Raw genomic sequence first — 57045 nt, 5'->3', positions numbered from 1 at the left:
GCTCCGTGGTGCTCATGCCATCGAGTATCCACCTGCCCGCCGGGGGTCGCTCGTGCGCCCCTTCACAAGGTTCGGCAGGCCCTCTGCTACACTTCGCCGCCCACGTGACGGAGGTCATGGCGTCACAGGGGAACCACCGCGCCACGCGAGTCGTTGTCCACCCCTTGTGAGCTGCCCCTCTGGGCTCCCGCACGGAGTGGACCACCGGACCGCTTCACACGCGCGACACATGCGCGAAGCGCCCTCGTCACGCGCCGGAGCACCCCGAGAGGGCCCTTTCGGCCGCCGGACACCCACGAACCTCGCCCATCAGGGCCGAATTCCTTGTGAAGAACTTCACGAAGTTTTCCGACGGCGTGTCGCCAGGGGGCCTTTCGACCCCCCTCGCGACCGCTCAGACGCTACAGGACGCGCTCAGGCGATGGGGCGATGCGAACGCGACTCCTGCGCCTGGCAGCGTGTACACACAAACGCGTACACTGATTCCATGACCGAGAACACCGCGACCGTCAGAGACGCACGCGCACACCTCGCGGAGCACATCAACCAGGCCGAGCAAGGCACTCCGACCGTCATCACACGCAACGGTGTCCCGGTTGCCGCGGTCGTGCCGATCGCCGACTTCGAAGCACTGGAAGACGCGGCCGACGTGCTGCTGGCCCGCGAGGCGGAAGCGGTTCTCGCCGACGGCGAGCCCACCGTCTCGATGGCCGAGCTGCTGGCGGACCTGTTCAGCGAGCGCGGTGAAGGCACCGCGTGAAGTACGCGTTCCGGTTCACCACGGCAGCACAGCGGCAGATCCGGGCCATCGACCGACTCGAAGCCATGCGCATCCTGACCGCACTGACCGCCCTCGGCGACGATCCGTACCGCGATGACGCCGACATCAAGAAGCTCACAGGACCCTCGGGCCTCTACCGGCTCCGAGTCGGCAACTACCGGGTCGCCTACCAGATCAACGACGGTGAACTCGTCATCCTCGTCGTCAAGGTGGGCGACCGGCGGGACGTCTACCGCAGTCTGTAGCGCCCTCTCCTCCTACCGTGCGTCGAGTGCCGTGTGGAACGCGATCCCGTCGAGGATGTCGTGTTCCGAGACCACGACCTCCCTCGCGCCGACCCTGTCCATGATCGCGAGCAGCACCAGCGAGCCCGCCGCGATCACGTCGACGCGGCCCTCGTGCATCACGGGGATCGCGGCGCGTTCCGCGTGCGTGGCGTGGGTCAGGCGGTCCACGATCGCGCTGACCTGCTCGTAGGAGATCCGGGCGTGGTGGATCGCCGCGGAGTCGTAGGCCGGCAGGTCCAGCGCGATGCCCGCCACCGTCGTCACCGAACCGGCGAGACCCACCAGCGTGCGGGCCTCCTTGAGCGGCACGGTGCGCTCGGCGAGGTCGAGGGCGTCCTCGATGTCGGCGCGGACCGCGTCCAGCTGCTCGCGCGTCGGCGGGTCCGTGACGACCCCGTCGCGTACGAGATGGCGCTCGGTCATCCGGACACAGCCCACGTCGACCGAGCGGGCCGCCTCGACGTGCTCGGCGCCCACCACGAACTCCGTGGAGCCGCCGCCGATGTCCACGACCAGGTACGGCGTGGCCGGGCCGGCCCGGCCGACCAGCTCCTTGGTCGCGCCGGTGAAGGAGAACTCCGCCTCCTGATCACCGGTGATGACCTCGGGCTCGACGCCGAGGATCTCCACCACGCCGCGCACGAAGTCGTCGCGGTTCTCGGCGTCGCGGGACGCGGAGGTGGCGACGAAGCGCAGGCGCTCGGCGCCGAGTTCCTTGATGACCGCGGCGTACTCGCGGCAGGCGGCGAAGGTGCGCTCCAGCGCCTCTTCGGCGAGGCGGCCCGTCCGGTCCACGCCCTGGCCGAGGCGGACGATCGTCATCCGCCGGTCCAGGTCGACCAGCTCGCCGGTGGCCGGGTCGACGTCCGCCACGAGCAGGCGGATGGAGTTCGTGCCGCAGTCGATGGCGGCGACGCGCGTCACTCGGCGTCCCCGACGGCGCACGGCGTCACGCACGCGCCCTTCGCCCACCACTCGGGCAGCATCGCGATCGCCTCGTCGCCCAGCGGGTTCACGCCGGGGCCCGCGGCCAGCGAGTGGCCGACCAGGACGTGCAGGCACTTCACGCGGTCCGGCATGCCGCCCGCGCTCGGGAAGCCCTCCAGGACCTCGATGGCGTCGCGGCGCGCGATGTAGTCCTCGTGCGCCTTGCGGTAGGCGGCGGCCAGCTCCGGGTCCGTCTTGAGCCGCTCCGACATCTCCTTCATGACGCCGTTGGCTTCCAGCGTGCCGATCGCGGAGGCGGCCCGCGGGCACGTCAGGTAGTACGTCGTGGGGAACGGCGTGCCGTCCGGGAGGCGCGGGGCCGTCTCGACGACGTCGGGCTGTCCGCAGGGGCAGCGGTGCGCGATGGCCCGCAGGCCGCGCGGCGGGCGGCCGAGCTGCTGCTTGAAGGCCTCGACGTCGGCGTCGGTGGGCTCGGTGCGCTCGGTGGTCGGCGGGGGCGTTTCCATGCCTGTCTTTCGTGTCCTTGGGTCAGTCGTCGGGGCGGTCGGCCTTGTCGACGCCGTCCCAGACGTTCGAGTACCAGGGGCGGGTGGCCGCCCGCTGGTCCGCGCGGCGGCTCTGCGCCGCCGCGGGGTCGATCACCGTGAAGCCGGTCTCGCCCGGCATCACGTAGTGCAGCCGGTCCCGGATGCGCTGCTCCGCGTACGCGTCGTCCTGCCAGCGGGCCTTCTCGTCGCGCAGCTTCTCGACGTCCTCCTGGCGCTCGGCCTTCTGCCGGCGCAGGTCGTCGATCTCGGCGCGCTGCGAGACGTACTGCCTTATCGGGTACGCGAGCGCGACGACGAGGGAGCAGAGCACGAGCGCGAGCAGGGCCGCGCGCCCGGTGAGCCGGGAGCGGCGGGCCTGGCGCTTGGTCTGGGAGCGGTAGACCCGCTCGGCGGTCTGCTCGCCGAGCAGCCGCAGGCGGGTCGCGGTGGAGAACCGGTCCTTGGTCCCGGCCTTGGCCATGGTTCCGCCTCCCCAGAGCAGCGCGTAAACGTACGTACGTCCCCGCACACGGTACGGGACCGGGTGCGGGGACGTAGGTAACCCGGCGTTACGACCGGGCCTCGCGCTTGATCAGCCCTTGAAGCGCGGGAAGGCGCTGCGGCCGGCGTAGACGGCCGCGTCGTCGAGGATCTCCTCGATGCGCAGGAGCTGGTTGTACTTGGCGACGCGGTCCGAGCGGGCCGGGGCGCCGGTCTTGATCTGACCGCAGTTCACGGCGACCGCCAGGTCGGCGATGGTGACGTCCTCGGTCTCGCCGGAGCGGTGGGACATCATGCACTTGAAGCCGTTGCGCTGGGCCATCTCTACGGCGTCCAGGGTCTCGGTCAGCGAACCGATCTGGTTGACCTTGACGAGCAGGGCGTTGGCCGAGCCCTCCTCGATGCCGCGGGCCAGGCGCTCCGGGTTGGTGACGAAGAGGTCGTCGCCGACGATCTGGACCTTGTCGCCCAGGCGCTCGGTGATGACGTTCCAGCCGGCCCAGTCGTCCTCGAACAGCGGGTCCTCGATGGAGACCAGCGGGTACGCGGAGACGAGCTCCTCGTAGTACTCGGTCATCTCGGCGGCCGAGCGGGACTTGCCCTCGAACTCGTACTTGCCGTCCTTGTAGAACTCGGACGCGGCGACGTCGAGCGCCAGGCCGATCTGCTCGCCGGGAACGTAACCGGCCTGCTTGATCGCCTCGACGATGAGGTCGAGCGCGGCGCGGTTCGACTCCAGGTTCGGGGCGAAGCCGCCCTCGTCGCCGAGGCCGGTGGACAGACCCTTGGTCTTCAGGACCTTCTTGAGGGTGTGGTAGACCTCGGCGCCCCAGCGCAGGGCCTCGGAGAAGGACTCCGCGCCGATCGGGGCGATCATGAACTCCTGGATGTCCACGTTGGAGTCGGCGTGCGACCCACCGTTCAGGATGTTCATCATCGGGACGGGCAGCAGGTGCGCGTTCGGGCCGCCGAGGTAGCGGAACAGCGGCAGGTCGCTGGCCTCGGAGGCGGCGTGCGCGACGGCGAGCGAGACGCCGAGGATGGCGTTGGCGCCGAGCGAGCCCTTGTTGTCGGTGGCGTCCAGGTCGAACATCGCCTGGTCGATCAGGCGCTGCTCGGTGGCGTCGTAGCCGACGAGCTCCGGGCCGATCTGCTCGATGACGGCGAGGACGGCCTTCTCGACGCCCTTGCCCTGGTAACGGTTGGGGTCACCGTCACGGAGTTCGATGGCCTCGAAAGCACCGGTGGAGGCACCGGACGGAACGGCGGCACGACCCGTGCTGCCGTCGTCGAGGCCGACCTCGACCTCGACCGTGGGGTTGCCTCGGGAGTCCAGGATTTCCCGGGCTACGACGACGTCGATGGACGGCACGAGCATCTCCTTCTGGGATATGACGCATTTACGCGGGGCCGCTTCAGCCCTGCGTCTCACGAGCCTAACGGGCTCCAGGGCTTCGGCCAGCCGACCGCCCGTCCCGTGGGACGGGCCAGGGCCCAAATACCCGGGAAACGGGACGGAAGCCCGTGTTTCTACTGGCCGGTAGCTCGCTAGGGGCGAACACGGAACCGGGCCGGGCCGCGCGGCCGGACCCGGACATGGCCCCGCCCCGGTGCGTACGGGGGATACGCGCACCGGGGCGGGGAGCCCGTGGGGACGGGGGGGTGGCCGTGCGTCCGCCGAGGCACGGCCGGGTGGGGCCGCTACTTCAGGTGGAGCTGCTGGCCCGGGTAGATGAAGTCGGCGTCGTCGATGATGTCGCCGTTGAGCTTGTAGACCTTCTGCCAGCCGCCCTTGACCTTGTGCGACTCGGCGATCTTGGAGAGGGTGTCGCCGGACTCGACCTTGTACTCGCCGTCGCCCTTCTTGACCGTCTTGCCGGTCGGGGTCTCGACGGTCTTCTTCTTGGTCTCGGTCTGCGGCGTGGGCTGCGGCTTCGGCGTGGCCTGCTGCTGCGGGGCGGCCTGCTGCTGCGTCTTCTGCGGCTGCGGCTTGGCCTGCTGCTGCGGGGCCTGCTCCTGCTGGCCGCCGCCACCGTTGTAGGCGGCGCCCGAGAGACCGACGCCACAGCTCGGCCAGGCACCCTTGCCCTGGCCCGCGAGGACCTTCTCGGCGATCTCGATCTGCTGGGCCTTGGAGGCCTTGTCGGCGGTCGGCGCGTACTTGGTACCGCCGTACGCGGCCCAGGTGGACGGCGAGAACTGCACGCCACCCTGGTAGCCGTTGCCGGTGTTGATCGACCAGTTGCCGCCGGACTCGCACTGGGCGACGGCGTCCCACTCGGCGCCGGTGGCGGCAGAGGCGGAGCCCGCGGCCATCAGCGGGGCGGCCACGGCGGCACCGGTGACACCGGCGAGCGTGACGACACGGGTGGCCTTGGACGGACGGCGGTGCTTGCCCTTGCTGGAAAACAGCATGAGTTGATCCCCTCACCGACGCCTGCGAGGTGAGCTGTCGGGTGCGGGCCGATGTGGTTGCCCGGTCGCACTTCTTGAGTGCGACTTAACCCCTAGCCGATTCCGTCCGTCTCCCGGCCTCCCAGCCTCTCGGCTGGTGGCCGCTCAACGGGCGGGCCCGGCACTTACCTTGGGTCCCCCGCTCCTGCCTACGGCGCTCGAAGCGACGACTGTTCCCGTCCGGCCGTTGGCAGGATTCGGCGTACCGACCGGCGGGGCCCACCAGTGGCGAGCGGTGACGACCGTAGACACGCGATCGCCGGAATTTCAAAGACGATCAGGGCTTCTGAGACCCATCTCTCACTCGCGCCAAATCGGACATTCGACGCGAAGGCCCCGCCCGACTCTTCGTCAACTTCCCTTACTTTTCGCCCAAATCGAGGCTCTGACCGGGGAGAATGAGGTCCGGGTCGCCGCCGACGGTCTTCTTGTTCCCGGCGTAGAGCGAGGGCCAGCCGCCGTCGACGCCGAGGTCGTCCGCGATCACCGAGAGGCTGTCGCCGGAGCGGACCGTGTACGTCCCGTCGGCGGTCTTGCCCGAGCGGTCGCCGCCGCGCGAGGCGTGCCGTCCTGTGCGGTCCTCGCCGTCGCCTCCGGAGGGCTGCTCGTCGGCGCGGTCGCCGCGGTGGCGGCCGGGGGCGGAGTCGTCGGAGGGGGCGGTGGAGTCCTCGGATCCGGGCGAAGTGGAGTCCTCGCCTCCGGACTTGCCGGAGTCCTCCGCACCGTCCTTGCCGTCGGCCCCCTTGCCTCTCTCGCCGTCCCCGCCGCTGCCCTTGCCGTCCTTGTCGCTGTTGCCGCCCTTGCCGTCCTTGCCCGACTTGTCGTGATCCTTGTCTCCGGAGGCGTCGTCGGACGCGTCGTCGGAGCCGGACTTACCGTCGGTACCGTCCGCCGGGTCCGCGGAGTCGGAGGGCTTGCCCGAAGGCTTCTCCGAGGGCTTGTCCTTGCCGTCGGACTTGTCCTTGCCTTCGGACTTGTCCTTGCCTTCGGACCCTGCCGGGTCCGAGGGGGGCGTCATCGGGTCACCCGGGTCCACGTCGGCCGCGGCGTCGTCGTCGGTGAGACCCGCGATCGGGGCACAGCTCGGCCAGGCGCCGGGGCCCTTGTCCTCCAGGACCTTCTCGGCGACGGCGATCTGCTGCGACTTGGACGCCTGGTCGGCGCTCGGCGCGTAGTCGAGGCCGCCGTAGCCCTCCCACATGTCCTGGGAGAACTGGATCCCGCCGTAGTACCCGTTGCCCGGGTTGGCGCTCCAGGCGCCGCCGCTCTCGCACTCGGCGAGCTTGTCCCACGTCGCCGTGTCGGCGGCGCTCGCGCTGGTCGCGCCGAGGAGTGGGATGGCGATGGCGGATCCGGTGACTCCTGCCGCGACGATGAGGGCCGGGGCTTGGCGGGGGCGTCGGTGACGACCATTGCCGGAGAGCATGCGGTTGCCTTTCACGGGTGGGGTCTCCCCTGCTCGAGCGGAGCCGAGAGCTTGGGGACTGGTGCGGCGACTGGGGCACCGGGTGCCCGAGTCGACGTGAACGTAGTCGCACTCGAACGCTTGTCACAAGTCGATGCAGCGGAGATCACGTGAAAGTCACAGTCTTGACGGTCCGTCAGTTGCCCGCCGTTTTCTGTGCGGATGTGAACTCCACGGGCAACGTGCGAAGTCCCCGCATGATCAGCCCGCCACGCCACCGCAAATCGGCAGGATCCGCCGCGAGTTGCAGATCGGGAAGTCGCCGCAGGAGTGTCGCGAGGGCGGTCTGGCCCTCCAGACGGGCGAGCGGGGCACCGAGGCAGTAGTGGATTCCGTGCCCGTATCCGAGGTGCTGGTTGTCGCGCCGGGACAGGTCGAGGGTGTCGGGCTCGGCGAACCGCTCGGGGTCGCGGTCGGCGGCGGCGAGCACCACGAGAACGGGGTCGCCCGCGGCGATGTCCTGCCCGCCGACGCTGAGCGCCTCCGTCGCGAACCGCCAGGTGGCGAGCTCGACAGGACCGTCGAAGCGGAGCAATTCCTCCACGCCCGTCTCCAGGAGCGCCGTGTCCCCCTCTTCCAGGGCACGTTGCAGCCGCGCGCGCTGCTCGGGGTGGGTGAGCAGCGCGTACATCCCGTTGCCGATGAGGTTGACGGTCGTCTCGAAGCCGGCGAAGAGCAGGATGAAGGCCATCGCCGCGGCCTCGTTCTCGGTGAGGTGCTCGCCGTGGTCGGAGGCGCGGATCAGGCCGGAGATGAGGTCGTCGCCCGGGTCGAGGCGCTTGCGGTGGATCAGCTCGGCGAGATAGCCGCGCATCTTCTTCACCGACCGGGCGACCCCGCCCCGCGGCCCGCCCCCGTGCCGGATCATCATGCCCGCCCAGTCGCGGAAGTCGTCCTGGTCCTCGCGCGGGACGCCGAGGAGGTCGCAGATGGCGTAGATGGGGAGCGGGAAGGCGAACTCGTGGATGAGGTCGGCGCTCCCCCCTTCCACGAACCGGTCGATGAGCTGGTCCGTCAGCTCCCGCACGCGCGGCTCGAACTCGGCGACGCGGCGCGGCGTGAACGCCTTCGACACGAGGCGCCGAAGCCGGGTGTGGTCCGGCGGGTCGATGTTGAGCAGGTGCGTCATGAGATTGGCACCGCGCTCGCCCGGGATCCCCGTCTTGCTCTTCGCGTGCGCGCCCTCGTCGTGGTGGGCCGGATTCTTGCTGAGCCGCTGGTCGGCGAGGGCCTGCTTGGCGTCCGCGTACCGGGTGACCAGCCAGGCGTCGACGCCGCTGGGCAGCGTGGTCCTGTGCACCGGGGAGTTCTCGCGCAGCCAGGCGTACGCGGGGTAGGGGTCGGTGGCGAACTCCCAGGTGAAGAGTTCTGGCCCCTGGGCCTCGGGCGGGGTCTCCGGGGTGCCCCCGGCGGCGGAGGGGGCGGTCTTTTCGGTCACTCCTTGACGGTAGCCGGACCCATGCCGGGGGCTGACCGCAGGTGAGCGAGGGTGGCGGCGGCCTGCACGTCGCCCTGCTCGGCGGCGCGGGCGAGCCAGTGCGCCGCGCGGTCGACGTACATACGGGCGAGCTGCCCCACCGCGCCGCGGCTGCCGTCGGCGGCGGCCGTCTCCAGATATCCGGCGGCCTCCGTGTGCTCGCCGAGCTCCACGAGGTCGAGGCCGACCAGCAGGGCCCTGTCCGGGTCGTGCTCCACCATCCTGCGGTACCAGGACTTGGCGTCCGCCATGTCCCCCGCCGCACTGGCGAACTCCGCGAGGGCCTGCATCACTCCGACGTCACCCGACTCCCCGCGTCCCGCCAGGGCGGACCTGGCCGCCGCGAGGAGTTCGCCGTGCTTCGCCGGGCTGTGCTCCTGCGCGTTCTGGAGCATGGCCCACCAGACGTATTCGTCGGCCGCCGGGAAGTCCGGTGCGCGCAAGGCGTCCGCGACCAGCGTGCCGCACGCCCGCCACGTCCCCTCCGTCTCGCCCTGCACGAGCAGTCCGGCGACGCCGGCCCGGAGCGCGAGGGCCCATACGAGACCGTCGTCGTACGTCTCCTCGTCCGTCCTCGGCTGCTCTTCGTACTCCTCCGCCACTTTCCTGAGCGCCGCCAGCGGCATCGCCTCGGTGATCCCGTGCCGCGCCAGGTCGATCGCCGCGCGCACCAGGAGGTGCCCGAGCCGCCGTCCTCCCGCCCGCCGGGCCCTGCGCCACTCCTCCCACAGCTCGGGGCCTAGCGCGAGGAACTCCGTGACGCCCAGGGCCCCGCGCCAGCGCACCGCGTCCACGAAGCGCGTGTCGTCCACCGTCGCGAGCCGTGCCAGTTCCGGCTCGCTCCACTCCGTGGGGACCTCGACGGTCTGCGCGACGCTCAGGGCGCGGGCGGCGGGGTGGTGGCCGAAGCGGTGTCGGTCGTACGCCTCGTCGCGCATCGTCGCGAGGACGAGGACGCGGTCATGGGTGAGCCGGGCGAGGACACCGGGGGTGCCGGGCTCCGCGAGGTGGCCGTCGAGGTCGTCCAGCCACACCACGTGGGTGTGTGCGGTGTCACGGTCCCTGAGCTGGTCCGGCAGGCCGCGCAGGTCCGTTCCGCCGTCCGCGACGAAGACCCGGGAGTCCTCCGCCACGCTCGCCCGCAGCACCGACCATGCCGTCGAGGTCTTTCCGGACAGCGGCTCGCCCGTGACGATGACGAGGCCGCCGTAGTGCGCGGCCTGCCGCACGAGGACGGACAGTTCGTCGTCAATGTCCCTGGCGACATAGGGCGGCAGCGCCGTCGTGCCGGCGAACCGGCGGGTGGGGCGCACGCCGAGGCCGAGGCGGCGCAGCTGTCCCGCGCGCGGCCAGTTGTCGGTGCCCGTGGCCCCGCCGCTCGCCGCCTGGCCGTTGACGGTGACCGACCCGATGGACCCCGCCATCACCGCGTTGGCGACCATGCCGCCCGAGATGGCGTTGTGCGCCGGGGCGGGCGCGGCGTCGGCCCGCTCCGGCTTCAACTCGTCCAGCAGCGTGCCGAGTTCACCGGGGAGTTCGGCGAGCTCGGCGAGCCTGACGCGGAGCCGGTGGGCCCAGGCCGCCTCCAGGTCGGTGCCGCTCAGCTCCCCGGTGGCCAGCAGGCGCTGGTCCCTGGACAGGTGCCTGGCGAATCCGCCGCGCACGCCCGCGCGTGCGAAGCAGTCACGGAAGCGGAGCTCCGTGCGGGGCCAGTCCGGCGCCCGCATGGCCGATGCCAGCACCGCCGCGGCCGAGACCGCCAGCGCCTCCAACTCCGCTTCCACCCAAGCCCCCAAGCCCGCCGCTGCCTACCGCCACGGTACTAAGCCCCCGCCCCCTCGGCCGCGAGAACCGCATCCCGGTACGCGCGCGCCGCCCCCCTCAGCGCCGCCTCCGGATCCACCCCCTCCGCCTCCGCCCGCAGCGCGAGCGCGAGCAGCTCGTACCCCACGCCCTCCCCCGTCGGCACCGCCACCTCAAGTCCCGCCGTGCGCACGCGAGATGACAGCTTCGCGGTGAGGGCCAGGGCGGGCTGGCCCAGGGGGATGCCCTCCGTGAGGGACGTGCGCTGCTTCTCCTCCGCCTTGGTGCGCAGCCAGTGCGCCTTCACCTCCTCGGGGGTGAGCGCCGAGTCGTCGCCGAAGACGTGCGGGTGGCGGTGGACGAGCTTGTCGACGATGCCGCCCGCGACGTCGTCGACGGAGAAGGGCTCGTCGTCCTCGTCGGGGCCGCCCTCCTCGGCGATCCGCGCGTGGAAGACGACCTGGAGGAGGACGTCGCCGAGCTCCTCGCGCAGTTCGTCCCTGTCGCCCTGCTCGATCGCCTCGACCAGTTCGTACGCCTCCTCGATCGCGTACTTCGCCAGGCCCTCGTGGGTCTGCCGCGAGGACCAGGGGCATTCGACGCGGATCCGGTCCATCACCTGGACCAGGTCGAGCAGGCGCGCGCCCGGCAGGTCGTACGAGGCGGGGAGCAGCTCCAGGTCGGGCATGGCGATACGGCCCGAACCCGCCAGGCGGGCCAGGCCGTCGGTCAGGGGGCGGTCGCCTTCGGCGGTGGCGATCACGAGCAGCGTGCGGCCGCCCGCGCAGGCGTCGACCAGCTCCTGCGCGGTGGGCGCCGCCTGCTCGACCCGCACGCCCGCCTCCCGCAGATACGGCAGCTGGGGGTGCGCGGCGTCGGCGCACAGCACCTCGTCGGCGCCGTGCAGCGCCTGCCAGGCGGGCCAGGAGAGCAGGCCGGGCGCGACGCGGTGGCTGGTGGTCAGCAGGATGACGCGGCCGACGGACTCCTCGGAGAGGTCGGACGCGGCGGCCGGGGGCGTGGGCTCGGTGTCGTTCACGCGTCGAACGTAACCCAGCCCACCGACAGCGCCGCGGCGCCTCCGGTCCCTCCGGTGCCAGCAGGACCCTAAGCCTGCTGCCCCTGGTCCTGGGACCCGGTGGACGAGACCTCGCGGACCCACGGCGTCTTGGTGTCGGAGCGCTTGTTCTTGTCGACGTCCCAGGCGCCGTAGCGCGGGTTCAGGTCGATGTCGAGCTTCTTGGAGGCGGCCGAGAGCGCCTTCCAGAAGATCGCCTGGCCCTCCGGCGCGTTCATGTCGGCGCCCAGCTTCTTGGCGAGCTTCTGGGCCTCGATCTCGGTGCGGAAGCTGTCGTCGAGACGGGCGGGCGCCACCCCGTACTGCTGGAGCCAGCCCTGTTCGAGGGCCTTGCGGCTGCCCGCCTGCTGCTCCAGGCCGGCCCGCATGGTCTGGATGTCGCGGCGGGTGACGCTCACCCCGGCGTCGGTGGCCGCGCGGTGCAGGACCTTGTCGAGGACCATCGTGTGCAGCGTGCTGCGGGTGAGGCCGCCGGACTTGGCGATGGCCTGGGTGTACTGGGCGTCGTCCGGAATGGCGGCCCGCTGCGCGTCGCGCACCTCGTTCACCCGGCTCTCCAGCTGCGCGACCGTGATCCGGTCGCCGCCGACGACGGCGGCGGCACCGGGGTGCGCCTCGCTGCCGCAGGCGGTGAGGAGCGGGGCCGCGGCGATCGCGGCCGCGGAGAGGATGAGCGCTGTGCGACGACGGCGGTGCAAGGAGGACCTCCCGTTGGAGATTGTGCGGCGGTGCACAAGGTCTTGCGATGATCGATGGTAGGCAGTGGCCGTCTTCTCGGCCAGCCATTCGACACCTATTCGACCAACGATTTCCCGGGAGTTGGGGCACCCTCGACCCAGCCGTACGGGCGTCAGCCGCGCACTTGTCCGAGCCATTGCAGGGTGCGGCGGATCTCCGCGGGGAACGGGTGTCCGGGTCCGTGCAGCAGCTCCGCGTCGTGCAGCAGACGCGCGAGGGTGTCGTGGGCGGCGGGCCGGTCGCCGAGCGCGAGCAGCAGATGGCCGATGCGGCGGCGGATCTCCAGGGACTGGCGGCGGTCGTCCGTGGCGTAGTGGTTCTCGTAATAGGGGAGCAGCGCGCGGTACTCGGCGAGCGCCGCGGCCGGTTCGCCGAGCTGCTCCAGGCACTGCGCGGCCTCGTAGCGGAACTGGAGGGAGTGCGGGTCGGCCTGTCCCGACTCGGCGGCCCGCTCGTCGGCGAGGCGGCGCAGCTCGGGCAGGGCGCGGCGGTACTGGCCGTCGTCCATTAGCGTGGCCGCGTACTGCTTGCGCAGGGTGCGCACGACGGGCGAGTGCTCGCCGTGCTTGGCGGCCGCGGCGGGCAGGATCGCGCCGAGGATGTCGACGGCCTGGGTGATGCGGCCCTCGCCGAGCAGCCGCTTGACGTCGTCGACGGCGCGGGCGACGTCCTGCTGGGGCGGTGAACCCGGCGGCCGCGGCGGCAGGTCGGGGGCGGGCGCGGGGGTCGCGGCGCGGTCCGGCCAGGGCGCGTGCGGGCGCAGGAAGGGGCGGGTCGGGTCGAGCGGGCGGCCGGAGGGGACGCCGCGCGCGGGCAGCAGCGGCGCCAGTTCCCCGTAGACCTCCTGGGCGCTGGCGTGCCGGTGCTGGGGGTCCTTGGCGAGCAGCCGCAGGACGAGCGCCTCCAGGGCCTCGGGCACCTCGGGGCGCAGTCTGCGGACCGGCAGCGGCGGTTCGTAGAGGTGGCGGTGCAGCACGCCGAGCGCGGTGGAGCCGGAGAACGGCACGTCGCCGCTGAGGAGTTCGTGCAGGAGCACGCCGAGGGCGTAGAGGTCGGTGTAGGGGCCGACGGCGCCGCCCATCGCCTGTTCGGGCGCCATGTACGCGGGGCTGCCGATCGGCGAACCGGTGTGGGTGAGACGGGTGGTGTCGGTGTCCATCACCGAGGCGATGCCGAGGTCGAGGACGGAGAGCGTGCCGTCCTGCTTGACCATCACGTTCCGCGGCTTGAGGTCGCGGTGCACGATCGGCACCGCGTGCACGGCGGAGAGCACCGCGCACAGTTGGGCGGCGACCGCGACGGCCCACTGCCACGGATAGGGGTCGTGCTCGGCGAGGTGGTCGCCGAGGTCCGCGCCGTCGACGTACTGCATGACGAGGAAGAGCGCCCCGTCCTCGGAGGGCTCGCTGCCCGCGTCGTGCACGGTGACCAGGCCGGGGTGGTCGACCTGCGCGGTCACCCGGCACTCGCGCACGAAGCGGCGGCGCAGCTCCTCGGCCTCGGCGCCCGCGACCCGGTCGGGGCGCAGCAGCTTCACGGCGACGCGGCGGTCCAGGCGCTGGTCGTACGCCGTCCAGACCTGGCCCATGCCGCCCTGGCCGATGAGCGTGGAGAGTTCGTAGCGTCCCGCGACGACGCGGCCGCCCTGCGCCGCCCCCGTCCCGGGCGACGTGCCCGCTGTCACGGTCAGCTGCCGCCTTCCTGCTTGCGCAGATAGTCGCTGAGCTCGTCGAGTTCGGCGCGGACCTGGTGGATGCGGGCGGGCGCGGGGCGCGTCGGCGGCTGCGGCGTGTGGTGCGCGGGCGGCTGCGGCGGCGCCTGGTGGTGGAGCTGGGTGGGCTGCTGGTGGACGGGGCCCGGCGCGGGCTGCTGCGGGTAGCCGTAGGCGGGCTGGGCCTGTTGCGGTACGTAGCCGTCGAAGCGCGGTGCGCGGTACCGGCTGAAGTGGCGGATGTCCGCGTACAGGTAATAGGCGAGCACGGCCACCAGCGTGCAGAGCAGGACCACCATGCCCACGTTGCCGGGGCCCTCGAACTCGTCCTCGCCCTTGTCGATCCCGATCATCGCGAGGGCGCTGACGTCGAGCACGGTGGCGAAGCCGAAGAGCGCCCAGTCGTGCGCCTTGCGGGTCACCAGGGCGAGGCGCAGCAGCGTGGTCCACGCGAGCAGGCCGCACGTCACGACCGCGAGGACCACGAACAACACGCGCACCGTCGCAGGCGAACCCCCGGAAGGGGGCGGCGGTGGGGGCGGCGCGTAGCCGTGGCCGTGCATGGCTGCTCCTGGTACGTGAAGGACGAACGAATGCGGATTCGAGCGTATAGGCCGACCACGGGAAGCGGTCCCGGGTTGTACCGAACCGTTGTCGTACTGGTCACGCACGCGGGGCGGGCCGCGGTTGCGCCGCCCGGCCCGTCACCGCGGCGGCAGCGTGCCGTCCGTCAGTCCGTCGTGCAGACCGCGCACCAGCCGCTCCCCCAGCCGCCCCGCGAGCCGCAGGGAGTCCTCGAACGCGGCGAGTTCGCGGAAGCGTTCGCTGTAGCCGCGCTGGCCGGCGAGCGGCAGGCGCGGCAGTTGGAGGCGGCGTACGTCGAGCCTGGCCGAGGTGGAGGCGTAACTGCTGGCCTGCCGGTGGTTGGCTGTGCCGCGCAGGAACCCGGCGAGGAACCACGGGTCGAGCGCGTCCTGGTCGGGGCGCAGCAGGGCGAGTCCCCTGCCGAGCACGGCGCCCGCGGTGGCCTCGTCGACGACGCGGGCCGCCGCGCCGCCGCCGAAGACCGGGACGACGACGTCGCCGGGCTCGGTGCGGACGGCGGGCTCGTCCGCGGTGCCGTCGTGTGCCGTGCCGGACGGCGCGGTGCCCGTGAGCACGTCGTGGTCGGTGAGGACGGGTACGCCCGCCGGGCCCGAGCCGGTGCCGGTGTGCAGCGCGAGGGCGCCCGCGCGGGCCAGTTCGCCGACGGTGGTGAGCGGCCTGGGCGCGGACTCCGTCCCCGGCTCGCCGCCGACGGCGCGCGGCGTGAGGTCGGCGGCCCGCCGCAGCGCGTCGCCGAGCCCTTCGCGTACGGTCGCGAGCTCCGCGCTGCCGCCCCCCGCTGCGGGCGGCGGCAGCCTGCGCGCGGGCGACAGGTCGACCTCGTCGTCGAGGAGTTCGAGCACGGGCACGGCCCTGGCGGCGCCGGGCCGCGCCTCGACGGTGCCGTGCCGGTCGAAGTCGTGCCAGAGGCCGAGGGCGCTGTCCTGCACGGCGGGCCACAGCTGCTTGTCCCTGCCGTCGGCGGCGAGCAGGCCCGCCGCCTCCACCAGGAGCAGTTCGGGCGCCGGCTGCGCGCCGGCCACCGGCCTGCGCAGCACCCAGACGTGCAGCGGCAGGTTGTACGGGGGCGCCGCCCCCGCGGGCAGCGCGATCACCGCGCGCAGCGCGCCCCTGCGCAGCAGATCGGCGCGGATGCGGCGGCCCGAACGGCGGGACGCGGCGGCGGGCGGCATCAGGAGCACCGCGGTGCCGCCGTCGACGAGCCGGGCCAACGCGTGCTGGACCCAGGCGAGTTCGGACTCGGCGCGGGCCGGGAAGCCGTACTCCCAGCGGGCGTCGTAGGCCAGCTCGTCGTGGCCCCAGTTGCGTTCGTTGAACGGCGGATGGCAGAGCACCGCGTCGGCCCCGCGCTCCTCGTAGGAGTCGGCGCGCAGGGTGTCGCACGCCATGCTGCGCACGGTCGCGTCGGAGTTCAGGGCCAGGCGCAGCGCGGTGAGGGCGGCGAGGTCGGGCGCGCTGTCCTGGCCGTACAGGTACTGGTCGGGGCGCGACGCGACGGCCTTGAGCAGGGCGCCGGTGCCGCAGGCGGGGTCGAGCACGGTGCGGGCGGGTCCCGCGATGCGGGCCATCAGTTCGGCGGGGCCCGCGGGCGTGAGGGTGTACTGGCGCGGGTTGGCCTCGGTGTGCCTGCCGAGCAGGAACTCGTACGTCCGCCGGGCGCCGAGTTCGGCGGCGAGCTCGGCGACGTCGCGCAACAGCGGTACGGACGGCAGGAGTTCGGCCGCTTCGGGGATCCGGACGGCCCGCTTGCGGCGCACCCCGAAGCGCAGCGTCACGACGTCGTCGAGCTCACCGGGCAGGAGCTGCGCCATGCGCTCGTCGGACACGGCGCCGATCGCGAGCCAGGCGGTCGGCCTGTCGCGGACCAGGAGCAGGGCGCAGCCCGCGTGCAGGAGGGCGGTGCCGGGGCCCGCCGGGTGTCCGGCGAGCCGCTGCCAGACGCGTTCGCGCAGCGGGACCTCGACGAGCTTGCCCTGGGCGCGCAGCCACCGTTCGACGTCGGTGAGCGCGAAGGCGGGGCTGGTCTCGGTGCCGCCGACGGGCTTGGGGAAGTCGGCGTGCCTGCGGCGCCAGTTGCTGACGGCGGCGCGGCCGACACCGGCGAGCCGGGCGATGCCGGCGGCGGTGACTTCCGTGGCGTCGGTCGCGTCAGCGGCGCCGGTGGCGCCGGCCGTGTCGGTGGCGTCGGCCGTGTCGTCCCGCGGCTTCATCTGGCTGCTCCCCTCGGCGCGCGGGGTCAGTCGCGCGGCGTCGAGCATACCCAGCGGGCGGCGGCACCGGTTGCTTCACGGCCGTTAACCCATGATTCACACATTGTCGTGTTGACTCGATTCACACGCTCCTGCTCTGATGTCCCTCACCGAACGACTTCCCTGGGGGGATCTCCATGCGTCAGCTCCAGCGCCGCCCTGTGCGCATCCGCCGTACCGCGCTCGCCGCCGTCTGCCTCGCCACCGCCGCGGCCGTGGGCCTCACCGCCTGTGGCGCGGAGGACGGCAAGGTCGGATCCGCGAAGAAGTCGGTGCGGGACTCCACGGAAACGGAAAAGGACGGGGCGAAGGACCCCTTCGCGGGGATGTCCGGCGCCGACATCGCCGAGAAGGCGGTGCGGACGACCTCGGGGGCCAAGTCGCTGCGCATCAAGAGCGACGTCGCCGACGAGGCGTCCGGCCGGATGTCGATGGACATGGCCCTGGACACCGACGGCACCTGCGCAGGGACGATGGGCATGGGCGGCCAGGGCTCGATCGAGCTGATCATCCCGGGCAGCACCACCGCGTACCTCAAGTACGACGAGAAGTTCCTGCGGTCGCAGAGCAAGGGGGAGCCCGCGGCCGACGTGCAGGCTGCGGTGGACATGCTCGCCGACCGCTGGGCCAAGACCCGGACGACGTCCGAGGACGCGAAGGAGATCGCCGGGTTCTGCGACCTCGACGGCCTGCTCGCGGGCTTCAAGGACGGCGGCTCGGCGGCCCGCAGGGGCGGCACGACCACCGTCGACGGCACCCCCGCGATCAAGCTCACCGAGAGCGACGGCAAGGAGAAGTACACGATCTACGTCGCCACGGAGGGCAAGCCGTACCTCCTGCGGATCGACACCGCGGGCGGCACCGGCGCGCCGGAGTCGCTGACGTTCCGCGACTACGACAAGCCGGTCAAGGCGACGCCGCCCACCGGCGACGTCCTCGACCTCGACAAGCTGGGCTGACTCAGAGCGCGTGCCGCACCCAGACATTCGGCTCGACGTACACGCCGTAGCCGCGGGCGGGTTCGCAGTGCACGGGCACCAGCGCGCCCGCCACCTCGACCTCGCCCGCCACGTCGAACGGCAGCCCCGTCCACGCGCGCCACTGCGCGGTCGAGCCCGACACCGTCATGGAGGCGTGCGCGACCTTGTCGATGACGCCGCCCGCCCTGACGTGCACCCGCAGCCAGGGGTCGTACGGCAGACCGTCCTCGCGCGTGCGGTACGCGTACTCGTCGATCGGCGTGGCCGGCTCGCGGTGCTTGGCGTTGGGGCGCACGGGCGCGACGAGCTCGGTGAAGCCGCGGGCGCGGGCGTTCTCCCGCACCGCCCCGAGCATCAGCGCCGAGACGCCCTTGCCGCGCGCCGGCTCGGCGACGGTGATCTCGACGGCGCTGACCGTGTCCGCCTCCTTGCCGTGCCGCAGGTCGGAGAAGGCCCAGAGCATCACCTGGTCCCAGCCGCCGTCGGGGAGCGCCCCGTCCGCGCGGGCCCGCAGCGCGAAGGGCACGCTGAAGCCACGCGCGACGACCTTGCCCTCGGGGTCCGTGGCCACCACGACGTACTCCGGCAGCTCCGCGACGATCCTGCCGATCAGCGACCAGCCCACGGGGTCGTGGAGGATGAATTCGGGCCAGTCCTCCGCCATGTTCCACAGCGGGCCGGCGAGCTCCGGCCGCTCGGCGAGGGTCGTGATCTTCAGGTCCATGTGCCGCACGGTACGTGGCCCGCGACGGGGTGGGTAGCGAATTTCCGGCGCCCACCTGCGGGTTCACCGTGGCTGAGCGCGCTCAGCGGGCGTGGAAGCGGGGCGGAGCCATCGTCGGGGCCTGACCCGACGGGAGCTTCTCCTCGGGGCAGGTGTTCAGGACCTTCTTCATCGCGTCCCGTTCCGCGCCCGTCACCCACACCCCGTACTTCTTCTTCACCGCGACCTGCCCGGCCACGTACGTGCACCGGTAGGCCTTGTTCGGCGGGAGCCAGGTCGCGGTGTCGCCGTCGCCCTTGCTGCGGTTGGGGCCCGCGTCGACCGCGATGAGGTTGAGGGGGTCGTTGGCGAAGGCGATGCGCTTGCTCGGCGCCCACTGGAAGGCGCCCTTCTGCCAGGCGTCCGAGAGGGCGACGAGGTGGTCGATGTCGACCTGGCTGCGGCCCCGCCGGAACGACACCTCCTTGCCGGTGTAGGGATCGGGCGCGAGCGTCCCCGACGCCACCCGGCAGTCCCCGCCCGTGTACCTGACGTCCTTCAGGTCCCGCTTGAGGATGTCGTCCCTGGTCGGACAGCTGTTGGAGTCCGTGTCGGCCCAGGCGGTGCCGAACCGGCTCCGCTCGTAACCGGTCTTGGGCGCCCGGCCCTTGACGGTCAGCGAGTCGACGGCGGCCAGCGCGGAGCCCGCCTTGGCGGCCGGGCCCGCCGCGCCGCCCTCGTCCTTCTTTCCGTCGGTGCCGAGTTCGCAGCCGGTGAGCAGCGCGGGGACGGTGATCAGGGCCAGCAGGGCCGTGGTGGTACGACGGTTCACCGGGCCACCACCGTGTCGCCGAGGGTCAGCGGGGCGGGCGTCACGATGTCCGCGTAGATCCCGATGCACATGCCGCGCGCGGCGGTGAGCGTCTTGAGGATACGGCTGTCCGCGGGCAGGCCGGTCTGCGCCTGGGTGGTCATGACGCAGCGGGCGACGCGCCCGGTGACGCGCAGCCGCAGCGGCTCCCGCCCGTCCGCGCCGCCGACGGTGATCTCCCGGCCCACCCAGTCCTCCTCGATCCACGGCTCGTCGGTCTCGACGACGATGTTCTTGCGCAGCCTCCGTACGTCGACGGGGTCGGCGTCGCCGAGCAGGTCACCCAGCGCGCGCAGCGACGCGGTGCCGACGAGGGAGACGGCGGCGGCGTCCTGGTGGCTCTGCTCGCCCTCGCGCGCCAACTCGACGCCCTCGCCGAAGCGTTCGGGGATCCGCGGGTCGCCGGGGCGCAGGGTCTCGCCGTCCGGCGCGGTGACGAAGGGAGTGCCGTCCGCCCCGTAAGCGGCGCGGTGTTCGAGCAGTCCGGGCACCCGGCGGAAGCGGCGGCTGTTCTTGCCGCTGCTCAGCTTGCCGTCCGCGTGCCGCAGCGCCCACAGCCGGTCGCCGACGGCGCCGCGCGCGTCGAAGCCGAGCCGCTCGTGCGCCACGCCGAGCATCGATTTCACCGGATAACTGTTCAGACCCACGACTTTGAGCGGCACGGCGCTCTCCCTCCCCTGGGCGGACTCATGCGACCACCACGGTAACGACCAAGTGGTCCAGACCATATCTCCCCTCAGCGGGCGAAGCGGACACCTCGGACGCCATGGCGGAAGAGGTGAACGAGAAGACCGGCGACAAGTACGCCGACAACGCCGACAAGGCCGAGCAGCAGGCGGACGAGCTCGGCGTCGACGCGGACAAGCCGGAGGGCGGGCAGCCTTCCTGGCCCACCGTCCGTCGGAGCCGCCCGCGGCGCGCGTGCCCGCGGGCGGCTCCGGCGCGTCCACGGCCCGCGGGGAACGCGGCCATGACCTCCGGGGTAATCGACGCCCCCGCCCCCGCGGGACATCCTCTGGGCATGGAGTCACGAGAGAGCACCGAAGCAGCCACCCGCGCCGTCGTTCAGGAGGCCTGCACCCCCGCGACCTGACCGAGGCGGCCAGAAGGGTCCCAGGGCCCTAGGACCCCAGGATCGAGGTGAGGAACTCCCCCACCCAGCCCAGCAGTTCGCGCCCGACCAGCGGCTTGCCGCCGACCTTCGCGGTCTTCGGGCGCGGCACGAGGACCTGGTTGGCGGCCGGCTTGATGACCGTGCCGGGGTAGAGCCGCTTGAGCCGCAGCTCCTGCGACTCGCGCAGGTCCACGGGCGCGAAGCGGATGTTGTTGCCCTGGAGGACGACCTCCCCGACGCCGCACGCGCGGGCGAGCATGCGCAGTCCCGCGACGAGCAACAGGTTCTCCACCGGCTCCGGCAACTTGCCGTAGCGGTCGGTGAGTTCCTCGCGGACCGCCTTGACGTCCTCCTCCGTGTTGGCGGAGGCGATGGCCCGGTACGCCTGGAGGCGCAGCCGCTCGCCGGGCGCGTAGTCGTGCGGGACGTGCGCGTCCACCGGGAGCTCGATCTTGACCTCCAGGGGCGGCTCCTCCTCCACGCCGCCCTCCAGGGACGCGCGGTAGTCGGCCACCGCCTCGCCGACCATGCGCACGTAGAGGTCGAAGCCGACGCCCGCGATGTGTCCCGACTGCTCGCCGCCCAGGAGGTTGCCCGCGCCGCGGATCTCCAGGTCCTTCATCGCGACGTACATGCCCGCGCCCATCTCGGTGTGCTGGGCGATGGTCGCCAGGCGCTCGTGGGCGGTCTCGGTGAGCGGCTTCTCCGGCGGGTAGAGGAAGTAGGCGTAACCGCGCTCGCGGCCACGGCCCACCCGGCCGCGCAGCTGGTGGAGCTGGGAGAGGCCGAAGTTGTCGCCGCGCTCCACGATCAGCGTGTTGGCGTTCGAGATGTCGATGCCCGACTCGACGATCGTCGTGGAGACCAGGACGTCGAACTTCTTCTCCCAGAAGTCCACCACGACCTGTTCCAGGGCCTGTTCGGACATCTGGCCGTGGGCGGTCGCGATGCGCGCCTCGGGCACGATGTCGCGCAGCCGGGCCGCCGCGCGGTCGATCGACTCGACGCGGTTGTGGATGTAGAAGACCTGGCCCTCGCGCAGGAGTTCACGGCGGATGGCCGCGCCGATCTGCTTCTCCTCGTACGGACCGACGAAGGTCAGGACCGGGTGGCGCTCCTCCGGCGGGGTCGTGATCGTGGACATCTCGCGGATGCCGGTCACGGCCATTTCGAGCGTACGGGGAATGGGCGTCGCCGACATGGTCAGGACGTCGACGTTGGCACGGAGCTTCTTCAGCTGCTCCTTGTGCTCGACGCCGAAGCGCTGCTCCTCGTCGACGATGACCAGGCCCAGGTCCTTGAACTTGGTCTCGGAGGAGAACAGGCGGTGCGTGCCGATGACGATGTCGACCGAGCCCTCGCGCAGGCCCTCCAGGGTCGCCTTCGACTCCGTGTCGGTCTGGAAGCGACTCAGCGCCTTCACGCTGACCGGGAACTGGGAGTAGCGCTCGGAGAACGTGCCGAAGTGCTGCTGGACGAGCAGGGTCGTGGGGACCAGGACCGCGACCTGCTTGCCGTCCTGTACCGCCTTGAACGCCGCGCGGACCGCGATCTCCGTCTTGCCGTAGCCCACGTCGCCGCAGATCAGGCGGTCCATCGGGACCGTCTTCTCCATGTCCTCCTTGACCTCGGCGATGGTGGTGAGCTGGTCGGGCGTCTCCGCGTAGGGGAAGGCGTCCTCCAGCTCGCGCTGCCAGGGCGTGTCCGCGCCGAAGGCGTGGCCGGGGGCCGCCATGCGCGCGGAGTACAGCTTGATCAGGTCGGCCGCGATCTCCTTGACGGCCTTCTTCGCGCGCGCCTTGGTCTTCGTCCAGTCGGCGCCGCCCAGCCGGTGCAGCGTCGGAGCCTCGCCGCCCACGTACTTGGTGATCTGCTCCAGCTGGTCGGTGGGGATGTAGAGCCGGTCGCCGGGCTGGCCGCGCTTGGCGGGGGCGTACTCCACGACCAGGTACTCACGGGTGGCGCCCTGCACCGTGCGCTGCACCATCTCGATGTAGCGGCCCACGCCGTGCTGCTCGTGGACGATGTAGTCGCCGGCTTCGAGGGTGAGCGGGTCGATGGTCTTGCGGCGCCGCGCGGGCATCCGCTGGCCGTCCTTGCCCGCCGCCTTCTGGCCGGACAGGTCGGTCTCGGTGAGCACGGCGAGCTTCAGGGCCGGGTCGACGAAGCCGTAGTCGATCGAGCCGCAGGAGACGTGCACGACGGACGGGGCGAGGTCGGCCAGGTCGGCGTCGTGCCGGGCCGCGATGCCCTCGCCGCCGAGCACCTCGACCGTGCGCGCGGCCGGTCCGTGCGCCTCGGTGACGTACACGACGCGCCAGCCGTCCGCGAGCCAGCCCTTGGTGTCGGCGAGCGCCTTCGCGGTGTCGCCCCGGTACGTCTCGGGGGCGTGCATGCCGAGCTTGAGCGTGTCGCTGTCCTCGGTGTCCAGCACCTCGTCCGCCGCGAACGGCGAGACCGACCACCACATCATGCCCAGCTCGCGGGCGCGGTCACGGACGTCCGCGATGCCCCACAGGGAGGCCGCGCCCACGTCGATCGGCGCCTCGCCGCCGCCCGCCGTCGCCGCCCAGCTGGCCTGGAGGAACTCCTGCGACGTCGCCACCAGGTCGGCCGCGCGGGTGCGCACCCGCTCCGGGTCGCAGACCACCGCCATGCTCCCCTGGGGCAGGACGTCGAGCAGCAGCTCCATGTCGTCGACGAGGACCGGGGCGAGGGACTCCATGCCCTCGACCGCGATGCCCTCGGCGATCTTCCCGAGCAGCTCGCCGAGCTCCGGGTGCTGCTCGGCGAGCGCGGCGGCCCGCTCCCGCACCTGGTCGGTGAGGAGCAGCTCACGGCAGGGCGGCGCCCACAGGCCGTGCTCGGCGACCTCCAGGGAGCGCTGGTCGGCGACCTTGAAGTAGCGGATCTCCTCGACGTCGTCGCCCCAGAACTCCACCCGGAGCGGGTGCTCCTCGGTCGGCGGGAAGACATCGAGGATGCCGCCGCGCACCGCGAACTCGCCACGCTTCTCGACCAGTTCGACCCGGGCGTACGCCGCTGCCGCGAGGGCCTCCACCGTCTCGTTCAGGTCGACGCTCTCGCCGGTGCGCAGGGCCACGGGCTCCAGCTCGCCCAGGCCCTTGACCTGCGGCTGGAGGACCGAGCGGATCGGGGCGACGACCACGCTGACCGGGCCGGTCTCGGGGTCGTCGGGGCGCGGGTGGGTCAGCCGGCGCAGGACCGCGAGGCGGCGGCCCACCGTGTCGGAGCGGGGCGAGAGGCGCTCGTGCGGCAGCGTCTCCCACGAGGGGTACTCGACGACGCCGTCCGGCGGCAGGATCGTGCGCAGCGCCGCGGCCAGGTCCTCCGCCTCGCGGCCGGTCGCCGTCACGGCGAGCACGGGACGGCCGGACTCGCGGGCGAGCGCGGCCACCGCGAAGGGGCGGGCGGCGGGCGGTCCCACCAGGTCGACGTGGGCGCGGTGGCCGTCGGCGGCGGTCTTGACCGCTTCGGCGAGTGCGGAGTCCTTGACGACGGCGTCGAGCAGACCGTGCAGGCTCATGAAGGCTTTCCGTCCAGGTTCCGTGGGATTTTCGGGCTTCCGGCGTGCGATCACGGCCGGGTGGGCAACGCGAACCGCCCGGCACGTGCCACGGGCCGGGGGTCTCCAGCGTACGACTCCTCACCGACAGGCGCGGCTCGTCAGGCCCACGCCCCGTCCCCGGCCGATGCGTGCTCCGGTGCGTTCCGGTGCGTTCCGGTGCGTTCCGGTGCTCGGCGGTCTTCCTTCCAAAGCCGCGTACGCCGGTCCCCGAGCCCCCGTTTTCCCGGCTTTCCCCCGATCTCCCCCACCTCGTCCGCCTGCCCTCCTGGGGTTTCACCCCGAAGGGATGGCACCCTGAGCCGGGTCGCACCGCGCCTCGAACGTCTCGAACACTCCGGGAGCCCCCGCGGGCTCCCGCCCTTCGACCAGAAAGCCAGACCATGCCCGGAGCCCATCCCGTCACCGCGGCCGACCCGGAGGCCGACGCCGGGCTCATACCCGCGCGGCCCGGGACCGGAGCCGAGACCGGAGGCGGGCCGGGGCCCGGCACCGGCCGCGGCGGCCGCGTCCTGTGGGACCGCGCCCCCCACCTGCTCGCCCTCGGACTCTTCCTCGCCTACGCACTGCTCTCCTACACCCGCTACCGCCGCATGGAGAACCTCTCCTGGGACCTCGGGATCTTCGAGCAGGCCGTCCGCGCCTACGCCCACCTCCAGGCGCCGGTCGCCGAGCTCAAGGGCCCCGGCGCGAACATCCTCGGCGACCACTTCAGCCCCGTCACCGCGCTGCTCGCGCCGTTCTACCGGGTCTTCCCCTCGCCCGTGACCCTGCTGGTCGCGCAGGCCCTGCTGTTCGCGCTCTCCGCGATCCCCGTCACGCGCGTGGCGATGCGGCTCCTGGGGCGCGGCTCCGGGCTCGCCGTCGGGCTCGCGTACGGCTTCTCCTGGGGCATCCAGCGCGCCGTCGACTTCGACTTCCACGAGATCTGCTTCGCCGTACCGCTGATCGCCTTCTCCCTCGAAGCGGTGCTGCTGCGCCGCTGGCGGGCGGCGCTGCTGTGGGCGGTGCCGCTGGTGTTCGTCAAGGAGGACCTCGGCGTGACGCTCGCGGCCATCGCCGCCGTCGTGGCGATCCGCTGCCGCCGCGAGTCGCCGAAGACCCTGCCCTGGGCGCTCGGCACCGTCGCGTTCGGACTCGTCGCCACCCTGGTCACGCTCACCCTCGTGATCCCCGCCTTCAACTCCGGCGGCGGGTACGACTACTGGAACAAGGTCGGCGAGGCAGGCGCGACCGCGGGCGCCTTCGACGGCACCGGCACCAAGCTGCGCACGCTGGCCTGGCTGCTCATCCCCACCACCGGGCTGCTCGCGCTGCGCTCGCCGCTGCTCCTGGCCGCGCTGCCCACGGTCGGCTGGCGCTTCGTCTCCGCCGACGACCACTACTGGGGCACCGACTGGCACTACAGCGCCGTCCTGATGCCGGTGGTCATGCTCGCCCTGGTGGACGCCGTGGAGCGGGCCCGCCGCAGCGAGCGGCCCTGGCTGCGCTCCGCCGGTGACAAGCTGCCCGCCTGCGCCGCCGCCGCTGCGCTCGCCCTGACCACGTACCTGCCGCTGGCCCGGCTCACCGAGTCCGCGACGTACGAGAAGAGCGGCGAGGTCGTCGCCGTGGAGCGACTGCTCGGGCGGATCCCCGACGGGGCGAGCGTCGAGGCGAACATCGGCCCGATCAGCAGGCTCACCGACCGCGCCCGCGTCTTCTGGGTGGGCGCGGCCCGCCCCGTCGTCCCCGAGTACGTGGCGCTCGACATCCGCTCGGGCTGGACCAAGGACCCCGTCGCGTACGCCAACAGCCTGCACCCGGGCGTCAGTTACGTCCCCCACGGCACCGCCCACGGCTACATCGTGCTGCGCAAGGCGTGAACGCGGCCGGTCCCGGCCGGTGCCCATGGCACCGGCCGGGACCGGCTCCCCCGTTCCCCCGTGTCCCCCGTCCTGGTGGCTATTCGGTGGCGATCGCGTTCAGGACGTTCATCCGGCCGGCCCGGAAGGCCGGGACGAGCGCGGCGAACAGGCCCACGAACGCCGATCCGACGAAGACCGCGATGATCGTCGGCCACGGGATCTCCAGGACCTTCAGGCCTTCGAGCGCGAGGAGTTGCTGGGCCGTCGCGCCCCAGCCCATCCCGAGCCCCAGGCCGAGCAGCGCGCCGAACAGGGCGATGACCACCGACTCCATGCGGATCATGCGGCGCAGCTGCCGGCGCGAGAGGCCGATCGCCCGCATCAGGCCGATCTCGCGGGTGCGTTCCACCACCGAGAGGGCCAGGGTGTTCACCACGCCGAGGATCGCGACGATGATCGCCAGGCCGAGCAGGCCGTAGACCATGTTCAGGAGCTGGCCGACCTGGTCCTTCAGCGTCTGCTTGAAGTCGGTCTGGTCCATCACCTTGTACTGCGGGTACTTGGCGAGCGAGTCCTTCAGGGACTTGTACGCGGCGTCCTGCTGACCCTTGTCGGCGGAGGCGAACATGATGTCGTTCTGCGGCATCCGGTCGGCGGGGACGTACCGCTCCAGGGTCGTGATGTTCGTGTACATCGCGCCCTTGTCGACCGAGCCCTCGTCCGAGGTGATCGCCGCGAGCCTCAGCTCGGCGGTCCTGCCGTGCTCGAAGGCGATCTTCAGCTCGTCGCCGACCTTCAGGCCGTGCTTCTTGGCGAAGTCCGCGCCGACCGACATGGCGTTCCTGCCGTACGCGGCGGACAGCGTGCCCTCGGTCGTCTCGCGGCGCAGGTCCTTGGCGTACGTCGGGTCGGCGGCGCTCAGGCCCACGCCGTCCACGGTCTTGCCCGCGGGCGTGGTCAGGTCCGCGTCGATCTGCTTGTAGCGGGTGATGTGCGAGACGTGCTGGGCCTTGCCGAGGGCGTCGGCGGCCTTCTGCGTGATGGAGATGCCGGGCTGGGTGGGCTGGACGATGAAGTCCGCGCCGACGGACTTGTCGAGCTCGTCGGTGGCCGACGCGACCATCGAGGAGCCGACGACGGAGAGGCAGGCGACCAGGGCCAGGCCGATCATCAGGGCCGCGCCGGTGGCGCCGGTGCGGCGCGGGTTGCGCAGCGCGTTGCGCTCGGCCATCCGGCCGACCGGGCCGAACGCCCGGAGCAGCACCGCGCTGATGACGCGGACCACGCCGGAGGCGAGCACCGGGCCGACGACCACGAAGCCGATGAGCGTCAGGACGACGCCGCCGCCCAGGAAGAGGGAGCCCTCGCTGGCCTTGTCGGCCTGCGCCGCGGTGTAGAGGAGGAAGCCGCCCCCGCCGGTCAGGAGCAGGCCGATGACGGCGCGCAGCGCGCTCGCCCTGCCGTCGGCCGGGGTGCCCGCGTCGCGCAGCGCGGCCATCGGCGAGACCTTGCCGGCCCGTCGTGCGGGGAGGTAGGCGGCGAGGACGGTGACGACGATGCCGAGGACCATGCCGAGCACGGGCGTCGTCCAGACGACGGTGAGGTCGCCGGTGGAGAGTTCCATGCCCATGCCGGCCATGAGCTTCATCAGGCCGACGGCGAGTCCGATGCCCGCGCCGACGCCGAGGACCGAGCCGAACACGCCGAGCAGCAGCGCCTCGACGAGCACCGAGCGGTTGACCTGCTTGCGGCTGGAGCCGATGGCGCGCATCAGGCCGATCTCGCGGGTGCGCTGGGCGACCAGCATCGAGAAGGTGTTGATGATCAGGAAGATGCCGACGAGGAAGGCGATCCCCGCGAAGCCGAGCATCGCGTACTTCATGACGTCGAGGAAGCTGCCGACGGACTTGCGGTTGTCGTCCGCGGCCTCCTTCTGCGTCTTGACGTCGTAGGCGCTCTTGCCGAGCGCGGTCGTGACCTTCGCCTTGAGCGCGGTGTCGCTGACGCCCGCGGCGGCGGTGAGGTTGACGTGCGTGAACCGGCCCGTGGTGCCGAGGAGTTCACGCTGTGCGGTCGCGGTGTCGAAGTAGACGATCGCGGCGCCGGGGTTGGTCACCTTGAAGGTGGCGATGCCGGAGATCTTCGCGGTGTGGTCACCGGCGGCCGCGATGGTGCGCAGCTCGTCGCCGATCTTCAGGCCGTGCTTGTCTGCGGTGTCGGCGTCGATCATCACCTCGGTGGGGCCGCGCGGCGCGTGGCCGGACGTGATGTCCATCGAACGCAGGTCGTTGTGCGTCCAGTTGCCCGCGATGGTCGGGCCGCCGCTGGTCGGCCCCATGTTCTCGTTCTTCGCGTTGACGACGGTCACGCTCTGGCTCATGACCGCGCCCTCGGCGGACTTCACGCCCGCGGCCTTCCTCGCCTCCTGGACGACGGAGGCGGGCATCGACTCGGGCTTGCCGCTGCGGGGCCTGTCGCCCGCGTCCCCGGCGGACTTGGGGCTGACGGTGACGTCGGCGGAGGTCGCCGCGAAGAGCTTGTCGAAGGTGGTGCTCATGGTGTCGGAGAAGACGAGCGTGCCGCACACGAACGCCACCGAGAGGACCACGGCCACGGCGGAGAGCGCCATGCGGCCCTTGTGCGCGAAGAAGTTGCGCATCGAGGTCTTGAGGACGGTCATGACGTGCGCCCCCGCGCGTCGAAGGACTTCAGGCGGTCGAGGACCTGGTCGGCGGTCGGGTGGTGCATCTCGTCGACGATCCGGCCGTCGGCGAGGTACAGGACGCGGTCCGCGTACGAGGCGGCGACCGGGTCGTGCGTGACCATCACGATGGTCTGGCCGAGCTCGGTCACCGAGCGGCGCAGGAAGCCCAGCACCTCGGCGCCCGCGCGGGAGTCGAGGTTTCCGGTCGGCTCGTCACCGAAGATGATCTCGGGCCGGGAGGCGAGCGCGCGGGCCACCGCGACGCGCTGCTGCTGGCCGCCGGAGAGCTCGGTCGGGCGGTGCTTGAGGCGCCCGGCGAGTCCCACGGTCTCCACGACCTGGTCGAGCCAGCCGCGGTCGGGCTTGCGGCCCGCGATGTCCATCGGGAGCGTGATGTTCTCGATGGCGTTCAGGGTGGGCAGGAGGTTGAACGCCTGGAAGATGAAGCCGATCCGGTCCCTGCGCAGCTGCGTGAGCTTCTTGTCCTTGAGGCCGGTGATCTCGGTCTCGTCGAGGAATATCTGCCCGGCGCTGACCGTGTCGAGGCCCGCGAGGCAGTGCATCAGGGTCGACTTGCCGGAGCCCGAGGGGCCCATGATGGCGGTGAACTGCCCGCGGGCGATGTCCACGTCGACGTGGTCGAGCGCGACGACCCGGGTCTCCCCCGAGCCGTACGCCTTCACGACCTGGCGTGCCCGTGCCGCCACGGCCGTCCGCCCGCCAGTGCCCCCGTGCCTGGGTGTGGTTACAGCCGTTGTCACGGTTTTTCTCCTATGTCGGTCATGTGTGATTCACATGGGTGCGCTTCGCGCTTCAGTCTGGTCTGGTGAGGGGGCCCGGCGCGCTGGTGCAGAGCGCAGTCTTCCAGTGGGGAAAACCCCACCCCCGTTGCTGTGGTTCGGCCTCCCGCCGTGCGGCGGCCGGTCATAAAGACAATCTAAGAACGGGCCCGCGGCCTTCTCGTCCTCCAGGGGGACGAAGGGTCCCCGGTCCGAAGTACGGAGGTTCCCCTAGGGGATCTCCACCCGCCGGTGGAGCACTTCTCAGGGTCGCTCCACCCCCGTGCGGAGCCGAACCCCGCCCCACCAGCCACGATCGAGTCCACCCGCTGGTCCGCCCCTCCCCTCCCCGCGCCCCGAGTGGGATGGTGGCCCGCAGCAACCGACGCAGGGGGAAGGGATGTTCGTGGGTGCGCAGGACGCGATACGGGGCCGGGGCGCGGTCGTCGCCGCGCTCATGCTCGCCATGGCGCTCGCCGCCCTGGACGCCACCATCGTGTCGACCGCGGTGCCGCAGATCGTCGGCGACCTCGGCGGCTTCTCCGTCTTCTCCTGGCTCTTCTCCGGCTATCTGCTCGCGGTCACGGTCACCCTGCCCGTCTACGGCAAGCTCTCCGACACCTTCGGCCGCAAGCCGGTGCTCGTCGCGGGCAGCATCGTCTTCCTCGTCGGCTCCGCGCTCTGCGCGAGCGCGTGGAACATGGGCGCCCTCATCGCCTTCCGGGTCGTCCAGGGCCTGGGCGGCGGCGCGCTCCAGGGCACGGTCCAGACGCTCGCCGCCGACCTCTACCCGCTGGAGCAACGCCCCAAGATCCAGGCGAAGCTGTCCACGGTGTGGGCGGTCTCCGCGGTCGCGGGCCCGGCCCTCGGCGGACTGATCGCCTCGTACGCGGACTGGCGCTGGATCTTCCTCATCAACCTGCCGGTCGGCGCGGTCGCGCTCTGGCTCGTCGTACGGCATCTGCACGAGCCCGCACGGGCCGCCGGGCCCCGGCCGCAGATCGACTGGGCGGGCGCCCTCGCCGTCTTCGCCTGCGGCGGCGTCCTGCTCACCGCGCTCGTGCAGGGCGGCGTCGCCTGGCCCTGGCTCTCGGCGCCCTCGCTGGCCCTGTTCGGCACCGGCGCCGTCCTCGTCGGCGTCGTCGTGGTGATCGAGCGGCGCGCGAAGGAGCCGGTCATCCCCGGCTGGGTGTGGCGGCGGCGCACCATCGCCGCGGTCAACCTGGCGCTCGGCGCGCTCGGCCTGCTGATGGTCGCGCCGACGGTGTTCCTGCCGACGTACGCGCAGTCCGTGCTCCAACTGGCGCCGATGGCCGCCGGGTTCGTGCTCTCGGTGATGACCCTGAGCTGGCCGGTGTCGGCCGCCCTGAGCCAGCACGTGTACCGCAGGATCGACTTCCGCAACACCGCCGTGGCCGGCATCTCGGCGGCGGGCCTGACCCTGCTCGCCTTCCCGCTGCTGCCCTACCCCGGCGCGGCCTGGCAACCGGCCCTGATCATGCTCCTGTTGGGCGCGGCGCTCGGTCTCTTCCAGCTTCCGCTGATCGTCGGCGTCCAGTCCACCGTCGGCTGGGCCGAGCGCGGCACGGCCACCGCGTCCGTACTGTTCTGCCGACAGATCGGCCAGACCCTCGGCGCGGCCCTGTTCGGCGCGGTCGCCAACGGGGTGCTCGCCGCGCGGCTCGGCGGCGCGGGCTCCCTCGACTCGGTGGCGCGCTCCCTGGACGACCCCGGCTCGGTGGCCGATCCGGAACGGCTGCGACGGGCCGTGGACGCGGCGGTCGACGCGGTGTACGTGGGCGCGGGATGCGCGGCGGGCCTCGCCCTGCTCGCGCTCCTCTTCGTGGCCCCGCGGCGCTTCCCGGTCCTCCAGGAGAAACAACTGGAATCCCACCGGGAGCAGTCGCCCCGCGCGCAACAGGCCGACTGATCGCCGACTGACCGGTTTGCCGAAAACCCCGCACGCCTCGCCTACTTGCGAGTAACGTCTCGGCTCCCCCAGGGCCTGTCCGGTGGATCAGGCCCTCGCTCCCTGCGGTCCGCACCACCGGACCGGAAGCCGCGCAAGGAGAACCGGGATGGCCCACCCTCCGTACGACGCGTTTCCCCCACACCCGCCGCACGAGCCCCATCGGCCGCACGATCCGCACTCGCCGCACGAGCCGTACCCGTCACACCAGCCGTACCCGTCACACCAGCCGCACCCCTCGCACGAGCCTCATCCTTCGTACGAGCCGCACCCTTCGTACGAGCACCATCAGCCCCTCCCCCCGTACGAGCCCCACCTCACCTACCCCTGGCAGCCCAGGCCCCGACCCCCGCGGCCCGCGCACCCGCTGCCCCGCCACCCGGCGCCGGGACGCCACAGCGACCTGCGGATCCTGCGCGGCGCCTACCGGGGGCAGCGCAGGGTCGCCACGCTCACCGCGCTCGGCTACTTCACGCTCTTCCTCGCCCTGTCGGCCTTCGCCCCCGCGCTGATGACCGGCACGGTCGCCGGCGGGCTCTCCACGGGGCTGCTGCTCGGCCTCTGCCAGCTCCCCGTCACCGGCCTCGCCGTGCTCCTGTACGAGTACACGGCCCGGCGCCGACTCGATCCGCTGGCCGAACGCCTGCGCAGACAGGCCGCGTCGGCGCACGGCGCGACGGCCGCGGGGAGCCGCCCGTGACCACCGACACCGAGACGATGTCCCTGGTGGCCTTCACCGCCGTGGTCACCCTCACGCTCCTGCTCTGCGTGCTGACCGGCCCCGAACGGGACGACCTCGACGAGTTCTACACGGGGTTCGGCGCGCTCTCGCCGATGCGCAACGGCCTGGCCATCGCGGGCGACTACATCTCGGCGGCCACCGTGCTCGGCACCGGCGGCGTGATCGCGCTGCTCGGGTACGACGGCGTGGTGCTCGCCCTGAGCACGGCGCTCTCGCTGACCCTGCTGATGTTCCTGCTCGCCGAACCCCTGCGCAACGCGGGCCGGTTCACCATGGGCGACGTGCTCGCGCGCCGGATGCCGGGCCGCGCCGCCCGGGTCGCCGCCTGCGCGGCCACGCTGGCGGCCCTGCTGCCCCTGATGCTGGTCCAACTCGCGGGCGCGGGCGACCTGCTGGCGTTCATCCTGGGCTTCTCCGGCGAGGGCCTGGAGACCGGCTGCGTCGTCACGCTCGGCGCCCTGATGATCGGCTACGCGGCGATCGGCGGCATGAAGGGCACCGCCCTCATCCAGATCCTCAAGATCGTGACGCTGCTCGGCTCCGGCGCGGTGGTCGCCGCCCTGATCCTGCGCCGCTTCGACTGGGACCCCGGCGCGCTCCTCGCGGCCGCCCGGGACGGCAGCGGCGCGGGCCCCGCCTTCCTCCGCTCGGGACTTCAGTTCGCCGACAGCCCCGCGCCCCGTCTCGACATGCTCAGTTCGGAGCTGACGGTGGTGCTCGGCGGGGCGGCCCTGCCGCACGTCACGATGCGGATGTACACCGCGCGCGGCGCCCGCGAGACGCGCCGCTCGATGTCCTGGGCGGTGGCCTGCGTGTCCCTGTTCGTGCTCGTCATCACCGTGGTCGGCTTCGGCGCGACGGCGCTGGTCGGCCGGGCGGCGCTCGCCGCGGACGACCCGCAGGGCAACACCGCGTATCTGCTCGGCTCCCGGGCCGCGTTCGGCGCCGACGTCTCGACGGCGGAGGCCCTGCTCTTCACCACGGTCACCACGGCCCTGTTCCTGACGCTGCTCGCGTCGGTGGCCGGCATGATCCTGGCCTGCGCCAACTCCCTGGCCCACGACGTCTTCGCGGCCTTCCGCCGCGGCGCCGACGGCGGTACGGGGCTCTCCGCGCGGCGCGAGATGACGCTGGCCCGCGCCTCCGCGCTGGCCATAGGGGTGCCCGCGATCCTGCTCGCGGTCCTGGTCAAGGACCGCAACCTGCAACCGCTGGTCACCCTGTCGTTCTGCCTGGGCGCGTCCGCCCTGGCCCCCGCCCTGGTCTACAGCCTCTTCTGGCGCCGCTACACGCGCACGGGCCTGCTCTGCACCCTGCTCGGCGGCTCGCTCGGCGCCGTGGTCCTGATGACGGGCACCAATCTCGTCTCGGGCGCCCCGCACGCGGCCTTCCCGCACCACGACTTCAACTGGTTCCCGTTCACGACGACGGGACTCGTCTCCGTCCCGCTCGGCTTCTTCCTCGGCTGGCTCGGCACGAGACTCTCGGGCCGAGCGGACGCCGAGGAACAGCGACGGCGGTACGAGGCGGTGGAGGGCCTCATCCTGGCGGGTGCGGTCAGCCGAACTGGCCGGGCTGATAGTCGCCCGCGGGCATCTGGATCATGACGTTGACCCGGTTGTAGGCGTTGATGACGGCGACCATCGACACCAGGGCGGTGAGCTGGTCCTCGTCGTAGTACTTGGCGGCGTTCGCCCACGCCTCGTCGGTGACCCCGCCGGCCGCGTCCGCGATGCGGGTGCCCTGCTCGGTGAGTTCGAGGGCGGCGCGCTCGGCGTCGGTGAACACGGTGGCCTCGCGCCAGGCGGCGATCAGGTTGAGGCGCACCGGGGTCTCGCCCGCGTGCGCGGCGTCCTTGGTGTGCATGTCGGTGCAGAAGCCGCAGCCGTTGATCTGGCTGGCGCGGATCTTGATCAGCTCCAGCGTGGCGGCGGGCAGCGCCGATCCGGCGATCGCCGCGCCCGCCGCGTTCAGCTGCCGGACGACCTTGCCCGCGAGCTGGTTGGTGAAGAGGTCCAGACGAGCTTCCATGACGCACTCCCGATGTCCTTGCCGGTGATTACACCTCCTTGACGCGGCGGACCGCGCGGATGTGACAGCACCGGATGTGACCTGCGTCTCAGGCCGCCCGGGAGGCGGTCAGGGGGTGTCCTCCGCGGGCGCACGGCCGGTCAGCGCGGCGAGACTGCTGCGTACGTGGTCCATGTGGGCCCGCACCTCGTCCCACTCCTCGCCGTGCTCGCGCAGCACCCGCTCCGTCTCGCGGGCGATCCGCTCCTCCCGCAGCGTCGCCTCGGCGATCACCTCGGCGCCGCGCGCCTCGGCGTCCTCCTGGCCGTGCCGCGCCGACTCCGCCGTCTCCGCGAGGGCCCGCTCGGCCTCGCCGAGGCGGGCCTCCGCCGCCGCGACCAGCTCCGCCTCGCGGGCCTGCGCCGCGGCCTCGCGCTCGGCGATCTCCCGCTCGGCGGCCTCCCAGCGCTCGGCGTGCTCCTTCTCCTGCTCCGCGAGCAGCCCCTCGGTGTGCTGCCGCATCTCGCGCAGCACCGCGAGCGCCTCGCCGCGCCACTCCTTCACGTCCCGCCGGGCGCCGACGCGGGCCTCGTCGGCGGTCGCGCGGTCCGCGAGCAGCCGCCGTGCCGCCCAGTCGTCGACGGCGGCGGCCACCCGGTCGGCGTAGGCCCGCGCGGCGTCGGCGGCCGCGTGGGCGTCGGCCGCGGCCTCGTCCGCCGCGCGCTGTGCGTCGGCGTCGGCCGCCGCGTGCACGGCTGACGCCTCCGTCTCGGCGAGCGCCAGGATCTGCCGGGCCCGGTCGCCGAGCGTCTCGTACGTCTGGGGGGCAAGGCGCGACACCGCGTCCCGCAGGTGCTCGGCCTGCGTCTCCATGTCCTTGGCCAGGACGGTCAGCCGGGCGGCGCGCTCCCACGCGTCGTCCCGCTCCCGCGAAAGCCCGGCCGCGAACGCCTCCACCCGCTCGGGACGGTAGCCGCGTCCGCGCACGGTGACGAAGCCGTGCGGCGACGACGGTGCACCGCTGCTGCTCATCCTGGATCCCCTCTCCGACGTACCTCGCGCGCAGCGCGCGATTGGCGCACATCTTGATGGATCAAGCGGAACCGCTCATAACGCGACACTCCGCCCACCCCACCCGCTCAAGGATGCGCCAACCCCCACCAGAAGTCGGAACAGGTGTGTCACACACGACATTCTCCCCACACCGGACGCCCCCGACGGGCCGGACGGACTCGACGGGCTCGACGGACCCGACTGAGCGCGTCAGGGCCGATCTAGGGGGCGCGGGGAAGAGGCTGGGGGCGGCGGGGGGCCTGGGGCCGCAGGAGGAACGATCTAGGGGCGCAGGGAGGGCTGGGGGCGCGGGGGAACGATCTAGGGGCGCGGGGAACTGCGCAATCTTTAGGGGCGCGGGGAACGGCGCAGCGCTTTGAGACCGCGGGGAACGGCGCGATCTCCTGGGGGCGCGGGGAACTGCGCAGTCCTTCAGGGGCGCGAGGAACGGCGCAGTCCCTAAAGGGGCGCGGGGAACTGCGCGACCAGCCACAGCCCACCCGCACCCGAAAAAGACCTACAGCAACCCGTCCCACATCTGCTCAAGCAGCACGGACCACCAACTCTCCGGCGAAGCCAAAGCGGCAGCGTCAAGCACGGCAAGCTGATTCTGGAAGTCCACCGTCCACCTCCCCGCCTGCTCCTGATTGAGCCCGAACCGCAGACGCCACATCCGCCCGAGCAGAGCCACACAACGAGCGAACTCCGGCAGCCCCGTGTTCACGAACTGCGGCGGCACAGGCGCCCCGCCAGGCCCCGCCTCCACCGGCACGGCCACGATGTTCGCCGTCCCGTACTGGACACAGAGCGCACGCCCGAAGTCGCTGCCCATGACCAGGTACGAGCCCGCGTCGGAGGCCGGCTGCACCCCGCGCTCCTGGGCCAGCTCGGCCAGCGTCGGCACCGGACGTCCCGGCTGGGCCTGCGCCCAGAAGAACGGCCCGAAGTCGACGGGCAGACCGGCCACCACGAGGGTGTGCGCGACGATGTCCGGCACGCCCTGCCGGGACACCGCGCGCTGGTCGAAGCGGAAGATGCCGGGGCCGAAGGCCGCGGCCAGCTCCTGCGCGATGCCCTCCGGCGGGATCGGCTGCGCGGGCGGCATCTGCTGGAGCGGCGCACGCACCGGCGCCGGGCGGGCGGGCCCGTCCGCCACCTGGTGCAACTCCCCCTGGTGCGCAAGGAGTTGCTGCATGCCGCCCTGCCGGGAAGCGTGGTCGGTGCCGTACGGCGCGATGGACGTGATCCGCGCCTGCGGCCAGGTCTCGCGGATCATCCGGGCACAGTACGCGCCGGGCAGCTCGCAGGACTCCAGCTCGGTGTGGAGTTCGAGCACCTGCTGCGGCGGCACGTTCATGCCGCGCAGCTCGTGCAGGATCTGCCACTCCGGGTGCGGGGTGCCGGGCGCCGAGCGGCGGATGAGCTGCTGCTCGGAGCCGTCGGCCGCGCGGTAGCGCAGCACGGCCTGGTAGCCGGGGCCGACGGTGGGCTGCCCGACGGGCGGCTGCGGATAGCCGTACGGCTGACCGCCGCCGGGACCCGGCTGCCCCGGCGCGGGCGGCGGCGGCATGCCGGGCGCACCCGGACCGCCGACCGCGGGCCCCGCCAGCATGGTCGCGGCGTGGTGGACACCGCCGCCGGGGGGCGGGGTGCTGCCGGGCGGCGGGGCACCGGGGGTGCCGGGCGGACCGGGCGGCTGCGGTGCACCAGGCGCACCGGGAGCCCCCGGCGGACCGGGCGGCTGCGGGGCGCCGGGCGGCTTGATCCCACCGGGACCGCCCATGCTCGGATCGGCCAGCATCGTCGCGGCATGGTGCACACCACCGGGCGGCGTCCCCGGAGCACCGGGCGGCCCAGGAGGCTGAGGTGCACCAGGAGGCTGAGGTGCACCAGGAGGCTGAGGTGCACCAGGAGGCTGAGGTGCACCAGGAGGCTGAGGTGCACCAGGCGCCCCAGGCGCCCCAGGCGCCCCAGGTGCACCGGGCGCACCAGGCGGACCGGGCGGCTGCGGCGCACCCGGCGGCTTGATCCCACCGGGACCGCCCATGCTCGGATCGGCCAGCATCGTCGCGGCATGGTGCACACCACCCGGCGGCGTCCCCGGAGCACCGGGCGGACCGGGCGCCGCGGGCGGCTGGGGCGGGGACTGAGGTCCGTCGGGACCGAGCGACGAGACGAGCTGCGTCGGCACGTACCCACCGGCGGGCGTCCCCGGCGCACCGGGCCCCGAGGGCGGCGGCGTACTGCCCGCGGGCACGCCCGGCGGACTGGGCGGCGGCGGTGTGGCCGAGCCGCCGCCACGGGCGCCCTGGGGCGGCCCCTGCGCCTTGCTGGTCGCGGCATCGGCGATGTCCCCGGCACCGGGCGGCACGGAACCGTGCGACGGCGGGGGCATGGGCGAACCGGCGGGCGGCTGAGGCGCGTTGGACGCACCGGGACCCTGCGGATAGCCGTACGCGGAGGGGTCCTGCGGCGGAGGCGTCGGTGAACTCGCGGGCGGCTGAGGCGCGTTCGCCCCACCAGGACCCTGCGGATAGCCGTACGCGGAGGGGTCCGGCGGCGGAGGCGTCGGCGAACTCACAGGAGGCTGGGGCACGTTGGACGCACCAGGACCCTGCGGATACCCGTACGGCGGCGGGGTCGGTGAACCCGTGGGCGGCTGCGGGGCGTCGGGGGACGCCGGGGCCGGGTGGTCGCCGAGTGCCGGGGCGAGGGCCGTCTTGGGGAGGCCGCTGCCGCCGTGCATCAGGGCCGTCTTGGCCTCCGGTGCCACGCTCGGCTTCGGCTCCTCCGCGTCGTCCTCGACGACCAGCGGCGGCGCGAACACCGTCGCGGGCGCCGGGACCGAAAGGTCCTCGCCGTCATCGGCGTTGGTGTCCGTACCGGCCCACGGGGTCGCCCCCGCGGGCGCGCCGGGCGACGTCGCCGCCAGGCTCTCGTCCACCGCGGGGCCCTGGTCCCCGCCGGGCGCGGCGGGCCACGGCGTACCGGCGTCGGGAGCGGAGGCCGAGGCGGCGGGAGCCGCGGGCGCCGCCGAACCGGAGCGCCGGTCGGGGATGCCCAGCTTGTCCGCCGCCTCCTGGAGCCACTCCGGGGGACTGAGCAGGAACGACGTCTGGTTCAGGTCGACCCGCTCCGGCGGCGCGGGCGCCGCGTCCTGGGGCGCCTCGTCCGGCAGGCCGTACTCCTCCTCGTACCTGCGGATCACCTCACCCACCGGCAGGCCCGGCCAGAGCGTCGCCTCGCCGCTGTCGCGGGCGATGACGAGCCGCTGGGCACCGCCGTCGGACACCGGACCGTTCGCCCGGTCCTCGGCCCAGACGACGAAGCCGAGGTCGAACTCCCTGACCCGCACCTCCTGGTGCTGGTAGCCCGGCACGTCGCCGTTGATCCATTCCTCGGCGCGCTCCTGCGCCTGTGCGAAGGTCACCATCGCCAAGTCACTCCCCCACCGGGACGGCGCGCGCGAAGCCGCCGTCCACCATCAGGTTCGCCACGGTCTCCAGCTCCGGCGGATTGCCCGCGAGCCGGCACAGGAAGTCGTCGAAGTCGTCGCCGCAGGGCAGCAGGAGGCGCCGCACCCGCTCCGGCGGCGGCCACGCGTCCTGGTCACGTGCGTCGTCGTACGCGCAGAACCACACGGAACCGACCCGGTCCCCCTTGACCTGCACGGCGAGCAGCCCGCCCTGCACGAAGCCCACGCCCAGGTAGTCCTTGGTGAGGTGGTCGCGCAGACACTTGTTGACGTAGACCAGGTCGTTGACCGCGGCCTCGTCCCTGACCGTGAAGAACGGCTGGTCGAGCAGGAGGCCGAGCTCCGCGTCGAGCGCGGCGCCTACGGGGGCGCAGCCGCCCGCCGCCTTCAGGAAGGAGCGGTAGGCGCCGGGCAGCCGGTAGCCGAGGTCCTCCTCGACGCCCTGGATCTGCTGCTCGGTGACCGCGACCGCCGCCTTGGGCAGGCCGAAGTGCGCGGGGCGCGTCTCCTGGAGCGGGCGCGTGCCCCTCTTCTCCTGGTCGACGGAGGTCGTCGCGAGCCCGCCGTGGTGGCGCAGGAGCGCCTTCACCTCGACAGGCACCAGTTCGAGGCGGCGGCTGTTCGGCACGTGGTGCCAGGTCCAGCCGTGCGGCGTCGCCACCGCGGGGATCGTGTCCCACAGGTCGTGCCCGGAGGCCGCGAGCGCCGCGTTCGCCGACACGTAGTCCGTCAGGCGCAGCTCGTCGACGCCGAAGCCCTCCGGGGGCTCGGCGATCTCGGCGGCGGCCCGCGCGTAGAACGAGAAGTCCGGGTAACCGTGCTCGTCCACCCGCACCCCTCTGGGATGGCGCGCGGCCCGGACCGGGTCCGGGAAGTGCACGACCTGCCCGGCGTAGGCCGCGTTCGGCGGCGCGGACTGCTGCCCCAGCCGACCTGTCGTCATGGCGGTTGCCCCCTGCGGCACTGTGGATGGTTCCTGCTTCATGGCCCTGCGGATGTCGACAGCCTATGCGTAAGAACGACACCGGTCACCGGGCCTCCGGTTCCATGACCAGCAGCCACCGGACGGTCACCGTGCGGCGAAAGTGAACGGAAAGCCAGGCGTGTCGCAGTGCCCCAGCTTCCGCACCACCCGCCCCATTTGGCAGGCTGTCTCCGCGACGCGGGGGCGTGGCGGACGCGGTGACGACCGCGAGCAGGGGGAGGCGAACAGCACGATGCACACGGCACGGAGCGGCATGTCCGACCACACGTCGGCCACCGCGGGAGGCGGCGGGACCACCGCGGCGGCACCCGACGACCCACGCGCGGGGGAGCCCGGCGGCCACGGCGACCCGCGCGGCGGCGGGGACCCCCGCGTCGGCTGGAGCGCCATCGCCGCCCACGCGCCCGTCCTGCGCCAGCGCCGCGACGGCATCCTGCCGACCGTCGCGGCCGCCCTCTCCGTACGCGGCCAGACCACGCTCACGTGCACCGCGGGCCGCGGCGAGGAACCGCCCGCGCTGCACCCGCTGGTCCAGGACTTCCTCGACACCCTCACCAGCGGCCAGCGCGAGCGCTTCACCGGGCGCTGCGCCGAGGCGATCCTCATCTCCCGCCACCTCACGGCGGCCGACGCGAGCCGTTCCAAACGGGCCGCGCGCAAACCCATGACCAACGGCGAGGCCCGCAAGGCGCTCAAACACGCCAAGCTCACCACCCGCCGCATCCGTGAGGACGGCGACCCGCTGCACGGCGGCTTCGCCCGGCCGTGCCGCTCCTGCACGGCCCTCACCTCGCACTTCGGCGTACGCGTGGTGGACCCGACGGCGAACGAGTCCTGACCGTCGCACCGGACACCAGCCGGACCGACGCCCCACCGTCCATCCGACGACCCATCCGACCGAACGAGGGCCACCCCATGCACGCCGACCACACCGCCACGACGGCCTCAGCGGCCATCGGCGGCGGCACCACCCGCTTCCCCGTCCCCGTCGACGCCGCCCTGCGCGCGGCGGGCTGGCGCGCCGGGCGCTGGGACATCAAGCAGGCGGAGATCTGGGCGGACGTGCTGCGCCGCCACACCTCACCGGCGGGGCACCGGCACGCCGTCTTCCCGGCGGCCGTCGAGGCGTGGGCGGAGTTCGGCGGACTGCACATCACCCCGCAGGGCCCGGGGCGCCAGATAGCCCCGGCCACCGTGCACCTCGACCCCATGTACGGCCTTCACCTGGCCCGCACCTTCGGCGACCTGGGCCGTGCCCTGGATACGGAGGTGTGCCCGATCGGCGAGGAGACGGAGACGCAGGCGCTGCTCGCCATCGACACGGAGGGCCGGGTCTACAGCCTGGACCACAGCGGCGACTGGTTCCTGGGCCCGCACATCGACCAGGCACTCGCGACGCTGGTCACGGGGGCCCAGCCGACCCGTCTTTCGGCGAGCTGAGGCGCCCCCCAAGGGGCGCGGGACTGTGACATGTGCGGCTTCGCCGCGTGGGCGCGCCCAGCCACCACCGGCCCGCAGAGCGCGGAGTGCTCAGCCTGCCGCTGCGGCCGCCGCCGGAAGGACCGCCGACACGCGAAACCCGCCCCCGTCCGTAGGCCCGGAAACGAACACCCCGCCCAGCGCCATGACCCGCTCCTTCATGCCCACGAGCCCATTGCCCCCGCTGGGCAGCCTGGCGTCGGCCGAGCCGTCGCCATCCGGCGGCGGCTCGTTCTCCACCTGCATGGCGATCTCGGCGGTGCGGTGCGCGAGGCGGACGTAGGTCTTCGCGCCCGCCGCGTGCTTGTGCACGTTCGTCAGCGCCTCCTGCACCACGCGGTACGCGGTCTGCTCGACGTCGGCCGCGTAGCCGCGCGGCTCGCCCTCCACCGACAGCTCGACGGCCATGCCCGCGGCGCGCGACTGCCCCACCAGCTCGTCCAGCTCGGCGAGGCAGGGCCCTTCCTCGTCCTCCGCGCGGGAGGCGGCCGCGGCGGCCGCGTGCCCCACGGCGGCCAGCGGCACCGGCTCGGCGGGCTTGGCGTTCTTCGTGTTGACGCTGGTGCGCAGCACGCCGAGCATCTCGCGCAGCTCCGTCAGGGCCTGGCGGCCCATGTCGCCGACGAGCGCCGCGTTCTTGACGGCCTTCTCCGGGTCCTTGCGGGCGACCGCCTGGAGCGCGGCCGCGTGCACGACCATCAGGCTCACCCGGTGCGCGACCACGTCGTGCATCTCGCGGGCGATCCGGGTGCGCTCCTCGTTCCTCGCCCACTCGGCGCGCTCCTCCGCGCGCTCCGCGAGCAGCATGAGCTCCCGCTCCAGGCTGTCGGCGCGCTCCCGCATGCCCTCCACCAGGCGGCGCCGCGCGCCCACGTACAGACCGAGCAGCACCGGGGGCGCGGTCACCCCGATCGCGGCGGTCACCGCGAAGAACGGCACGTACTCACTGCCTATGGCGGGCGACGCGCTGTCGTTGGCCATGTCCTGGCTGGTCCGCACGAGCGCCACGATCAGCGTGCCCGCCATCGACATGCCGGCCAGCGCGCCCGTGATGCGGCGCGGCAGCTCGGACGCCGCCAGGGTGTAGAGCCCGACGACGGTCAGCAGGACGCCCATCTGGGCGGGGGTGATGGCGATGGCTATGAGGACGACGGCGATGGGCCAGCGCCGCCGGAAGAGCAGCATCGAACCCGCGAGCACACCGAACGCGATCCCCACCGCCGCGGGCAGCCCGGCGTCCCGCGAGAACTCCACGCCCTCGGCACCGCACTCCGCCGCCGACACCACGGCGAGCCCCGCGTCCAGCACGGCGCCGCGCCACCTCTCCCACCACCACGGCCCGGTCATGGCCGTGGTGCGGTCGTCCCCCGTCGTGGTCATGTCTTCCAGCGTACGGGCGTTCCACCCCGGTTTTCCGGTGAGTTTCCGGCTCGGTGATCCAGCACACGCCCCGTTCGAAGGGAAGCGAAACCCACCGATATCCCGCGACCTGTGGAAGCGCTCACGATTCCCCGCCGGACGCCCGCATTCCGGATCGATTGCGGGGCGGCGACGATCATGACGGAGATCACCTCCGCCGGGCACAGGCGGGGGCCGCGCACGGGGAGTTCGCGAAGGAGGTGATCTGTATCGTCGCGTCGGAGGCGCCCGGTGCGGCATAGTGTTGGGTGCCCGGCCGACAGCCCGACACAATGTCCGGCTCAGGCCGTTTCAATCCCCCGTGGTGTAATTGGCAGCACTGTGGCTTTTGGTGCCATCTGTCCGGGTTCGAGTCCTGGCGGGGGAGCTGTACCTTCCGGGTCCTGACCGTGTGGTCGGGACCCGCACCCATTTCCACGCCCCTACGCCCCGGTATCCTGCGGATGTCCTCCCCAAGAGGAACCCCCAACCATCCGAGGCCGAAGGGCATCCCCGTGAGCGCCAACGTTCCCCAAGCAGTCGGCTCCGCTTCTGCGGGGGAGGCCCCACTGGCAGCCGTCGTCGTCCTCGCGGCGGGTGAGGGCACCCGTATGAAGTCGGACCTCCCCAAGGTCCTGCACGAGATCTGCGGCCGCTCCCTCATCGGGCACGTGCTGGAGGCCGCGGACGCGCTCTCGCCCGAGCAGCTCGTCACCGTCGTCGGCTTCCAGAGCGACCAGGTCAAGGAGCACCTCGGCGCCATCGCGCCGCGGGTCCGCACCGCCTACCAGCGCGAGCAGAACGGCACCGGGCACGCCGTCCGCATCGGCCTCGACGAGCTCGGCGGCTCGGTCGACGGCACCGTCATCGTGGTCTGCGGCGACACCCCGCTGCTCACCGGCGCGACGCTCCGGAAGCTCGCCGCGACCCACGGCGGCGACGGCAACGCCGTGACCGTGCTGACCGCCGAGGTCCCCGACGCCACCGGCTACGGCCGCATCGTGCGCGACAGCGCGAGCGGCGCCGTCACCGCGATCGTCGAGCACAAGGACGCCACCGACGCCCAGCGCGCGATCCGCGAGATCAACTCCGGTGTCTTCGCCTTCGACGGACAGCTGCTCGCCGACGCCCTCGGCAAGGTGCGCAAGGACAACAGCCAGGGCGAGGAGTACCTCACCGACGTCCTCGGCATCCTGCGCGAGGCCGGGCACCGCGTCGGCGCCGCCGTCACCGAGGACCACGAGGAGATCGCGGGCATCAACAACCGCGTCCAACTGGCCGAGGCCCGCCGGACGTTGAACGAGCGCCTGCTCACCGACGCGATGCTGGCCGGCGTCACCGTCGTCGACCCCGCCTCCACCTGGTTCGACGCCACCGTGACCTACGAGCGCGACGCGATCGTCCACCCCGGCACCCAGCTCCAGGGCGCCACGCACCTGGGCAAGGGCGCCGAGGTCGGCCCCAACACCCGCCTGAACGACACCGCGGTGGGCCCGGGGGCCCGCGTCGACAACACCGTCGCCAACAGCGCGGAGATCGGCGAGGGGGCGAGCGTCGGCCCGTTCGCGTATCTGCGGCCGGGCACCCGGCTTGGGGTGAGGTCAAAGGCGGGTACGTATGTGGAGATGAAGAACGCGACGATCGGCGAGGGCACCAAGGTCCCCCACCTGTCGTACGTGGGCGACGCCACGATCGGCGACCACTCCAACATCGGTGCCGCCAGCGTCTTCGTGAACTACGACGGCGAGGCGAAGCACCACACGACGGTGGGGTCGCACTGCAAGACCGGTTCGGACAACATGTTTGTGGCTCCCGTCACGGTCGGGGACGGTGCCTACACCGCCGCCGGGTCCGTGATCACCAAGGACGTGCCGGCCGGTTCACTGGCCGTCGCCCGGGGCCAGCAAAGGAATATCGAGGGCTGGGTGGCCCGCAAGCGTCCGGGGAGCGCGGCCGCGAAGGCGGCGGAGGCGGCGTCCCGGGAACCGGCCGGCGAAAGCTGACCGGAAACAGGTGCGTCTGACACGGCGTACCGTGATAGGTGCACACATTCGGCCGACTCGACGCACCGGGACGCGTGAGTACGGCAGCGGGAAGAACTCTCTGAGGAGACAGTGCTGTGACCGGGATCAAGACGACCGGCGAGAAGAAGTTGATGCTCTTCTCCGGCCGCGCCCACCCCGAGTTGGCCGAGGAGGTCGCACACAAGCTGGGTGTCGGCATCGTGCCGACGAAGGCCTTCGATTTCGCCAACGGCGAGATCTACGTCCGCTACCAGGAGTCGGCGCGCGGCGCCGACTGCTTCCTGATCCAGAGCCACACCGCTCCGATCAACAAGTGGATCATGGAGCAGCTCATCATGATCGACGCGCTCAAGCGCGCGTCGGCCCGCTCCATCACCGTCATCGTGCCGTTCTACGGTTACGCCCGGCAGGACAAGAAGCACCGCGGGCGTGAACCCATCTCGGCCCGCCTGGTCGCCGACCTGATGAAGACCGCGGGCGCGGACCGCATCCTCACGGTCGACCTGCACACCGACCAGATCCAGGGCTTCTTCGACGGCCCGGTCGACCACCTCTTCGCCCTGCCGGTCCTCGCGGACTACGTGGGCGCCAAGGTCGACCGCACGAAGCTGACCGTGGTCTCCCCCGACGCCGGCCGCGTGCGCGTCGCCGACCGCTGGTGCGACCGCCTCGGCGCCCCGCTGGCGATCGTCCACAAGCGCCGCGACAAGGACGTCGCCAACCAGGTCACCGTCCACGAGGTCGTCGGTGACGTGAAGGGCCGCGTCTGCGTCCTGGTCGACGACATGATCGACACCGGCGGCACCATCTGCGCCGCCGCGGACGCCCTGTTCGCGCACGGCGCGGAGGACGTCATCGTGACGGCCACGCACGGCGTGCTCTCCGGCCCCGCCGCCGACCGCCTGAAGAACTCCAAGGTCAGCGAGTTCGTCTTCACGGACACGCTGCCCGACCCGGGCGCCCTCGAACTCGACAAGATCACGGTGCTCTCGATCGCGCCGACCATCGCCAACGCGGTGCGCGAGGTCTTCGAGGACGGTTCGGTGACGAGCCTCTTCGAGGAGCAGTAAGCACGGCGATCGGAAGATCGCCCGTGCCCGGAGGGCACCAGTGATCGACTTTGAGGCGGCCTCCCCGCCGAGTAGACTGTCAAAGTTGCTCGGCGAGGGAGGCCGCACTTGTGTGCGGCGGTCCGTTATCGACGCGCTCTTCGTAGCAGGCCAGTAAGTCGTATGGCCGGGTGACTCCGTCCAGCGATTTGTCTGACCTACGAGGAGTAGTCATGGCCGAGATCAAGCTCGCCGCCGAGTCCCGCACCGAGTTCGGCAAGGGTGCCGCCCGTCGCATCCGCCGCGAGAACAAGGTCCCCGCGGTCGTCTACGGCCACGGCAACGAGCCGGCGCACATCACCCTTCCCGGCCACGAGCTGAACCTGGCCCTGCGCCAGTCCAACGTGCTGCTCGCCATCGACATCGAGGGCAAGTCCGAGCTCGTCATCCCCAAGGCCGTCCAGCGCGACGCCATCAAGGGCTTCCTCGAGCACGTCGACCTGCTCCTCGTGAAGCGCGGCGAGAAGGTCAACGTCGAGATCCCGGTCCACACCGAGGGCGAGCTCGCCCCGGGCAGCAACCTCCTGGAGCACGTCCTGAACGCGCTTCCGGTCGAGGCCGAGGCCACCCACATCCCGGAGTCGGTCACCGTCTCCATCGCGGGCCTGGACGCCGGCGCGTCCGTCCTCGCCAAGGACATCACCCTGCCGTCCGGCACCACGCTGGCCGTCGAGGGCGACACCGTCGTCCTCCAGGTCCTGGCCGCGCAGGCCGAGGAGGCCCCGGCCGAGGGTGCCGACGACGCGGCCGCCGAGGCCTGAGCCTCGCGACGCACATCCGGCACGGCAGCCGCCGCTCCCTCGGGGGGCGGCGGCTGCCGCGTATGAAGGAGACATGCACGTGACGACCGACGCCAACGCCCCCTGGCTGATCGCGGGACTCGGCAACCCCGGCCCCGAGTACGCCATGAACCGGCACAACGTGGGCTTCATGGTGGCCGATCTGCTCGCGCACCGCATGGGCGCCAAGTTCAAGCGGGCCGCGAAGGCGCAGGCCCAGGTGGTCGAGGGCCGCATCGGTGCGCCGGGTCCCGCGAGCCGGCGGGTCATCCTCGTCAAGCCCATGTCGTACATGAACGTCTCGGGCGGCCCCGTGACGGCGCTGCGCGACTTCTACAAGGTGCCGACCGCGCACATCGTCGCCGTCCACGACGAACTCGACATCGACTACGCCACGCTGCGGCTGAAGCTCGGCGGCGGCGACAACGGCCACAACGGCCTCAAGTCGATGACCAAGGCGATGGGCCCCGACTACCACCGGGTGCGCTTCGGCATCGGGCGTCCGCCGGGCCGCATGCAGGTCGCCGACTTCGTCCTCAAGGACTTCTCGTCCACCGAGCGCAAAGAACTCGACTATTTCGTCGACCGGGCGGCCGACGCGGTCGAGGCGCTGGTCACGGAGGGTCTGGAGCGGGCGCAGAGCAGCTACAACTCCTGAGGTTCGCCCCGGGATCCTGCCTGGGGTCCGTTGTGCCCACTGTTGACGGGGCGAAGTCAAGTGGCCAAGGATCCCGGCCATGAATCTGCTCCTCGTGGGACGCCGCGCGGCCATGGGTACGCTCGCCGCGCTGCTGCTCGCCGCGGGTGTCTGGGCGTCCCTCGACTCGGCCCGGTGGCTGGCCGGGGACCGGGAGCGGGGGGTGATGACGGTGACGCGGTGTGCGTCCGACGTGTGCGTGGGGCGGTTCGTCCCCGCGCCCCTGACCGGGGCGCCCACCCATCGTCTTTACCCGCGGGCCCGTCGTGGTTGCTCGCGCAGTTCCCCGCGCCCCTTATCGGGGCGCCCACCCGTCGTCTTTACCCGCGGGCCCGTCGTGGTCGCTCGCGCAGTTCCCCGCGCCCCTAAAAGCACACCCCCGCCGGCGCGGATGGACGCCCCTGTTGGGGGCGCGGGGAACTGCGCGATCAGCCACAGCCCGCCCGCAGGTAAAAGACAACGGGTGCCGCTCAGGGGCGCGGGGAACTGCGCGGCCAGCCACAGCTCACCCGCACCCGACCCCGCTACGAGTGACGCCCCCACCTCTGCCGCGTAGCGGCGAAGAAGACCCCGCCCGCGACCAGCAGCCCCGCTGCCAACGCCGCGGCCAGCGGCGCGAGCGGCGACCCCGTGTCAGGCAGCACGGGCGGCTCACTCGCCGAAGGCGACCCCGTGGGCGGCTCCGTTACGGGCGGCTCCGTGGTGGGCGGCTCCGACGTGGGCGGCTCAGTCGGGGGCTCCGTGGGCGGCTCGGTCGGCGGCTCCGTGGGCGGCTCCGTAGGAGGCTCGGTCGGCTCCGTAGGAGACTTGCCCACCTCCGCCACCACCCACGGCGCCTCCGTCGCCAGCAACGGACGGAGCGTGCCGTCCGGCTCCCTGCGGTCACCGGCGATCGCGATCTTGTTCCAGGTCCGCTCACCGCCGTCGAACGGCGCGTCGCCCGACGCCCGCTCCGGCACCTTCATCCGCCAGCGCAGCGTGTACCGCTCACCGGCCGCGAACACATGCCCGTCGAAGTCGAACCGCACCGAACGGACCTTGCTCCAGTCCGCGACCCGCGCCGCGGGCACGAAGCTCGGGTCGGGCTTTCCGTCGCAGTGGAAGGACGCGCTGTTGTCCGGGGTGTTGTCCATCTCGGGCCGGCACGGATCGGTCTTCTCCGAGTACGTGATCGTCACCGGCGCCGACCCCGCGTCGATCGGCCCGGTCAGCACGGGCCGCCACTCGCTCTTCGCGGCGTCGCCGTAGCGGCCGCTGGTCACCCCCTTGGTGCCGGGCTCGGGCAGCAGGTCGTACGCGACGACGTTGGTGAGGTCGGTGTTGCCCATGTTGCCGAGGACCGTGCGGTACTCGACCGTGCCGCCCGCCGTCGACCGCCCGACCTGGTCCTCCTTGCCCGGCACCTCCGCCGAGCCCTGGAACGCGTCGTCCTTGTCGCCCTTGACCTCCTTGGTGACGAAGAGCGAGGCGGACTGGGCGATGGCGAAGTCGTCGGTGGCCTCGGCGACGTTCTCGGTGGTGTCGCCGTTGCCGTTGATGTCATGGGTGTCGGTCTGGCGGGTGTTGACGGGCCGCTGCGCGTCGTAGAGCCCGGCGCGGTTGCCCGCGTAGTCGGCGTCGCCCGGCGTCCCGCTGTACGTGCCGCTGGCGACACCGGGCTTGACGGTCGTGCGGAAGGTGTAGACGCACGTCGAGTCGTTCGCCGGGATCTCGGCGCCGCGCGCGGCGGTCAGTTCGACGCGGGTGCGGCCGTCGGGTCCGGGACCGACCTTCTCGGTGAAGCGTCCGGCGGCCGGGCAGTACGCGGGCTGGCCGTCCGCGAGGGCCCAGGAGCCCTCCTCGTACGAGAGCTGACGCGGCACCAGGTCGACGAAGTGCGGGCGCAGCGGCGAGGATTCGGTGCGGTAGCGGTCGTTGCGCATCGTGATGCGCCAGGTGTGGGTGCCGCCGGGCCCCACGGGCGCCGGGTCGGTGGCCTTGCTGAGTTCGGGCTGCGAGACCTCGGGCTCGATGCGGAACTGCGCGCAGGACTTCTCCTCGGCCTTGGTGCCGCCGTCCCCGGTCAGGTCGAGCGTCGCGCAGTTGCGTACGTCGCCGCTGCCGCCGGGCACTTCGGAGGCGTCGGCCCGCCCGGTGAACTGGGCGACGAGGTTGGCGCCCGCGGCGAGCCCGGGGACGTCCAGACGCACGGACACCGGGTCGGCACCGAGCTCCACCTGCTGGTCGGTGGGCCGCAGCGTCTCGGTGCTGCCGTCGCGCCGGGTGACCACGACCGACCAACTGCCCCCGTAGGTACCGCCGGAGGGGGTGGAGAGGCGCAGGGTCTGCGCGTCGAAGCCGTTCGGCAGCGCGTCGGTGAGCCGGACGTCGGCGGGCCCGGTGCCGGTGTTGCCGAACCGCAGGACGTACGAGAGCCGCTGGCCGTCGCCCGCGAGCGGGGTGTCGACGGACTTGTCGAGGGTGCCGGAGACCTCGCCGGTCCCGGTGCCGACCGTCGTCTCCGCGGTGGCGCTCTCGGTGATCTTCCCGGTGTCCGGGCCGAAGGGGTCGCCGGAGATCGAGGCGGTGTCGGTGAGCACGGTGCCGTCGGCGACGTCGTCGCGCACCTTCACCCTGATCTCGTGGACGACGCCGTACGGATACTCCTTGACCTGCGCCAACTGGTTGCCGGGGCGGCCCGGTTCGGTGTCCACGGGCCAGCTGACGGTGCGGGTCGCCGGGTCGTAGGTGTAGCCGGCGGGGGTGGCGTCGACGAGGTCCACGCCCTCGGGGAGCACGTCGGTCAGGACGGTGTTCTCCAGGGCGAGGTTGCCGCGCGGCCGGTTGGCGTCGCGCGGGTCGTTGGTCGCGGTGACCTTGTACGCCACGGTGTCGCCGGGCCGCGCCGCCTTCGGGCCCTCTTTCCTGATCGCCGGGTTGGGCCTGGCGCTGACCGTGACCGAGGCGTCGTCGGTGCTCGCCGAGCCGTCGCCGTTCGCGGCGGTGGCGGACATGCCCGCGGTCTGCGCGCCGGGCGGCGTCCAGTAGTCCGCGGTGGCCCAGCTGACGGTGAGCTGGGAGCTCTGGCCGCTGGAGATCCTGTCGTAGGTGACCGTCACGCTGCCGTCGGCGTTCGGGGTGACCCCGGTGACGCCCGGCGGGTAGGGCTGCGAGACGTGCCCGGCCCCGGACGCGCCGTCCGGCGGCGTGAAGGTGACCGTCACCGACTGGCAGTCGCCGGGGATCGAGCACTGGATGTTCGCGTTGTACGTGACGTGGTCGCCCGCGGGCACCGGCGAGGTCGCCGGGTCGAGGCGGACCGCCATGCGGGCGTCCGCGTGGGCGGTGCCGTACGGCACCAGGGCGAGCGCGGCGAGCAGCGCGAACAGGACGACCGTCACCGAGGCGAGGGTGCGGCGAGAGGGGTTCTGGAGTACGGGGGTCACAGGGCTCCCGACCGCCGGGGGGATCTTCAGGGCCCGTTCACTGTGCTCCCTCGGACCGCGCGAGCCGCGGCACGACGAGTCGGTAGGACCGGCGTTTCACCTGATTAGGTGCCCGGAGCGGCATGACACGGGCCCCGCACCCCGGATCGGGTGCGGGGCCCGTGCGGCGGCCGGGGCGCGGGGCGTCAGCCGGTGTTGCGCAGGCCCGCCGCGACGCCGTTCACGGTGAGCAGCAGCGCGCGGCCGAGCAGCGGGTCGGGCTCGGTGCCCGCGGCCGCCGCCTCGCGCTGGCGCTTGAGCAGGGCGACCTGGAGGTAGGAGATCGGGTCCAGGTAGGCGTCGCGGATCGCGAACGTCTGGCGCAGGACCGGCTGGGTGCCGAGGAGTTCGGTCCCTCCGGTGATCCGCAGGACCTCGTTCACGGTCAGCTCGTGCTCGGCCTCGATGTCGGCGAAGACGTGCTTGAGCTCGTCGGGCACCAGGCTGTCGACGTAGTGCCGGGCGATCCGCAGGTCCGTCTTGGCCAGCGTCATCTCGACGTTGGAGATGAAGTTGCGGAAGAAGTGCCAGTGCTCGTGCATCTCGTCCAGGACGGTGTCGAGTCCGGCCTCGCGCAGCGCCTTCAGGCCCGAGCCGACGCCGAACCAGCCGGGCACGATCTGCCGCGACTGGGTCCAGCCGAAGACCCACGGGATGGCGCGCAGGCCGTCGAGCGAGACGCCGGAGCCGGGGCGGCGCGACGGCCGCGAGCCCAGGTGCAGGTCGGCGAGCTGGTCCACCGGGGTCGACGCGAGGAAGTACGTCGGCAGGTCCGGGTCCTCGACGAGCTTGCGGTACGCGGAGTGCGCGGCGTCCGAGACGACGTCCATGGCGGCGTCCCAGCGGGCGAGCGCCTCGTCGGACTGGCGCGGGGACGTGTGCAGCGCGGATGCCTGGAGCGTCGCCGCGACGGTCAGCTCCAGGTTCTCGCGGGCCAGCGAGGGCACCAGGTACTTGTCGGAGATGACCTCGCCCTGCTCGGTCACCTTGATCTCGCCCTCCAGGGTGCCCCAGGGCTGCGCGAGGATCGCGTCGTGCGAGGGGCCGCCGCCGCGGCCGACGGTGCCGCCGCGGCCGTGGAAGAGACGCAGCCGCACGCCGTAGCGGTGCGCGACGTCGCGCAGCCTGCGCTGGGCGCGGTGGATCTCCCACTGCGAGGTGGTGATGCCGCCGAACTTGGAGGAGTCGGAGTACCCGAGCATGACCTCCTGGACGTCGCCGCGCAGCGCCACCAGACGGCGGTACGACGGGTCGGCGAGCATCTCGTCGAGGATGACGTCGGCGGCGCGCAGCTCGTCGGTGGTCTCCAGGAGCGGCACGATGCCGATCTTCGCCCAGCCGGCGTGCAGGTCGATCAGGCCCGCCTCACGGGCGAGCACGGCGGCCGCGAACACGTCGTCGGCGCCCTGGCACATCGAGATGATGTACGACTCGATGACCTCGGGGCCGAAGACCTCAAGGGCCTTCTTGACGGTGAGGAAGACGCCGATGGTCTTCTCGCCCGCCGCGTCGACGGGGGCCGGGGACGGGCCGAGCGGACGCCGGGACCGCAGCTCCTTGGCGAGCAGCTTCTGACGGTAGTCGCGGGGCATGTCCGCGTACCGCCAGGACTCCTCGCCGAGCCGGTCGAAGAGCTGGCCGAGCGCGTGGTGGTGGGCGTCCGCGTGCTCGCGCACGTCCATCGTGGCGAGCTGGAGGCCGAAGGCCGCGAGCGTACGGATGGTGCGGTTCATCCGGCCGTCGGCGAACAGGGCGCCCTTGTGCTCGCGCAGCGAGGTCTGGATGAGCGTGAGGTCGTGCAGGAGCTCTTCGGTGCCGAGGTAGTCGCGGCCCTCCTCGTGCGAGGTGCCCTTGGCCAGGCGCTGCTTGGTGTTCTCCAGCTTCTGCCGGATGCAGGTGGCCTTGAGGCGGTAGGGCTCCTCGGCGTTGAGGCGCTTGTAGCGCGGGCTGATCTCGGGCAGCCGCTCCAGGTCGCACTGGAGGGAGGCCTTCAGCTCCTCGGTGGCTCCGGTGTAGCGGATGGAGTTGGAGAGGAAGCCGCGCAACTCGTCGATCATGTCGAGCGCGTCGTTGATGCCGTGCTCGTGCTGGAGGATCAGGACGTCCCAGGTGACGGCGGGCGTCACGTTCGGGTTGCCGTCGCGGTCGCCGCCGATCCAGGTGCCGAAGCTGAGCGGCCGGGTGCCCTCGGGCAGCTCGACGCCGACGCGCTCCAGCTCGGCGGTGAGGTCCTCCAGGACGTCGCCGACGGCGCCGGCGTGCAGCTCGTCCAGGTAGTAGATGGCGTTGCGGGCCTCGTCGGCGGGCTCGGGGCGCACCACGCGGAGCTCGTCGGTCTGCCACACCAGGTCGATGTTCTCGGCGAGCCGGACGTCGTGGCGGCGCCGGTCCGACTCGATGACCGGGGTCTCCAGGAGCTCGGCGACACGCCGGAGCTTGTTGAGTACCGAGCGGCGGGCGGCCTCGGTGGGGTGCGCGGTGAAGACGGGGCGCACGTTGAGGTGCTGCACGGTCTGGCGCAGGTGCTCGGGGTCGGCGTCCTTGAGCCGGTCCGCGGTGCGGGCGAGGAGACCGCCCTCGGCGGCCCGCTTGGCGCGCAGCTCGCGGCCGCGGTGGACCTGCTCGGTGACGTTCGCCAGATGGAAGTACGTGGAGAACGCGCGGACCAGCTTGGCGGCGGTCTCCAGCTCCGTGCCGCCGAGCAGCTTCGCGGCGGCCTCGCCGTCCTCGCGCGTCAGGCGGCGGACCTTCTCGACCAGTTCGAGGAGCTCGGGGCCCTCCTGGCGTACGAGGGTCTCGCCGAGCAGATCGCCGAGGCGGCGGATGTCCGCGCGCAGCTCGGTGCTGTCGGTGCTGGTGGCCTGCTGGCCCTGGTCGTCGGCACTGCTCACAGGTGCGGCTCCTTGCAGTGTTGAAGCGCTTCAAGACTGGGAGGGGTCCCCGGTGGGGATCCGGGGGAGAAACAGAGCGGACCGCGCTGTCCGACCGTGTCCAAGGATAGGTGTCACTTAGCGGCCCGGAGCTCGCGGCCTCTTGCCGCGGGGCTTCGCACTGCCATACTTACGTCGCCGTAGGTTACGGAACCGTAGGAAACGAACCGGTCCGTTCCCGCGCGCCCGTAGACAACCCTCATTCCTCGACCCCACAGGGGACGTGCCCATGACGACAACGTCCGATGCGTACTCCGACACCGATGTGATCGAAGACGCTCCGCGGCCCGCGGCGGCCGATGCCGCCGCGCTCCCGTCGGCGACCCTCGGCGGCGAGCAGAAACGGTCGCTCGAACAGATCACCCTGCTCCTGTTCATCACCGTCCCCTTCCTCGCCCTGCTGGCCACGGTGCCGCTGGCCTGGGGCTGGGGGGTGAGCTGGCTCGACGTCGGGCTGCTCGTCTTCATGTACTTCCTGGGCTGCCACGGCATCACCATCGGTTTCCACCGCTACTTCACGCACGGCTCCTTCAAGGCGAAGCGGCCGCTGCGGATCGCGCTCGCCATCGCCGGGTCGATGGCGGTCGAGGGGCCCCTGGTCCGCTGGGTGGCCGACCACCGCAAGCACCACAAGTTCTCCGACGCGGAGGGCGACCCGCACTCCCCCTGGCGCTTCGGCGAGACGGTCCCGGCCCTGATGAAGGGCCTGTGGTGGGCGCACATCGGCTGGATGTTCGACGAGGAGCAGACGCCGCAGGAGAAGTACGCCCCCGACCTGGTCAAGGACCCGGCGATCCGCCGGATCTCCCGGCAGTTCCTGCTCTGGACGATCGTTTCCCTCGGTATTCCGCCGCTGGTCGGCGGCCTGGTGACGATGTCCTGGTGGGGCGCGTGCACGGCCTTCTTCTGGGGCTCGCTCGTCCGTGTCGCGCTGCTGCACCACGTGACCTGGTCGATCAACTCCATCTGCCACGCGGTGGGCAAGCGCCCCTTCAAGTCCCGCGACCGCTCGGGCAACGTGTGGTGGCTCGCGGTCCTGTCCTGCGGCGAGTCCTGGCACAACCTCCACCACGCCGACCCGACGTCGGCGCGGCACGGCGTGATGAAGGGGCAGATCGACTCCTCCGCCCGGATCATCCGCTGGTGCGAGCGGCTCGGCCTGGCGTACGACGTGCGCTGGCCCTCGAAGTCACGCATCGAGTCCCGCCGCGTGCCGCGCGCCGCCGACCCGGCATGATTGACGACGTGGCGACCGACTCCAGCAACTCCAGCCCCTCCAGCAAAGAGAAGCAGCCCCGGCGCACCCGCCGGACCCGGATGACGGGTGCCGAGCGCCGGGAACAGCTGCTGGACATCGGCCGCACCCTCTTCGCCGCCAAGGGCTTCGAAGGCACCTCGGTGGAGGAGATCGCGGCCAAGGCCGGGGTCTCCAAGCCGGTCGTGTACGAGCACTTCGGCGGCAAGGAGGGGCTGTACGCGGTGGTGGTGGACCGCGAGATGCGGGCCCTGCTCGACATGGTGACGGGGGCCCTGACCGCGGGACACCCCCGTGAGCTCCTCGAACAGGCGGCCTTCGCCCTCCTCGACTACATCGAGACGTACACGGACGGCTTCCGCATCCTGGTCCGCGACTCCCCCGTGGCCCAGTCCACCGGCACCTTCGCGTCCCTGATCTCGGACATCGCCACGCAGGTCGAGGACATCCTGGGCCAGGAGTTCAAGGGCCGCGGCTTCGACCAGAAGCTCGCCCCGCTCTACGCCCAGGCCCTGGTCGGCATGGTCGCGCTGACGGGCCAGTGGTGGCTGGACGTCCGCAAGCCGAAGAAGGCGGAGGTGGCGGCCCACCTGGTCAATCTGGCGTGGCACGGGCTCGACGGCCTTGAGCCCAAGCCGCGGCTGATAGGGCACAGGAAGAGCTGAGGGCGCAAGCCATGGCCACGCATTGACCACAAGATTAATGTCGTGCAGTCTCGGTGCATGACCGAGATTGCGATCAGCGCGGCCCGTGCACAACTCGGCGACCTGGTGCGCCGCGCCGCCCACGGCCGCGAGACCATCGCCCTCACCGACCACGGACACGTGGCCGCGCTGCTCGTTTCGCCGCAGGTGATAGAGGACCTCGAAGACGCCCTGGCACTCGCCGACTTTCAGCGCCGCAAGGCGGAAGGGGCCCTCGAAGAGGGCATCCCGCACGAGGAAGTCGGACGGATGCTGGGGTTGCGTCCGTGACCTACCAGATCATCTGGGAACCGGGCGCCACCAACTCGGCCGTCCGCTTCCTCAAGGACGACCCCGTAGGGCTCGCGGCTCTCTACGAGGCCGTCGACTCACTCTCCGAGAATCCCCGCCCCGCCAACTCCACCGCGTACGGTCCCACCACGAGGCGCCTCCGGGTCGGCGACTACCGCGCCCTCTACTTCATCGACGAAGCCGTCATCCACATCCTCGTCACCCACCTGGGCCGCACCCCGTAGCCATCGCTTCCAGGAATTCGAGCCGGTTCCCCACCGGGTCCTCCGAGTAGAAACGCCGGTGCCCCGGCAGGTTCTCGTCCCAGACCACCTCGGCTTCGTGCGCGATCAGCCGGTCCGCGTACGCCTCGATGTCCCGCACGAGGAGGCCGGGGTGGGCCTTGCGGGCGGGCGCGAAGTCCCGCTCGATGCCCAGGTGCAGCCGCACGGCCCCCGCCTCGAACCAGCAGCCGCCGCGCGCCGCGAGCACGGGCGGCTTGGGGGTCTCGGTCATGCCGAGGACGTCCACGTAGTAGGCCCGCAGCTGCGCCTCGCTGCCGGGCGGCGCCGCGAGCTGGACGTGGTCGATGGCGTGCAGCATCAGGCTCCGGCCCCCTTGCGGGCGACCGCGAACACCCGCCGGAACGGGAAGACCGTGCCGTGCCCCGGCGTCGCCGGATAGGCCTTGCGCAGCAGCTCCCGGTACTCCGCGAGGAACTCCTCCGTCGCCTCCGCGTCGTCCGCGAGGGCGGTGAGGACGGGGCGCAGGCCCGTGCCCTTGACCCAGTCGAGGACGGGGTCCTCGCCGTCGAGGAGGTGCAGATACGTCGTCTCCCAGGCGTCGACCTCGCAGCCGAGCCCCGCGAGCCGCTCCAGATAGGCCGTCGGCGACAGCACCGCGTCCGCGTGCCGCAGCCGCCCGCCGAGCCGGGAGCGCCACCGCTCGGACTCGCTGAGCTCGCGCATCAGGACGTGGCTGGGGGCGTCGAAGTTGCCGGGCACCTGGAAGGCGAACGTGCCGCCGGGGGCGAGCGCGGAGATCCAGGCGGGGAAGGAGTCCGGGTGGCCGGGGACCCATTGCAGGGTCGCGTTGGACAGGATCAGGTCGTACGTCCCCGGGGCGGGCGTCCAGTCCGTGGCGTCGGCGGCGGCGAAGTCGAGGCGGCCGCCCCCTTCCGTGGGGCCCGCGAGCGGCTCGGCCCTCGCCAGCATCTCCGGGGAGTTGTCGAACCCGGTGATGTGCGCGCCGGGCCAGCGCGCGGCGAGCAGCCGCGTCACGTTTCCCGGGCCGCAGCCGAGGTCGGCGATGCGCGGCGGCCGGTCCCGACCGGCCGGCGGCTCGGGGACGCGGGCGAGCAGGTCCACGAACGGCCGGGCGCGATGGCCCTCGTGGCGCAGGTACTGACGCGGGTCCCAGACGGCAGCGGACATGGTGGCCTCCTCGTGGAAATGCGGGCGCCATCCCATCCTCGACCCCGATATATCTTGACG

Annotated in this window: 47 protein-coding genes, 1 tRNA gene and 1 riboswitch (1 of these 49 running past the window's edge); of the genes, 19 read left to right on the top strand and 29 right to left on the bottom strand. The window is 72.3% G+C overall.

What is annotated here, in order from left to right; translation table 11 throughout:
- Window positions 1-16, bottom strand: the 5' end (the start) of a protein-coding gene (locus ACIO9J_RS30325) for an NAD(P)/FAD-dependent oxidoreductase (RefSeq protein WP_402006522.1). The gene continues 1388 nt to the left of window position 1, outside the view; 16 of the gene's 1404 nt are visible here — the first part of the coding sequence; the start codon lies at window positions 14-16; its stop codon lies off the left edge, out of view.
- 471 nt (window positions 17-487) lie between these two features.
- On the opposite strand from ACIO9J_RS30325, the gene ACIO9J_RS30320 reads away from it, so the two are divergent.
- On the top strand, window positions 488-760 hold the full coding sequence (locus ACIO9J_RS30320) for a type II toxin-antitoxin system Phd/YefM family antitoxin (RefSeq protein ID WP_402006519.1): 273 nt from the start codon (window positions 488-490) through the stop codon (window positions 758-760).
- The gene (locus ACIO9J_RS30315; protein ID WP_402006516.1) at window positions 757-1026 is read left to right on the top strand and encodes a type II toxin-antitoxin system RelE/ParE family toxin; all 270 of its coding nucleotides are present in this window, start codon (window positions 757-759) and stop codon (window positions 1024-1026) included. The genes ACIO9J_RS30320 and ACIO9J_RS30315 overlap by 4 nt, the downstream gene beginning before the upstream one ends.
- Before the next feature lie 12 nt (window positions 1027-1038).
- Here the strand turns inward: ACIO9J_RS30315 and ACIO9J_RS30310 are convergent, their stop codons facing one another.
- The 13 genes from ACIO9J_RS30310 to ACIO9J_RS30250 form a co-directional block, all read right to left on the bottom strand.
- Complete coding sequence (locus ACIO9J_RS30310; protein WP_402006513.1) at window positions 1039-1992, bottom strand: exopolyphosphatase; 954 nt, start codon at window positions 1990-1992, stop codon at window positions 1039-1041.
- Window positions 1989-2522: a DUF501 domain-containing protein gene (locus ACIO9J_RS30305; protein WP_402006510.1), complete on the bottom strand. Its 534-nt coding sequence runs from the start codon at window positions 2520-2522 to the stop codon at window positions 1989-1991. Before ACIO9J_RS30305 ends, ACIO9J_RS30310 begins: the two co-directional genes overlap by 4 nt.
- Before the next feature lie 22 nt (window positions 2523-2544).
- Entirely contained in the window at window positions 2545-3024 is a 480-nt protein-coding gene (locus tag ACIO9J_RS30300) for a septum formation initiator family protein (RefSeq protein WP_402006507.1), read from the bottom strand.
- 111 nt (window positions 3025-3135) lie between these two features.
- Complete coding sequence (gene eno, locus ACIO9J_RS30295; RefSeq protein ID WP_402006504.1) at window positions 3136-4422, bottom strand: phosphopyruvate hydratase; 1287 nt, start codon at window positions 4420-4422, stop codon at window positions 3136-3138.
- Between the two features lie 323 nt (window positions 4423-4745).
- Entirely contained in the window at window positions 4746-5459 is a 714-nt protein-coding gene (locus tag ACIO9J_RS30290) for a transglycosylase family protein (RefSeq protein WP_402006501.1), read from the bottom strand.
- A 4-nt stretch (window positions 5460-5463) separates the two neighbouring features.
- Window positions 5464-5665: riboswitch (cyclic di-AMP (ydaO/yuaA leader) on the bottom strand.
- 194 nt (window positions 5666-5859) lie between these two features.
- Window positions 5860-6924 carry a transglycosylase family protein gene (locus ACIO9J_RS30285; RefSeq protein ID WP_402006821.1) on the bottom strand — a complete coding sequence of 355 codons (1065 nt, stop codon included), beginning with the start codon at window positions 6922-6924 and terminating at the stop codon, window positions 5860-5862.
- Between the two features lie 175 nt (window positions 6925-7099).
- Window positions 7100-8401 carry a cytochrome P450 gene (locus tag ACIO9J_RS30280; RefSeq protein ID WP_402006498.1) on the bottom strand — a complete coding sequence of 434 codons (1302 nt, stop codon included), beginning with the start codon at window positions 8399-8401 and terminating at the stop codon, window positions 7100-7102.
- Window positions 8398-10224, bottom strand: coding sequence for a sel1 repeat family protein (locus tag ACIO9J_RS30275; RefSeq protein ID WP_402006495.1), 1827 nt, complete (start codon window positions 10222-10224; stop codon window positions 8398-8400). Before ACIO9J_RS30275 ends, ACIO9J_RS30280 begins: the two co-directional genes overlap by 4 nt.
- 38 nt (window positions 10225-10262) lie before the next feature.
- The gene (locus tag ACIO9J_RS30270; protein ID WP_402006492.1) at window positions 10263-11282 is read right to left on the bottom strand and encodes a nucleoside triphosphate pyrophosphohydrolase; all 1020 of its coding nucleotides are present in this window, start codon (window positions 11280-11282) and stop codon (window positions 10263-10265) included.
- 68 nt (window positions 11283-11350) lie between these two features.
- The gene (locus ACIO9J_RS30265; protein ID WP_402006489.1) at window positions 11351-12019 is read right to left on the bottom strand and encodes a SurA N-terminal domain-containing protein; all 669 of its coding nucleotides are present in this window, start codon (window positions 12017-12019) and stop codon (window positions 11351-11353) included.
- A 152-nt stretch (window positions 12020-12171) separates the two neighbouring features.
- Window positions 12172-13743: a protein kinase gene (locus ACIO9J_RS30260; protein ID WP_402006486.1), complete on the bottom strand. Its 1572-nt coding sequence runs from the start codon at window positions 13741-13743 to the stop codon at window positions 12172-12174.
- Between the two features lie 2 nt (window positions 13744-13745).
- A complete protein-coding gene (locus ACIO9J_RS30255; protein WP_402006483.1) occupies window positions 13746-14333 on the bottom strand; it encodes a hypothetical protein in 588 nt (195 codons plus the stop codon).
- Window positions 14334-14474: 141 nt separating this feature from the next.
- On the bottom strand, window positions 14475-16586 hold the full coding sequence (locus tag ACIO9J_RS30250) for an N-6 DNA methylase (protein ID WP_402006480.1): 2112 nt from the start codon (window positions 16584-16586) through the stop codon (window positions 14475-14477).
- A gap of 176 nt (window positions 16587-16762) precedes the next feature.
- Between ACIO9J_RS30250 and ACIO9J_RS30245 the strand changes: the two genes are divergently transcribed.
- Window positions 16763-17584 carry a hypothetical protein gene (locus ACIO9J_RS30245; protein ID WP_402006477.1) on the top strand — a complete coding sequence of 274 codons (822 nt, stop codon included), beginning with the start codon at window positions 16763-16765 and terminating at the stop codon, window positions 17582-17584.
- Window position 17585: 1 nt separating this feature from the next.
- On the opposite strand, the gene ACIO9J_RS30240 is transcribed toward ACIO9J_RS30245, so the two are convergent.
- The 3 genes from ACIO9J_RS30240 to ACIO9J_RS30230 form a co-directional block, all read right to left on the bottom strand.
- A complete protein-coding gene (locus ACIO9J_RS30240; protein WP_402006474.1) occupies window positions 17586-18329 on the bottom strand; it encodes an N-acetyltransferase in 744 nt (247 codons plus the stop codon).
- Window positions 18330-18411: 82 nt separating this feature from the next.
- On the bottom strand, window positions 18412-19140 hold the full coding sequence (locus tag ACIO9J_RS30235; RefSeq protein WP_402006471.1) for an HNH endonuclease family protein: 729 nt from the start codon (window positions 19138-19140) through the stop codon (window positions 18412-18414).
- On the bottom strand, window positions 19137-19841 hold the full coding sequence (locus tag ACIO9J_RS30230; protein WP_402006468.1) for an MOSC domain-containing protein: 705 nt from the start codon (window positions 19839-19841) through the stop codon (window positions 19137-19139). Before ACIO9J_RS30230 ends, ACIO9J_RS30235 begins: the two co-directional genes overlap by 4 nt.
- A 104-nt stretch (window positions 19842-19945) precedes the next feature.
- On the opposite strand from ACIO9J_RS30230, the gene ACIO9J_RS30225 reads away from it, so the two are divergent.
- On the top strand, window positions 19946-20272 hold the full coding sequence (locus tag ACIO9J_RS30225) for a hypothetical protein (protein WP_402006466.1): 327 nt from the start codon (window positions 19946-19948) through the stop codon (window positions 20270-20272).
- 28 nt (window positions 20273-20300) lie between these two features.
- On the opposite strand, the gene mfd is transcribed toward ACIO9J_RS30225, so the two are convergent.
- Entirely contained in the window at window positions 20301-23840 is a 3540-nt protein-coding gene (gene mfd / locus ACIO9J_RS30220) for a transcription-repair coupling factor (RefSeq protein WP_402006463.1), read from the bottom strand.
- A 422-nt stretch (window positions 23841-24262) separates the two neighbouring features.
- On the opposite strand from mfd, the gene ACIO9J_RS30215 reads away from it, so the two are divergent.
- On the top strand, window positions 24263-25744 hold the full coding sequence (locus ACIO9J_RS30215) for a DUF2079 domain-containing protein (RefSeq protein WP_402006460.1): 1482 nt from the start codon (window positions 24263-24265) through the stop codon (window positions 25742-25744).
- A gap of 79 nt (window positions 25745-25823) precedes the next feature.
- Here the strand turns inward: ACIO9J_RS30215 and ACIO9J_RS30210 are convergent, their stop codons facing one another.
- A complete protein-coding gene (locus ACIO9J_RS30210; RefSeq protein WP_402006457.1) occupies window positions 25824-28406 on the bottom strand; it encodes an ABC transporter permease in 2583 nt (860 codons plus the stop codon).
- A complete protein-coding gene (locus ACIO9J_RS30205; protein WP_402006455.1) occupies window positions 28403-29191 on the bottom strand; it encodes an ABC transporter ATP-binding protein in 789 nt (262 codons plus the stop codon). Before ACIO9J_RS30205 ends, ACIO9J_RS30210 begins: the two co-directional genes overlap by 4 nt.
- 418 nt (window positions 29192-29609) lie before the next feature.
- Between ACIO9J_RS30205 and ACIO9J_RS30200 the strand changes: the two genes are divergently transcribed.
- The 3 genes from ACIO9J_RS30200 (at window position 29610) to ACIO9J_RS30190 (ending at window position 33527) form a co-directional block, all read left to right on the top strand.
- Complete coding sequence (locus ACIO9J_RS30200) at window positions 29610-31139, top strand: MFS transporter (protein WP_402006452.1); 1530 nt, start codon at window positions 29610-29612, stop codon at window positions 31137-31139.
- A gap of 148 nt (window positions 31140-31287) precedes the next feature.
- Window positions 31288-31878 carry a DUF485 domain-containing protein gene (locus ACIO9J_RS30195; RefSeq protein WP_402006450.1) on the top strand — a complete coding sequence of 197 codons (591 nt, stop codon included), beginning with the start codon at window positions 31288-31290 and terminating at the stop codon, window positions 31876-31878.
- A gap of 17 nt (window positions 31879-31895) precedes the next feature.
- Complete coding sequence (locus ACIO9J_RS30190; RefSeq protein WP_402006818.1) at window positions 31896-33527, top strand: cation acetate symporter; 1632 nt, start codon at window positions 31896-31898, stop codon at window positions 33525-33527.
- On the opposite strand, the gene ACIO9J_RS30185 is transcribed toward ACIO9J_RS30190, so the two are convergent.
- The 4 genes from ACIO9J_RS30185 to ACIO9J_RS30170 all read right to left on the bottom strand — a co-directional run bounded on the left by ACIO9J_RS30185 (window position 33478) and on the right by ACIO9J_RS30170 (window position 39401).
- On the bottom strand, window positions 33478-33951 hold the full coding sequence (locus ACIO9J_RS30185; RefSeq protein ID WP_402006447.1) for a carboxymuconolactone decarboxylase family protein: 474 nt from the start codon (window positions 33949-33951) through the stop codon (window positions 33478-33480). The two genes, ACIO9J_RS30190 and ACIO9J_RS30185, sit on opposite strands and share 50 nt — an antisense overlap.
- Window positions 33952-34059: 108 nt before the next feature.
- On the bottom strand, window positions 34060-34962 hold the full coding sequence (locus tag ACIO9J_RS30180) for a cellulose-binding protein (RefSeq protein ID WP_402006444.1): 903 nt from the start codon (window positions 34960-34962) through the stop codon (window positions 34060-34062).
- Between the two features lie 538 nt (window positions 34963-35500).
- Complete coding sequence (locus ACIO9J_RS30175; protein WP_402006441.1) at window positions 35501-38416, bottom strand: SUKH-4 family immunity protein; 2916 nt, start codon at window positions 38414-38416, stop codon at window positions 35501-35503.
- A 7-nt stretch (window positions 38417-38423) separates the two neighbouring features.
- Window positions 38424-39401: an SMI1/KNR4 family protein gene (locus tag ACIO9J_RS30170; protein ID WP_402006439.1), complete on the bottom strand. Its 978-nt coding sequence runs from the start codon at window positions 39399-39401 to the stop codon at window positions 38424-38426.
- Between the two features lie 295 nt (window positions 39402-39696).
- Between ACIO9J_RS30170 and ACIO9J_RS30165 the strand changes: the two genes are divergently transcribed.
- Complete coding sequence (locus tag ACIO9J_RS30165) at window positions 39697-40281, top strand: YwqJ-related putative deaminase (RefSeq protein ID WP_402006436.1); 585 nt, start codon at window positions 39697-39699, stop codon at window positions 40279-40281.
- Window positions 40282-40358: 77 nt separating this feature from the next.
- Entirely contained in the window at window positions 40359-40883 is a 525-nt protein-coding gene (locus ACIO9J_RS30160; protein ID WP_402006433.1) for an SUKH-3 domain-containing protein, read from the top strand.
- Window positions 40884-40973: 90 nt separating this feature from the next.
- Here ACIO9J_RS30160 and ACIO9J_RS30155 read toward each other — a convergent pair whose 3' ends face one another.
- Window positions 40974-42302, bottom strand: a complete 1329-nt coding sequence (locus tag ACIO9J_RS30155; protein WP_402006430.1) for a sensor histidine kinase — start codon at window positions 42300-42302, stop codon at window positions 40974-40976.
- A gap of 334 nt (window positions 42303-42636) precedes the next feature.
- Here ACIO9J_RS30155 and ACIO9J_RS30150 point away from each other — a divergent pair.
- The 5 genes from ACIO9J_RS30150 (at window position 42637) to pth (ending at window position 46890) form a co-directional block, all read left to right on the top strand.
- Window positions 42637-42708, top strand: a tRNA-Gln gene (locus ACIO9J_RS30150).
- A 181-nt stretch (window positions 42709-42889) separates the two neighbouring features.
- Window positions 42890-44323: a bifunctional UDP-N-acetylglucosamine diphosphorylase/glucosamine-1-phosphate N-acetyltransferase GlmU gene (gene glmU, locus ACIO9J_RS30145; protein WP_402006816.1), complete on the top strand. Its 1434-nt coding sequence runs from the start codon at window positions 42890-42892 to the stop codon at window positions 44321-44323.
- A 116-nt stretch (window positions 44324-44439) separates the two neighbouring features.
- On the top strand, window positions 44440-45414 hold the full coding sequence (locus ACIO9J_RS30140) for a ribose-phosphate diphosphokinase (protein ID WP_402006428.1): 975 nt from the start codon (window positions 44440-44442) through the stop codon (window positions 45412-45414).
- 212 nt (window positions 45415-45626) lie between these two features.
- Window positions 45627-46214, top strand: a complete 588-nt coding sequence (locus ACIO9J_RS30135) for a 50S ribosomal protein L25/general stress protein Ctc (protein WP_402006425.1) — start codon at window positions 45627-45629, stop codon at window positions 46212-46214.
- Window positions 46215-46287: 73 nt separating this feature from the next.
- Window positions 46288-46890 (top strand): aminoacyl-tRNA hydrolase, encoded by a 603-nt coding sequence (gene pth, locus ACIO9J_RS30130; RefSeq protein WP_402006422.1) that lies wholly within the window; start codon window positions 46288-46290, stop codon window positions 46888-46890.
- Window positions 46891-47453: 563 nt separating this feature from the next.
- On the opposite strand, the gene ACIO9J_RS30125 is transcribed toward pth, so the two are convergent.
- Both ACIO9J_RS30125 and ppc read right to left on the bottom strand, forming a co-directional pair.
- A complete protein-coding gene (locus ACIO9J_RS30125) occupies window positions 47454-50354 on the bottom strand; it encodes a hypothetical protein (protein ID WP_402006419.1) in 2901 nt (966 codons plus the stop codon).
- 185 nt (window positions 50355-50539) lie between these two features.
- Entirely contained in the window at window positions 50540-53284 is a 2745-nt protein-coding gene (gene ppc, locus ACIO9J_RS30120; protein WP_402006416.1) for a phosphoenolpyruvate carboxylase, read from the bottom strand.
- A gap of 268 nt (window positions 53285-53552) precedes the next feature.
- On the opposite strand from ppc, the gene ACIO9J_RS30115 reads away from it, so the two are divergent.
- The 4 genes from ACIO9J_RS30115 to ACIO9J_RS30100 are packed head-to-tail and all read left to right on the top strand — an operon-like array spanning window position 53553 to window position 55797.
- Window positions 53553-54560 carry an acyl-CoA desaturase gene (locus ACIO9J_RS30115; protein WP_402006413.1) on the top strand — a complete coding sequence of 336 codons (1008 nt, stop codon included), beginning with the start codon at window positions 53553-53555 and terminating at the stop codon, window positions 54558-54560.
- Window positions 54557-55243, top strand: a complete 687-nt coding sequence (locus tag ACIO9J_RS30110) for a TetR/AcrR family transcriptional regulator (protein ID WP_402006410.1) — start codon at window positions 54557-54559, stop codon at window positions 55241-55243. The genes ACIO9J_RS30115 and ACIO9J_RS30110 overlap by 4 nt, the downstream gene beginning before the upstream one ends.
- A gap of 57 nt (window positions 55244-55300) precedes the next feature.
- Entirely contained in the window at window positions 55301-55552 is a 252-nt protein-coding gene (locus ACIO9J_RS30105) for a type II toxin-antitoxin system Phd/YefM family antitoxin (RefSeq protein ID WP_402006406.1), read from the top strand.
- A complete protein-coding gene (locus ACIO9J_RS30100) occupies window positions 55549-55797 on the top strand; it encodes a type II toxin-antitoxin system RelE/ParE family toxin (RefSeq protein ID WP_402006403.1) in 249 nt (82 codons plus the stop codon). Before ACIO9J_RS30105 ends, ACIO9J_RS30100 begins: the two co-directional genes overlap by 4 nt.
- Here the strand turns inward: ACIO9J_RS30100 and ACIO9J_RS30095 are convergent.
- Both ACIO9J_RS30095 and ACIO9J_RS30090 read right to left on the bottom strand, forming a co-directional pair.
- On the bottom strand, window positions 55772-56155 hold the full coding sequence (locus ACIO9J_RS30095; RefSeq protein WP_402006400.1) for a VOC family protein: 384 nt from the start codon (window positions 56153-56155) through the stop codon (window positions 55772-55774). The two genes, ACIO9J_RS30100 and ACIO9J_RS30095, sit on opposite strands and share 26 nt — an antisense overlap.
- A complete protein-coding gene (locus tag ACIO9J_RS30090; protein WP_402006398.1) occupies window positions 56155-56985 on the bottom strand; it encodes a trans-aconitate 2-methyltransferase in 831 nt (276 codons plus the stop codon). The genes ACIO9J_RS30095 and ACIO9J_RS30090 overlap by 1 nt, the downstream gene beginning before the upstream one ends.
- Window positions 56986-57045 lie beyond the last annotated feature (60 nt).

Source organism: Streptomyces sp. NPDC087300 (genome assembly GCF_044744425.1).
Lineage (GTDB): Bacteria > Actinomycetota > Actinomycetes > Streptomycetales > Streptomycetaceae > Streptomyces.
This window is presented reverse-complemented; position numbering and strand designations above follow the sequence as displayed.

What these genes read in the sequence shown, in the direction of transcription:
- ACIO9J_RS30165 (WP_402006436.1), top strand. Translation starts at nt 39,697, where the DNA reads ATGTCCGACCACACGTCGGCCACCGCGGGAGGCGGCGGGACCACCGCG.
- ACIO9J_RS30255 (WP_402006483.1), bottom strand. Translation starts at nt 14,333, where the DNA reads ATGCACGGCCACGGCTACGCGCCGCCCCCACCGCCGCCCCCTTCCGGG.
- pth (WP_402006422.1), top strand. Translation starts at nt 46,288, where the DNA reads ATGCACGTGACGACCGACGCCAACGCCCCCTGGCTGATCGCGGGACTC.
- ACIO9J_RS30160 (WP_402006433.1), top strand. Translation starts at nt 40,359, where the DNA reads ATGCACGCCGACCACACCGCCACGACGGCCTCAGCGGCCATCGGCGGC.
- mfd (WP_402006463.1), bottom strand. Translation starts at nt 23,840, where the DNA reads ATGAGCCTGCACGGTCTGCTCGACGCCGTCGTCAAGGACTCCGCACTC.
- ACIO9J_RS30155 (WP_402006430.1), bottom strand. Translation starts at nt 42,302, where the DNA reads ATGACCACGACGGGGGACGACCGCACCACGGCCATGACCGGGCCGTGG.
- ACIO9J_RS30300 (WP_402006507.1), bottom strand. Translation starts at nt 3,024, where the DNA reads ATGGCCAAGGCCGGGACCAAGGACCGGTTCTCCACCGCGACCCGCCTG.
- ACIO9J_RS30200 (WP_402006452.1), top strand. Translation starts at nt 29,610, where the DNA reads ATGTTCGTGGGTGCGCAGGACGCGATACGGGGCCGGGGCGCGGTCGTC.
- ACIO9J_RS30190 (WP_402006818.1), top strand. Translation starts at nt 31,896, where the DNA reads ATGTCCCTGGTGGCCTTCACCGCCGTGGTCACCCTCACGCTCCTGCTC.
- ACIO9J_RS30115 (WP_402006413.1), top strand. Translation starts at nt 53,553, where the DNA reads ATGACGACAACGTCCGATGCGTACTCCGACACCGATGTGATCGAAGAC.
- ACIO9J_RS30305 (WP_402006510.1), bottom strand. Translation starts at nt 2,522, where the DNA reads ATGGAAACGCCCCCGCCGACCACCGAGCGCACCGAGCCCACCGACGCC.
- ACIO9J_RS30285 (WP_402006821.1), bottom strand. Translation starts at nt 6,924, where the DNA reads ATGCTCTCCGGCAATGGTCGTCACCGACGCCCCCGCCAAGCCCCGGCC.
- ACIO9J_RS30195 (WP_402006450.1), top strand. Translation starts at nt 31,288, where the DNA reads ATGGCCCACCCTCCGTACGACGCGTTTCCCCCACACCCGCCGCACGAG.
- ACIO9J_RS30105 (WP_402006406.1), top strand. Translation starts at nt 55,301, where the DNA reads ATGACCGAGATTGCGATCAGCGCGGCCCGTGCACAACTCGGCGACCTG.
- ACIO9J_RS30225 (WP_402006466.1), top strand. Translation starts at nt 19,946, where the DNA reads ATGGCGGAAGAGGTGAACGAGAAGACCGGCGACAAGTACGCCGACAAC.
- ACIO9J_RS30175 (WP_402006441.1), bottom strand. Translation starts at nt 38,416, where the DNA reads ATGGTGACCTTCGCACAGGCGCAGGAGCGCGCCGAGGAATGGATCAAC.
- ACIO9J_RS30320 (WP_402006519.1), top strand. Translation starts at nt 488, where the DNA reads ATGACCGAGAACACCGCGACCGTCAGAGACGCACGCGCACACCTCGCG.
- ACIO9J_RS30245 (WP_402006477.1), top strand. Translation starts at nt 16,763, where the DNA reads ATGCGTCAGCTCCAGCGCCGCCCTGTGCGCATCCGCCGTACCGCGCTC.
- ACIO9J_RS30240 (WP_402006474.1), bottom strand. Translation starts at nt 18,329, where the DNA reads ATGGACCTGAAGATCACGACCCTCGCCGAGCGGCCGGAGCTCGCCGGC.
- ACIO9J_RS30090 (WP_402006398.1), bottom strand. Translation starts at nt 56,985, where the DNA reads ATGTCCGCTGCCGTCTGGGACCCGCGTCAGTACCTGCGCCACGAGGGC.
- ACIO9J_RS30095 (WP_402006400.1), bottom strand. Translation starts at nt 56,155, where the DNA reads ATGCTGCACGCCATCGACCACGTCCAGCTCGCGGCGCCGCCCGGCAGC.
- ACIO9J_RS30210 (WP_402006457.1), bottom strand. Translation starts at nt 28,406, where the DNA reads ATGACCGTCCTCAAGACCTCGATGCGCAACTTCTTCGCGCACAAGGGC.
- ACIO9J_RS30185 (WP_402006447.1), bottom strand. Translation starts at nt 33,951, where the DNA reads ATGGAAGCTCGTCTGGACCTCTTCACCAACCAGCTCGCGGGCAAGGTC.
- ACIO9J_RS30170 (WP_402006439.1), bottom strand. Translation starts at nt 39,401, where the DNA reads ATGACGACAGGTCGGCTGGGGCAGCAGTCCGCGCCGCCGAACGCGGCC.
- ACIO9J_RS30250 (WP_402006480.1), bottom strand. Translation starts at nt 16,586, where the DNA reads ATGAAGCCGCGGGACGACACGGCCGACGCCACCGACACGGCCGGCGCC.
- ACIO9J_RS30180 (WP_402006444.1), bottom strand. Translation starts at nt 34,962, where the DNA reads ATGAGCAGCAGCGGTGCACCGTCGTCGCCGCACGGCTTCGTCACCGTG.
- ACIO9J_RS30215 (WP_402006460.1), top strand. Translation starts at nt 24,263, where the DNA reads ATGCCCGGAGCCCATCCCGTCACCGCGGCCGACCCGGAGGCCGACGCC.
- ACIO9J_RS30110 (WP_402006410.1), top strand. Translation starts at nt 54,557, where the DNA reads ATGATTGACGACGTGGCGACCGACTCCAGCAACTCCAGCCCCTCCAGC.
- ACIO9J_RS30290 (WP_402006501.1), bottom strand. Translation starts at nt 5,459, where the DNA reads ATGCTGTTTTCCAGCAAGGGCAAGCACCGCCGTCCGTCCAAGGCCACC.
- eno (WP_402006504.1), bottom strand. Translation starts at nt 4,422, where the DNA reads ATGCTCGTGCCGTCCATCGACGTCGTCGTAGCCCGGGAAATCCTGGAC.
- ACIO9J_RS30135 (WP_402006425.1), top strand. Translation starts at nt 45,627, where the DNA reads ATGGCCGAGATCAAGCTCGCCGCCGAGTCCCGCACCGAGTTCGGCAAG.